Raw genomic sequence first — 57671 nt, forward strand, 5'->3', positions numbered from 1 at the left:
CAGCGCCGCTATCTCACGGCTCGACATGGTTACTACTTTTCCTGACAGCAAACTATTCGACATAATTACCCCACACGTTAAGCCGGCTGCACACCGGCGGGTTTGAAATCAATGATCCTTACTTCTGCTTTTCCGTCTTGCGTTAAGTCTCCCCATTCAACGGTCATTCTCTTCACCTGGCTGTCGTCTGCCCACACTCCGGCGTGCGTCAGGCTGTCAAACAGCGCCTTTTGGAAGTTATCCAGATCCCGGCGTGCTCGGGTCGGCGGGAACAACACAACATGCACATCGAGCTCGGCAGTTAGCGGCTGCGGCTTACGCTTCAACTGCTCATACACGGCGGCAATCGCGTTTGACCGGTAGACCCGCCCGCGGGCGCTGATCAGCATGCCTTTGCTGGTGGCGCGCCAATAACCGTTAACACTTGGCGGGAATGGCAGGATCAGTTGCATCATGAATTCTCCGCGTCTGTGTAGGTGTCACGGGTGACGGCGGCGACTGGAATACCGGCGGCTATACTCCTGTTGGCGATTTCCATGCTGATTTTTGCCAGTTTTCCTTCGGCGTTTTTAATACGGTTTCGGGTGTTCAGCTCTTCTCGTTTCAGCTTTTCAAGACCATCACGATGATCAACGACTTCCCGCCGCAGGGATTTGAGTTCCCAGTCGATCTTCTGCTCGCCTTCGGCGCGTGCATTAATCCAGTCGAATGCATCCACGACGGCACCGCAGCGCCTACATGTGAGCTGACGGAGGTGCTCATCAACTAAAACATTTACATGGCCGCAACGATAAGGCGCATGCTCTGGCTTATCCGCTTTGACGAGGTTGAGCATTTCTTTGATGTCGGCGTTTGACTCAAAGCGCTTGGTGAAAGCCAGAACGTTTTCACTGTCGTCTTTCGGTTCATCAATCACAATTCACCTCCCCTGCTTTGAGCAGGCTATTCAGCACAGCATCGGCATGATCAAGCGCACTATCGTGATCCGACGGGCAAAGTTCGCCAGTAGGTGATGCAGCCTTGAGATAGCTGCGATAGGCATCAAGCCAGATTTTCTGGAGTTCATTCATGGCTGATGTCCCGAGGTATTGGCATTACGTTTTCTTTAAGCGCCAGATTGGACACGGAAAACACAATGCTGAGGCTTTCAAGGAATTTGACGGCAGGCAAATCCAGAAGCCCTTCAACCGGAATAAAATATTTCCGGCAAAGATAACTGAGATGCTGATGACTGAAATAAACCTGAGAGTTAAGTTTGTTATAAGCACTGAGGTCTTTTGACGCGCAGGCCATGGCCACACCAAAAACATCTATAATTTGAGCTCTGCTGACGTGCCCATGCACTGTGAACATTGCATCAACAAACTGGAGTCTGATTTTTTGGTTCTTAGTCACGCTGCCACCTCCTGCAAATATTCAGCGCCAGCAGTTATCAGCGCTTCACGCGAAACAGTGGTGAACTGGCCGCGCGGTTTGATGAATGGGCGCCAGATAACGAGCATGCTGCCCTTGCTGTTGCCGTTTTTCCCTGGCTTGCCGGTACCGGCATTGATGAAGGACAGGCGCCCATCTGTGATAAAGCGGATCTCGTCGGCAGTGGACAGCGCCAGCGAGAACCAACCTGTTGAGGTATCGGCGGGCAACAGCATTACCACCGGCTGGTGCTGGGCGCGGCATTGCTCGGCGGCCTTCTCCACCCACGGGGTGATCGCGCTGTATGGCGGGTTACACCATATTGCGCCGTAACTTTCCCACTCAGCTGCCAGCGCATCATCGCCTTCAGTCAGGTACCGGGCGCAAAGCGCGTTCTGGTGGTCGGCGGCGGCGTCCAGATAAAAACCAAACTCCAGATCAAGCGCGGTGAATACTTCAACCGGCGTCTGCCAGCGGTCTTTGTGCTCGATCGGTGTAGTGCTCGCAAATTCAGATTTCATACCTGTCCCCTTCCCTGACGTACTGCCCACAAATTACGTTCAAACTCAGCATTGATTTCAGCCGGGGTTTTCACTGTTGCTGATGGAACTACCAGGCTGTACTTGCGCGGATTGTTCAACGTATGAATCAGATGCACGTTAGGACGCTTTCTCAGTGCGATGATTGCGCCGTGCACTGCTGTCTTGTGCGGCGTAACGCCTGTTCTGGCGGTGATCTGGGCTTCAATCTGTGCCGATGTACGCGGGGTGTTATCGCGTTGTAGCTCTTCGAGAACTAACTCTGGGTATGATTTCATAACCAGCCCGCCTGTTTTTTTCGTTGGTATTCGGCATACATCAGTTGCGCTGGTGTCGGGCCAGCTGGTGCTTTAGGTGCGGAAAGCATCACAACTGGTGCCGGGATCTGCTCACCTTTCGCCAAACGTTTTGCCCAGCGGACAAGTTGGCTTTGAACGGATTTGCGAACCTCACCCTCGGTGTAATTGTTCTGCAGCATAAGACGGCGAACATCGGTCACGATCCAGTACATAACGGGCGCTGACCATGGGTAATCAGCTGGTGTGGTGTAGTCGCCGCGGCGCGCGCAGTAACTGTTGAATTCTTCCATTACGTCATCGACAGCTGGCAGGCCAGCACTCTCTGCGGCGCCAGACTTGCACCAGCCAACAAACTTGCCGCAGCTCGGCCAAAAGTCCGTTTCCTGCTGGCGGGCGATGCGCATACCGGCCTTCACCTGATCCAGCGTAGTCACGCCGCTTTCTGCAAATGCCAGGATCCACTGGCGTTTCGCCGCTGCTATATCAGCCGGGGTGCTGAGCGCAGTCTGGCGGGCTGCTGGGAAAATCTGCATCAAGTTCGTGAACAACACGTCGACCAGCTTCTCGGCATCCGCATTCACGACACGCTGAGGCTTCTCATCAGGCATCAACTGCGCCAGCGCACCGGCGTCACGGTTCTGAATTGCCATCATCATTTTATTCACAGGGTGTTCTCCCATGCTTCTGCGCTGTTCCAGTGTCCGCCAGCAGAGGTGTCAGACGGGACGGTAGCGCTAAGTTTGATTGTCAGATCGTCCCACTTCTCGCGGAGTTTCGACGGGCTCAGGATGTTCTTGCACCAGAATGTGTCGCGGTTAGCCCGGCCAAACAGTTCGCAGATTTGTTTGTGGGTCCGGCCATCGGCAGTACACATCAGGCGGACTTCGTTTGCCCACAGGGTCATGTCCGGTTCTTTCGGGCGGGAAATCTCGCCGTCGCATTCAGCAGCCTGCTCGTACATGTGGGAAATTTTCTTCCAAATCCATTCGGCAGCGGTCAGGTCGTCGGCACTGCCCCACTTGCGTTTTTTGGCATTGAACACAACAGCTTCTGGGTGAACAGCTAAAAAACTCTCATCAGAGCTGTCGTCTGACTGCGTAGCAGGCTGACAAGTAGGTTTACTGATCTGTTTGTTATGATCTGTATAAAGAAAAGATTCCGTGACTTCGCGGTTTCCAATCTTCACATCTGCGGAATGAATATCGCGATTCTGCGGAATGGATTCCGTGACTTCGCGATTCCCATTCCGTGACTTCGCGGAATCAGAAAACTCAGGGAAAATACGTTTTATCAGAAGTTCTTCGCTGATACGGTAATGTTTTTGAGGTGTCCCGTTTACCTTTCGCAAAGTTGTTTCAATAACATCTGAGAGGTGCTTTTTAATCAGTTTGTCGACCAATCGGGCGGTCTGGTCTTCACTCAGCTCACCAATTTCTTCGCCCAATTCTTTATGGCTTTTGTAGAACCAGCCTTTTTCAAGCGTTGAGCACCCAGACCAAAAGACCAGCTGATTTAACACTGCAGCAAGTGCATGGCATTGCTGTTCGCCTTTGAAAAAACGTAGGTAAGGCCGCGGGATGACAACCACGTTTTTTTGACCAGATAGAGACTGGACTACATCAAAGATCCGGCTCATTCCGACACCTTCTTAAATTTTGTTCCAAAATCACGACGCGGGCAGAAGCACAGGCCAAACTGATAATCAGGGCGACGGTACAGCACTCTGTGATTTGCCTGATCAACTCCGACCACATGAACCAAACGCCCACGCTTATCCCGACAATCCATCTCAAATGGAACTATCTGTTCGTTTTCCATCGGAACCTCCGGCAATAGCTTTGCTTTCGGCGGTGGCCTGACGAGCGGCGATACCAGCAGCTGTGAAAGCGTTCCAATCGGTAGCAACCACATCATTAGTCTCAACCTTGTGGTTGATGGGCTTACCTGGCTCCCGTACTATTCGGACATACACGAACGGGCACAGTGAGACACATTGGAATTGCACTGTTGGTCGAACGCGGTTTACACTGTTCATGCGTTGATTACTCCACACTGTTTAATTGCGCACCCGACGCCCGAGGCTGCACACTTCGGGCGTCACCCTCTCCAAACAACATCTCTGTCACGACCATAATTTCCGCGACTAAACTCTGAATCCGATAACCCTTGATATACATGCGTTTGCTTTCATCGCGATCCAGCACACCATCAGCGGTAAATTCGTTGTGGGCTTGGGCAAACTGACCGAGCGCCGCAAGCAGCTCGTTAAATTTAATGAGCAGTTCTTCATTTCCCATCTCTGCAACATCCGGGAATTTCACGAAAGTTCCTCCGTTACGCCTGCACATTGTTTCGGTGATGTCTGATCGCCCAGAAATAGATTCCATATCGATAGCCATCCCTAGTGGAACCATCTGGCCGCCAACCTGACGAACTCGGTTACTGAGCGCGTTATGGGTACCGTCGTGCGCCAGCTGCTTTGCCATGGCGCCATAGCCACCTGGGAATGAGGTGACCAGTTTGTGTATTGCTGCTGTTATATCTTCTGGAGTAGGAAAGTTTTTGTTGTCCACAATGCGTTGCCTCTCTCTGTGGTTACGATTAAGCCGCAGGGGCTATAGAATTCAATTCGGGCCAAATTCCCTGCCAGTCATCAGGATGCAGAACCTTACGACTCACAACCCCGTCAGAATTTGTCTCGATCAATACTGATAAAGCGGGCCCTAATTTTTGTTTCTTGCTGATTGCCTTGCGAAGGTATTCAACGGATGTGCTGCATTTAGCAGCAAAGTCACGCTGTTCACCGATGCTCAGGGCGTTGAGATAAATTCTTAGTGTGTCCATGTTTCCTCCTGAGTTAGTACCTCAAAGTATACTTACAAGTAAACTTTAATCAATACTCACAGGTCATTTACCTACGAGTAATTTTTAGTAAGATGCAGGTATGAAAGAAGACAAAAATTCCCAGGTATTTGAGTGCCGCCGACTGAAGTTGAAGGAGTTGGTAGAGCGATTTGAAACGCAGAGAGCCTTTTCTGAGGCTACTGGTATTGATGTGACCGTAATTTCTCGGATGCTCTACCCTGAAGGTAAAGCGGGTAAGAGGAATATCGGAGAAAAGGCTGTACGACAAATAGAGGATGCATTAAAACTAAGTCGGGGCTGGATGGATGGAATTACGCAAGAAAACAACAACGTATCATTTGCAGGCTTTAATGAAACAGCGGGTTGCTATCCTGTAATAAGCTGGGTGAGTGCCGGTGCGTGGTCGGAAGCTGTTGAGCCCTATCATAGGAAAAGCATCGACCGGTGGCTCGAGACAACTGTAGATTGCTCCGAAAACTCCTTTTGGCTTGATGTCAAAGGTGACTCAATGACAGCACCGGCAGGGCTAAGCATACCTGAAGGCATGGTAATTTTAGTTGATCCGGAAGTTGAAGCGACTAATGGGAAGTTGGTTGTTGCAAAACTTGAATCGGACAATGAAGCAACATTTAAAAAATATGTTGTCGATGCGGGCAGAAAGTTTTTGAAAGCACTCAATCCTCACTGGCCAATGACTGAGATTAACGGCAATTGCAAAATCATTGGTGTTGTAGTTGATGCCAAAATTGCAAAGCTACCTTAATCTTACTATCTGATTTTATTATAAAAATAAGGCGATTAAGCTAATGAGCCTACTCTTCATTGCAGCAATTCTTGGATTAATACCTGCATTTATTGCACAAAGTAAGGGTAGATCCTTTGGTGCTTGGTGGCTCTATGGTGCCCTGCTATTTATCGTGGCGATCATTCACGTTTTGGTGATCCCTTCAGATAGCGCCACGTATATAAATTCGTCTGATAGTCGTTCTTGCCCATTTTGCGCTGAGCCAATAAGACGGCAAGCTATCAAATGCAAGCATTGCGGTAGTGAGGTTCTGTCAGCCCCTACATTGCAAGATGAGGGGGATGGTACTCAAATCTCTTGGAGAAGACTTGCAGCACTTGCTTTAGCCATCCTTATAACCGGCCTTATTATTCATGCACTTAGATTAGATTAACCACGCCTATTCAGCCCCGCCGCGTACCTTATTCCATTCCTATTCTCTTGGTATACCTCTAAATCATCTCTTTTAAATTAAATACTCCTACATCCCACATTCCATTAAATAAATAATCAATAAATTCAAATAATTAAAATTTCAATTAGTGAAATTTACTTTGGGGTATTTACTTATCATTTACTTGTAAGTATATTTTTATACGTCAGGGCAGCACAACGTTAAGAGCACTGGTTGTTGAGCGTCTCACTAACAATCAACCTTCTGAACCACAGAATCAGTGCTCTTAACGTTGTGGTGAATGCGCAGGCTGATGCGCGAAACCGAGTGCCGCCCTTTGCCAGGGTATGGAACGGTGGGGACCAAGGCGAACAACCTCCCCGGCAAATGTAGGGATCAGCTCCTACCATCGCAATAGCCCGCCGATGGCTTAAAAATCCCGGGGCGGATGTCTGGCCAAACAATGGCAGTGACTGTGGGAAGTAGACCGCTGACGCCGGGAAAGACCGGCTACGCCAACGAGAGAGTTGGTAAGTTTGCGTGATGACTTACACGTAATGACAGCTGGGAAAGACCAGCACACAACGTAGAGAGCACTGGCGACTGACGGGCCCATAACCCAATCCAATCGTTTGATGCTGCACACTCAATCAGTGCTCTCTACGTTGTGGCACTAAGCATCCTGGTGATGGTCGGGTTCCCTACCCGATTGCTGGTTCGACTCCAGCCGCCACACGCCTAATCACTCTGGAAAAGTGGTAATTGCTGTGTGTAGTTTTATTTAGGCGGTGGCATGACTCTTCAACCTACCCAAGGGGGAGCGAAGATAATGTTCTGATCATGACCACCGCCAATTTTTTCGCAGACATAGACAAGGGTTCGCTGGCCCCACCAGCACACCCAGTGCGCAACCGGTGGCCCTTTTCTATGTGTGTGAGTAATTTCCCGCGGTGTGCGCCGCGATAACGAGGGCATGAAAATGGCTGAAAGTCGTATGACCAACGTCCCGGAGTTTCTCTCCGAACTGGACGCCGGTATTTTCGAAAACAAAATCGCCGCCGCGCTGAATGCCGCAGCTCTGGGCGTTCTTAACAACGGCGGTAAAGGCAAAGTAACCATCGAGATTGATGTTTCCCGCATCAGTAATTCGATGGAAGAAAAACGCGTAATGCTGGCTCACAAACTGAAGTTCTCAGCACCAACGCCGCGCGGGAAAACGTCGGAAGAAGACACCACCGAAACCCCGATGTACGTCGGCAAAGGCGGCAAGTTGTCCATCATGCAGGAAGACCAAGGCCAACTGTTCACAATGGCGGGTGCTGCTGACGGCAAACTCCGCGACGCGCGATAACCATCGCATTAAACCTTCTGAAAAAGGAAATAGTTATGTCTCAAGTTTTAGACGCATCAGCAATCAAAGAAGTCCGCGACATGTCTTTTTCGACGCTGCTGGAAGAGCGTCTTTCCTCTGCTGATTGCCCAGCTGTAGCTCTGCCAGAGTCAGTCCGCATTCATTCTCTCGAAAGCCTGCAGGATGGCCGCTTCCGTTTCCGCGGGAAAATGGAAACCGCCAGCATTCAAGACTTCTGTCGCTACTGTAAACAGTATGCAGGTGCTGGCGTCCGCAGCTTTATCAACGCCGACAACATGGCAGCGGTGACAGTATTCAACCTCGGCACACTGGATATGCCAGGGCACGCAGATAACACCGCTGTACTGAAGCTGAAACGCACTGCCCCATTCCAAGCTTTGCTCAATATCAACGGTGCCAAAAACTCACAGAAAGATCTGGCCGAGTGGCTGGAAGACTGGTCTGAATTCCTGATTGCTTTCACCGCTGACGGCGAAGTGCTGGACATCAAGAAAGCGATCGGCGGCGTTCGTAAGATCACCATCGAAGCATCCAGCTCGGCGGATCATGAAGACAGTGATTTCGGTGCCAAACGGTCAGTAATGGAAAGCGTGGAAGCGAAAAGCAAAGAAGTCATGCCAGCGGCTTTTGAATTTAAGTGCGTGCCGTATGAAGGTCTGGATGATCGCCGCTTCCGCCTTCGTTACAGCGTCTTGACCGGCGGCAATGCTCCGGTGCTGGTTCTGCGCATTGTCCAGCTGGAAACCGAAGAAGAGCATATGGCGACCGAGTTCCGCGAACTGCTCGAAACCAACTTCACCCACGTAGAAGTTGAAACCTTCATCGGTGAATTCAAAGCCTGATAGCGCGGCCTTAAATGCCCTGACCCGCTGGGGCATTTAGTGAATCGTTATTACTGAAATTAAATTGCCATCACTGGCAAGGGATTCGATTACGCCGAAATCAGCAGAGGGGTATTTCATGAAAACTGATATCGCCTTTTTTCTGGCTCTCGGCGTGGTTATGGCAATCACTTATTTGGGAATGCAGATATGAAAGAGCGCCCTATTTTATTCAACGCTGAGATGGTTAAGGCCATTCTCAGCGGTCGCAAGACGCAGACGCGACGTGTTATTAAACTCCCGCTTATCGATAAAGACATGGGTTGTGAGCTCGCGGGAAATGAACTGGCTGGAGAAGTTGCCGCTGGTGATTATCGCAACTGCCCGCTGGGGAAGCCCGGCGATCAGCTTTGGGTACGTGAGACTTGGTCTGATGTGAATAATTCAGGTTGCCCCTCTGTCGCCTACCGGGCAGATGGTGAAGTCCGAGACCTTGGTGAAGAAGATGGCGAAGAGGCCGATCCAAACCTCGAAAAATACAGGTTTGCAACCTGGTATCCAGACCTGATTAATGGCACCGAAGGCCGCTGGCGTCCCTCCATCCACATGCCGCGCTGGGCCAGTCGTATTCAGTTGAAAATATCGAATGTCGGCATTCAGCGTCTTCAGGATATCAGCTCAGGTGATGCTGTCCGCGAGGGTATTTGTCAGCTTCCGGCTTCTGGCCGCTACTGCATCAATCCCGGTGACCAGCATTTCGGTGGTGCAAGCCACAGCGCTAAAGAAGTTTATTCCTGGTTGTGGGAATCGATTTACGGTGAGGGCAGTTGGGGGTCTAACCCGTGGGTCTGGGTGATCGAATTCGAACGTGTAGCGCCAGCAGGGGAACAGCCATGACTGACAAAACTGATATTGCAGCACTGATGCGAGATATGCGAGACCTGGCTGATCGTATTGTCGAATGCCAGGGTGAAAACACAAATGGTGAAGAAATCATTCACCTGTATGACCAATCAGATACCACGTTCAAGGCTCAAAACATTTTACTGGTTCTGAACGCATTCGAAGCAGAACGCCAACGGGCTGATAATGCTAACGACGGCTGGGGAAATGTGATTGCTGAGCGTGACGCAGCAGAGCAAAAGTCCAGAAACTATGAACAGGTCGCGCGCGGTCTGGCGGCAGAAATCGCAGCGCTTAAAGGCGAGCAGGTGCCGGTGGCAGTCGTCGAACCCAATGACAACCTTACAGTTGCTGAAATTCGAGGTGACATTCCCCGTCGCAAAGCCGTTCGTGAACTTTATGAGGGGGCGCTGGTTCTCGGTCAGGAGCTATTCGCCGCCCCGCAAAATCCGGTCGTGTTGTTAGGCAAAGGCTTTAAGCGTGACATCATTGCAGGAATGAGCGCCCCTGAAACTGAATGGTTTAGTCGCAAGGATGTCACAGCTGCAATCGAGGCCGCAGGCGGCATCGTGAAGGATGGTGAGTGATATGGCCCCGCACTGGCTTCAGCAGAGGTTCCAATACTGGAAATACTGGAGGGGTTTTGAACAGGCCTATTACAAAATTAAATTTGAGAGGAAAACATGAAAAAAACTTTGTGGGCTGAAGTTAATTTTCCACCTGACGACTACAAATTTACGGCAGAAGAACTGGAATGCATTATCGCTGGGGACATGTTTACGCAGAGGCAGGATCGCATCATGGCCAGAGAGCTGCTGGCTTTACGCCGGGCGGAAGCGCCAGCCATAACACCTGACTCAGCGCCAGGCTTCATTCTGGATTTGATGGCACAGATTAAAGCGGCCAAGTCACCGGAGGAAGTCCGCGCCATTAAAGCCAATGTCCGTTTTGCTGATCTCGATGTTGCGGTGGACACGTTCGACAAGGCAATCGAAAAACTTTCAAATCTGTAAGCCGGTGTGCAGCCGGCTATAACTAAACGTGTGGAGTAATTTATGGCGAGAACATTAACGTTAGATGAATGGGCTCTCGAAGAGTTCTCAGCGCCAGTACCAAGTCGAGCAACATTGATGAGGTATGCCAAAAACGGAATGATTTACCCTCTTCCCGTTAAGGCTGGGCGATGCTGGCGTGTGGAAGCGTCAGCGCGCTTTATTGGCATGGCCGAGAAGCCCGAGATCAGCAAGGACTTAGATCCACGTTTAATGAGGATTCTCGAAGATGGCTCGTCCACGTAAATACAATGTGAATATTCCCGGACTCTCCTGCTATACCGACGCCAGAACCAAAAAGGTTTACTGGCGTTACAAACATCCGATTACTGGCAAATTTCATGGCTTAGGCGACAACGAAAAGGAAGCTAGAGCTATAGCTATCGATGCAAATATGAAACTGAATGAGCAGAAGATGGCAAATCTTATAAGAGTCAGAAACGATATCAGCAGGGAAACTGATAAAGGTATTACGGCAAACTCTTGGGTAGATAAATATCGAAAAATGCTGAAGGAAAAGGTTAATAACGGAGAAATAAAACCCAAAACTGCTGCCGGGAAAGAACCAGCTCTAAAAGCATTTGTAGAACAGTGCGGCATCAAGCCTTTACCTGAGATTGGCGCGCGCGATATCGCCAGCATTTTAGATATATACATTGAGCAGGGCAAAGGGAGAATGGCACAAATGGTGCGCTCCGTTCTCAGCGATCTGTTCAAAGAAGCTCAGCATATGGGTGAAGTCCCTGTGGGATATAACCCGGCAATTGCTACAAGACAGCCAAGGGCAAAAGTTACCAGGCAACGGCTTTCTCTCGATGAATGGAAAGCCATATATTCGAAGGCATCAGAGCAGCCTGCTTATGTTCGGCGCGGCATGATGATTGCGATACTCACCGGGCAGCGGGTCGGAGATATTGCGGCCATGAAATTCTCAGATATTTGGGATGACAAGCTTCACGTGATCCAGCAAAAGACCGGGGCAAAGGTAGCGATCCCATTATCTATTCGCTGTGACGTTTTAGATATTTGTCTCCGGGACGTGATCGCCGAATGTCGTGATGTCGTCTTGAGTAAATGGATCCTGCATCATCACAGATCACTGAGTAACTGCGAACGCGGTGGCCAGTTGAATCAGGATACTTTATCTCGGGGTTTCGCTAAGGCTAGAGACCAGTCAGGTATTAAATTTGATGCTAATTCTCCCCCAACATTCCATGAGCAACGGTCTTTATGTGAACGCTTATATAGTGCTCAGGGGATAGATACGCAGAGTCTCTTGGGCCACAAAACCAGCCAGATGACAGAAAAATATCACGATGATCGCGGTAAGGAATGGAAGGAAGTGGCGGTTTAATTGTTATGCGGTTTTGCTGAGGAATTTTGCAGGGGTTTTGCAGGAGAGGTATTTTAATCAGAAATAACAGTATTTTACCCTCCTGCGCGGCTGTACCAGTGATAGCCGTCGAGCATCAGTTCGATGTCCGGCCCGACCGCTTCACGCACGGCGGCGCAGGCTTTGATGTCCATTTTCGGGTCCGGCGCGAACGCCACCGGTGGCATCCAGGTGTGCAGTTTTATCGCCTGATAACCGCGCGCCACCAGCTTTTCGGCAAACTGACCAAACTCGTCAGGCGTCGACAGCCCGCCCTTCAGCTCGTCGCCGCACATGGTGCTGCCGTAGGCAGGCACTTTTTCACGGAATCCCCCCAGGAGCTTATGCACTGGCATATTCAGTTTACGGCCCATTAAATCCCACAGCGCCTGCTCGACAAACGACAGCGCACGCTCGGTCAGCTGGTGCGCACTGCCGCGCTGCCAGTGAACCAGATCCTGCCAAAGACGTTCCCGGTCGAACGGATTCTGACCAATCAGTACTTTTCTAAAGAAGGCATTGACCACGTGCGGACGCACTACTTCCGGTGGCGCGAACGAATAACCGCAATCGCCTTCATCGGTGGAGATGGTCAACATCGCCATTTTTGCCAGACTTTCTTCACCCGGATGCGAATGACCCGCGCTGTCTGATACACGACGCGTCGGATAAGTAAAAACAGAAACTTCAACAGAACTTATTTTCACAGCGATACCTGCCATTACTGAGAGAGTGACTGCCCGTCAGGGCGCTCCGGGATTACGGGTTCCGTCCGCTTTGTGAGCGCACTCACACTTCGTTAAAACCGCAATCCAACATTAATAAAATAGCGTTTCATTATCGAAGTTAGCCACTTTATTTGCACATTTCCACGGCTAAAAGCCGAAAATTTCGTCGTATTTTTGGGCATCTGCACGGGGGAATGTGAGCATTTTCACGAAAGCAGGGTGAAGTGTGATCTGTACAGGAAATAGGCGGATTGATTGTGTGGAAATATTCCAGTTACGCGCTGTCAGGAGCCTGGCCTCCCCGGATTGAACTAAAAGGCAAGATAAATTAGGATCGTACTCACTATCTGACGAGCGTCGGATGCCCCTCTGGAGTGAAATATGTTGCGAGTAATTGATACGGAAACCTGTGGATTGCAGGGTGGCGTCGTTGAAGTGGCCTCGGTCGATATTGTGGATGGACAAATCGTCAACCCGATGAGCGATCTGGTACGTCCCGATCGCCCTATCAGCCATCAGGCGATGGCTATTCACAAAATCACTGAGGCGATGGTGGCCGACAAACCCTGGATTGAAGAGGTGATCCCCCGTTACCACGGCAGCCCTTATTATGTGGCCCACAACGCCAGTTTCGACCAGCGTATGCTGCCGGAAATGCCGGGTGACTGGATTTGCACCGTGAAACTGGCGCGTCGCCTGTGGCCGGGGATCAAGTACAGCAACATGGCGTTATACAAATCCCTCAAACTCAATGTAACAACCCCCGCGGAATTGCATCACCACCGCGCGCTGTTTGACTGTTACATCACCGCAGCATTACTGATCCGTATCATGGAGGAATCAGACTGGACGCCGGAAGAAATGGTCGGCATTACCGGGCGTCCTGCGCTGGTCACCACCATGATGTTTGGTAAATACCGGGGTATGAAAATTGAGGAAATCGCCCAGGATGACCCGATGTATTTACGCTGGATGCTAAATAACATCAAAGAGTTAACGCCAGATTTACGGATGACGCTTAAACATTACCTTGATGCCCGGTAGCGTTGATTCTTAATGTTCCTGACCCGACAGCTTCTGCCGGCATACGTTAAGTACCAACTGCCGCAACCAGCGGTGCGCCGGATCCACCTCAGAGCGCGGGTGCCACATCTGCGAGATTGTGATTTCGCGGGTTTTTACCGGCAGATCAAAAATCCAGAGCGTGGCCTGCGCGCCGTTACTTTCGATAACCGGCTGGCTGATGAGGAAAGAAGCCGGAACCAGCGCCACCAAATCCGACGCCTGGGCGATCGCCAGTGCGGCAGAGAAGCCGGGCACGACGGTGGAGATTTTACGTTCTAAGCCGTATTCAGCCAGCGCATCATCCACCGGCCCGCGGATACCATCGCGACGGGACACCACTACATGGCCGCACGCGGCATAGTCGGCAGCGGTAATCTCACCTTTTAGTTCGAGCGGATGGCCTTTTCTGACCACCCCGACAAAGCGGTCACGGAACAGTGTCTGAATACGGATTTCCGGCCCCATATTACTCAGCACGCCTATCTCAAGATCGACCCGTCCTTCCCGCAGATGTGAGGAGCTTTTTTCCGGTTTCGGTGCAAATCGCAGACAGACCCGCGGCGCCACCGCCGCCACTTCGGCGATAAGCGTTGCGCCAAAGGCCAGCACAAAACCGTCGTTAGAGCGCAGGATAAAGGTGCGGTCAAGCATCGGTAAATTGAGTACCGATGCCGAAGGACGCAGCAACGCGCGCGCTTCGTGCGCAGCGTTTTGCGTGCGTTCACGGATCTCTTCGGCGTAAGGCGTCAGCACCATCTGACGCCCTGCCCGCACCAGCAGCGGATCGCCGGTCGTCGTGCGCAGGCGGCTCAGTGTCCGGCTCATGGCCGAGGCGCTCAGGCCTAAACGACGGGCAGCACCCGCCACACTTCCTTCAGCAAGAAGCACGTCCAGCGCAATGAGTAAGTTCAAATCGGGTTCAGTCATACCTCATGATAACTCAGGCTGAAATTCGAGAGAAGGCGTCTGGTGCAGGTATTAAGTGCAAACGCTGCGCCTTCCGCACTATATTGCCCACCGGTATAGTGACTTCACTAAATATCAATGAGAGCGATAGCATTATGGAGTTATTTTCCGATAAACCAGGCGATGAGGGATTACCCGGCCGCGAACGCGGTTTTGCCATGGCTGCCGTAATGATCATGGCGACAATGTCAGTGTTCGATGGCTCGATGGTCAACATTGCGCTGCCGCAAATCGCACGGGCGCTGGATATATCCGCTGGCGATGCGGTCTGGGTATCGAATGGTTATCTGTTGTCCGCATCCATGACGCTGGCGATTTTCGCCGCACTGGCCAGCCACATTGGTTTCCGCCCGCTCTTTCTCTCCGGGCTGACGGTATTCACACTCGCCTCGTTGGGCTGCGCCCTGTCAACATCCCTCGATATGTTGATCGTTATGCGAGTGCTTCAGGGTATCGGCGCGGCGGCGACGCTGAGTATCGGACCGGCGATATTGCGCTCCGCTTTTCCCAATCGGCTGCTGGGCCGAATACTGGGGCTGAATGCTCTGATGATCGCCACCAGCACCGCCGTCGCGCCTGTGCTTGGCGGCACAATATTATCCGCGATGAGCTGGCAGTGGCTGTTCGCGATAAACATTCCGCTCGGCATTCTTGCCGTCATTCTCACGCTGCGGGCGGTGCCTTCAAACCCTGCCAGTACGCGTCAGCCGTTTGACAGCGCGGGCGCTGTGTTATCGGCGGTGGCACTGGGTGCGCTGATTATGGCGGCAGAATCCTTCTCACATCCCGGCGCAGGCGAACTTGTTACCGCCATGACGTATGGCCTGACAGCGATTATTGCAGGCCTGGCCTTTGTCTGGCGTCAACGTCGCGCGCCTAAACCCCTGTTGCCGCTGGGTATATTTGCCTCCACCCGGTTTACACTGGCGGCATTCACGTCGCTGGCTTCATTTGTCAGCCAGGGCATCACCTTTGTCGCACTGCCGTTCCTGTTCCAAAGTGTTTACGGTTACAGCGCGTTCGTTTCCGCATTACTTTTCACGCCGTGGCCGCTGGGGATTATTCTCGCTGCCCCGCATGCCGGACGCCTGGCTGACCGCTATCCTGCCGCCATTATTTCGACTGTGGGTCTGGCAATATTTGCAGTGGGATTACTGTTACTGGCGCAACTGCCTGCGCAGCCGCAGTTCTGGGATATCGGTCTGAGAAGTTTCGTCTGCGGCATCGGTTTTGGCTGCTTCCAGAGCCCGAATAACCGTGAAATGCTCTCCAACGCCTCGCGGGAAAACAGCGGTTACGCTTCCGGCGTATTGGCGATTATGCGCACCTTCGGGCAGTGTCTGGGCGCAGCCTGCGTCGGGGTGATCCTGACAATTTACTCCGCCAGCAGTGTGTTACAGGAAGCACAGGCGGTGAAGGTCAGCTTATGGGTAGCGGTGATCGCGACTGTTCTGGCGACGGTGATCAGCGTGAGCCGGTTGCGCAGTGATAGATTGTCCGCTGGATAAGACTTGAGCGGCTGCCGGACATCTCCGGGCCGCAGCTCACGCCACATAAAAAAAACCGGGCACTTTCGCGCCCGGCTTTGCAGTGACTTCGTGTTTTACCACTGGTATTTCACGCCCACCATTCCCTGATAGCCCTGATAGTTGTTGTCGCCCCAGGTACTGCTGACTTGTCCCCAGGTCTGCCATTTCTGGTTGATGGAGCCGGTCACCCCAGCCTTGACTTCGTAACGGTTTACCGAAGTGGCATTTTCAAAGCGGACCTGATTGAAGTCCACACTGTCTGATGCCGGTTGGCCGTTGTACCAGTTCACTTCAAGGAACGGTTGAGCACTGTTAATGACTACCGTGTTTTGACGGCTCAGGCGCACACCCATACGGGTTCTGATGCCGTCGTCGCCATTGGCGTTGATGCGGGTACCGTTTTGCTCGGTGTGCCCGTCGGTTTCGTAGTGACTGTAGATTAGCTGCGCCTGAGGCGTGACCACCCAGCGGACTTCATCGGATTGTTTCAGCGCGAAGCCGTAACCGGTTTCGAGCGAGACATCCGTCCCCTGACTGTCGTAAGACTCCTGCGGCAGGCTGTCGCCATTGACGTCATTTTTGTACCAGGCGTGCTGGATCCAGCTGTCGACATAGGTACCGGTCACGCGGTCAGGCTGCGCGTACCAGGTGCCGTAAGCCCCGATGCTGTAACCGTTCACCTGCCCGCTGGCTTCATACGTGCTGTTTTTAACGCTGGTATTGCTGCTCGAGTGGCCGTAGCCCGCCATCACACCGGCGTTAATCTGGTCACCGTTTGCACCGTCGAGCTGATACAAATCGCTGCCCAGTTGTAACAGCGTGGTATGGGTTTTCTCATTGTACAGACCGCCGTTACTTTTCTGTTTGGTGTAATCACCGCCCAGACGCACCCAGCCTTTCGCCATGTCGGTGTCCTGACTGCTGCGCGCTGCGCCGGAACGATCATAAAGTGTGTGCAGGAACATGTTTTGTGCCGCACGCTGGTTCGCCAGATAGGCGCCCGGCTCAGGACGGAAGCTGTTCGAGGACGGCGTCGGAGGCGTTGGGGGTTCTGGTGGCTGCGGTGGCGTCGGTGTATCAGTGCCAGATTGCAGATACCAGTCGCCGTTGGTGGTGCTTTTCACCAGATGATATTCATACGCCCCGGCCACCGCACGACCATTGAGGCTGAACACACCGTTCGATTGCCCGCCCACATCCACCACCTGAATCCCGGTGTTGGTCTGCGCCCCGCTGCCTCCGGCATTTTTCACCGTCACCTGCGTAGTGCCGGAAGTATCCCCCGCCACCACCAGTTTATCGGTCACCGAGTTATCGCCACCGAGCACCGTTTGCAGTGCCAGCACGCCGCCACCGATGTAATTTCCGCCGACCGCTAAGGTATTACCGACCGTGCCGCCCGCCAGTTGCAGCAAGCCGTTGTTGGTCAGATTACCACTGAGGTTGAACACGCTGGCTGCCGCCGAGCCGTAGGCCGAGAGGCTGTTAAGGGCGGCCACGGTACCGCTGTTGGTAACATTGCCGCTCACCGTCCCGTCCCCCGAAAGCGTTGCGCCCGATGCCACGCTGACTTCACCGGCACCGTCCGCGCCCAGTTTTGCCCCGGCCTGCGTGCCGTTGCCAACGATCAGCGCGCCGCTGTTAATCTCCGTCGTGCCGGAGTAAGCAGGCTGGTAAACCGTCAACGCGCCTGCGCCCGTTTTCAACAATCCGCCAGTGCCGGTGACGCTATTGGTGAGCGTCATGTCGGCGGCGTTGTCGATCTGCAATAAGCCATTATCGGTGATGCTTGCCGTGCCGAGGTTGGCATTTTCAGAGGCGATCAGCTTGGCGTCATTGCCAATGGTGAAGTTACCGCTGAAGGTGCTGTTATCCGCCGCTAGGCTGATGACTTCAGTGCTGTCGAGCTGCACAGAGCCCGCACCGAGCAGCGCATTGTTAAACGCGCCGCTGGCGGTCTGGCCGTTAAAGGTATCGAAAGTCAGCAGGTCATCCGCCGCGTCCATGGTGATGCTGCCGGTACCCAGACCCTGCACATTGTTGAGACGGACTTGCGAGCCGCCGGTAATAAGCGTTGAGGCTGACAGATTCGGGTTAGCGCCATCGATATTGAGCACGCTCGGGTCAACAATCAGCTGACCGCTGCCGGTCAGGCGACCGGTTATAGTGCCGCCGTTGGTGTCGCCCGCCGCACGCTGGCTGTCAGTGATGGTCAGCGTACCGCCGTTAAGATCCACCACGGTGTCCGCCATGCTGTTGAGTGCGCCGATACTCTGCGTTTTACCGTTCAGATCCACCTGACTGGTGCCGAGCAGATCCAATGACGACGTATTGCCCAGCGTGTGATCAAAGCCCAGACGCAACGTGCCGTTGGTGACCGTCGTCCGGCCAGTGTAATCATTACGCGGGTTGTTGAGGGTGGCCGTTGTCGCCACATCCACATTCAGTCCACCGGCACCGGTGATCAGCGCGTGCATTTCGTTACCCCCCAGCGGTGCGCTGGAGTTCTGCACCAGAGAAACCTGCTGGCCTGCCAGCAAATCGAGTTTCACCAGGCCAGAGTAAAGGAACAGGCCAGTCTGCCCTTGCAGATTGCTGCCTGTCAGGCCGTAGTTATATGTCCCGAGTCCCACCACATTGCCAAACTGCGTCACATCGGCGGTGGTCGGGGCCAGCACATTACCTGAGGCATCGGTCAGCGTCAGATTGGCAGAAGAACCGGTATTGCCCTGCGAGAGGATCAGCGGATCTCCGATAATGTCATCCTGCTGTAATAAAGGTTCACCAACGGTGTTCGCCGGATCCGGCAGGGTTTCCAGCCCGCCGACCCGCACTTCTCCGCCGTTCAGCGCCAGCTGATTGGTGGTAATCAGCGTGTTAGTCAGCACATCAAACGTCGTACTGCCGCCGTTCAGCGCCAGATTACCGATGGCTTGCGTTCCCGCACCCACCACGATATTGGCTGACTGATTTTGCAGCGTAGCACTGGTCAATGCCTGCGTATCCGTACCGGACAGGACAAACGCACCCTGACCAAGATTCACCTGCCCGGCAAAGGCATTGCCGCTGCCCGCGCTTAAGGAGAAGCGATCCGCCGCCGTCGCCATCGCGACATTCATCGCACCTTGCCCGGTCAGCGCATTGTCAAAGGCGAAATCGCCGCTGGCCGGTGTCACGTTGAGCGTACCGTTAAGCAGCACGCTGCCCGCGCCAAGATTTTGCGCGGCCGCAACGCTGGAAGAGCTGCCGGAGGCCAGATCCCACACGCCTGTAAATCCGCTGTTATCCCCGCTGAGGATCAGATCGGTGGCTGAAATCCGGTTGGTGCCGCTGCCGGTGATGGTGCTGCTCAGCTCGCTACCGGCTCCGCTTACGCTCATTAATCCGCTGTTATCGACCGCATTACTGAAATTACCCCCGCTGACATTGACTGCCAGCGTGCCCGGCGCGGCGATGGTTGCCGTGCCCGTACCTGCACCCTGTGCGTTAGTTAGTGTCAGCGTACCTGCGCTAACCGTCGTGCCGCCGGTGTAGGTGTTGTTGCTGCCAATAGACACGTTGCCGCTGCCCGCTTTTTCAAGCGTACCGCTGCCGCTGACTACGTTGGTGAATGTCCAGTCGGTGGCACTGTCGAGTACCAGCGCGCCGTCGTTGCTGACAGCGGCCGTACCCAGGTTTTGCGCCTTGCCTGCCGTCAGGCTGCTCGTGTTATCGACCGTAAAGCTGCCGCCAAAACCACTGTTATCGCCGGAAAGCGTCACCGCCGAGGCTCCCTGTAACCCGACCACGCCAGTTCCGCTCAGGGCGTTCGCCAGCGTGCCGGTTGCGGCGTCAAGCTGAACACCGGTGGTTGCGCCGCTGAGGCTGAGGCTGCCGGTACCAAGAGCCGCCACGTCACTGAGCCGTGCCTGCGCGGTATTATTGAGGACAACTGCGGCGCTCAGGCCGCTGTTCGCGCCGTTGACGGTCAGGGTACCGTCGCTCACCGTCAGATTCCCTGCGCCGGTCAGCGTACCCTCACTCTGGCCGCCCAGACTCAGCGTCAGGTTGCCGCCATTGACGTTGAGCGTGGACCCGCTTGCGCCGCTCAGCGTGCCGACAGTCTGCGTTTTACCGTTGAGATCAAAGCCGGTGGTATCCTGCAATGCCAGCTCAGACGTCGCGCCGAGGGCATTATCACTGCCCGCCACCAGCGTTCCGCCACTGACCGTGGTGGTGCCGGTATAACTGTTGGTGGCGTTGCTTAGGGTCAGCGTCTGACCGGCAGAGGCGCTGCCGTTGACGTCAAGATTACCGCTGCCGGTCAGTTGTGCATTAAGCACCGCGCCGTTGGATACCGAGTTGCTGTCCGTTGCCAGATGCAGCGTCTGACCGCTCAGCAGATCCAGCCCTTTCAGGCCGTACCCGACATACAACCCGTCGTTACCGCTGCCGGTGGAGAGCATGAAATCATAGCTGCCGTTCGCCACCATGGTCGTGCCTTCGGTGATCGCCAGCGTCTGCGGATTACTGATCGCCTGACCGCTGCTGTCGACAAGCCCCAGGGAAGAGGCGTCGCCGGTCACTGAACCACTGGCAGCGACCAGCTGAGATTGGATCTCACCGTCGTCCTGGGCCAGCAAGTTCAGCCCCGGCGCAGGCGCCGGGTTAGGCACACCGCTGGTTACCGGAATGTCTACCTGCACGGTGCCGCTGTGAATCGTCAGGTCAGTCACGTTGACGATCCCTACTGGCGATTGCGGTGGAGTTTGCCCGCTCCACGCCATGGTGCCGCCGTTCAGGGTTAAATTGCCGATGTTTTGATCTGCCGCTGCAACGGTAGTCGTGTTGCCGGTATCAAGTTGCAGCGTTGCGTTAGTCAGCGCCGAGGTGTTATCACCGTCAAGCGTAAACTGGCCCTGACCTAAAGCGACCGTGCCGGTGAAGGCGTTGCCGGTCGCAGAAGAAAACGCGAAGGTGTCGGTGGCCGCCGTCAGAGTAGCCTGTAAGGTCCCGTCCCCCGTGAGTACATTGGTGAAGCTATAGCTGCCAGCCGTCGGCGCATCAATGTGCAAAGAACCCGGTGCGGCGATAGCCACGGCCCCGCTGCCCAGCGATCCCCCCCCGGTCACTCGCAGTGCGCCGTAAACATTGGTGCTGCCGGTGTAGGTATTTGCGCCGGTTAACGTCGCGGTTCCCGCACCGAGTGCATCGACCTTTCCGGTGCCACTGATAATGCCATCAACGGTGAAATCATTAGTGCGGGTGAAGGCCAGTGTCCCGTTGTTGATAACATCACCTACTATGCTGCCCGTCGTGGTGTTTCGACCCAAAGACAGGGTCGCACCATTGCTAATCGTCGTCCCCCCGCTGTAAGTATTCTCTGCGGTAAGATCGATAATCCCCTTGGTCGTCAATTGGCCGGTCCCGTCGATCAACCCGCTGATGTTGATTCCCGACGTACCGATAATGGTTCCGCCGCCACTGCCCAGCGTGATGCTATTAGTTAATTCGCCCGCCTTACTGATATCAAACGTGGCATTATTATTGATAGCCACGTTACTGGTTGTTGAACCTAGCGAATTGTCAGATGTAATTGTCAATTTCCCGGCATTAATTTGCGTGCCTCCGGTGTAGGTGCTGTCACCTGTGAGCGTCAGCGTTCCTGTTCCCTCTTTCACAAGGCCACCAGTACCACTGATGACCGCGCCCAGCCCGAGGTTATCTTCCATATCCATCGTTAGGGTGGCGGTTCCCAGCGCAATATTCCCTCCGCCGACGATATTGTGTACTTGCTGATCGAAGTTGTTCAGATCAAACGTGGCGCCTACCCCGACAAGCAGGGATGAACTGTCAGCAAAGGCATTCTCAACACCTGTTTTTAACGTCCCCGCCAGCAGGTGTGTAGTACCGGTGTAAGTGTTAGCCGCTGACAGCGTCAATGTTCCCTGACCGAGCTTGTCAAGTGACTGTCCGTCCCAGGCGCTGCCATTCGCCGCCTGATCGGCTAAAACCACGTCGACGTCAAAGGCATCGCTGGCATTGGTCAGGGTGAATTTTCCCGATGAAAGCGGGGCTGCGGCATTCCACGCAAGCGCGCTGCCGATGCTGTAATCCAGACCGTCGGCGGATTTTTTCGCATCATTCACAATGTAATCCGCGTCACCCGCACCTACGCCAGTCACTGCACTGAAATCGCCGGTAATGCCACCGGTGGTGTGAATGACCACCGTCCGCGCCCCCTCCAGATCGCTGGCTTTCGCTACCGGACCGCTGCTATACCCGGAAATATTCAGTACAGAGTCGGTGGTGTTGAGGGTGGCATCGGCGGCGGTGAGCAGTGGTGCGGTGCCGCCCAACGTCACATCCAGCGTACCGTCGATAAGCGCACTGCCGCTGGCGGTCATCTGCGAATTCGCATCCAGCCTGAGGATCGCGCCGCTGTCGATACTCAGACTCGTCGCGTTAAACATGCCGTTTTGGGTCAGATGCAACGTTCCCGCGTTGACGTCAGTTGCACCGACCGAGTTGCCGGTCGCAGAAAGCGTCAGTGTTCCGGTGCCGGTTTTGGTCAGACCGCCGGTGCCGGTGACCGTCCCGTCAAACGCCGTGTCACTGTTGTTTTGCGTCGTCAGCGTCCCCGTGCCGAGCGCAATGATCCCGGCACCGCTCAAATCCTGCACCAGTTGATTGAAATTGTTCAGCACCAGCGTCGCGCCGCTGGCAACGGTGACACTGTCACTGGTGGCAATGGCGTTTTCAATGCCGGTGGTCAGCGTCCCCGCCTGAATGCTGGTCGCGCCAGTGTAGCTATTGGCGGCAGACAGGGTGAGGTTGCCTGCGCCGAGTTTAGTTAACGACGTACCGTCCCAGCCGGTGCTGCTGGCTGCCTGGTCCGCCAGTGAGACATCTACGTCAAACGCGTCAGAGGCGCTGGTCAGAGTGAAATTACCGTTGGAAAGCGTCGTTCCTGCGTTCCACGTCAGTTCACTGCCCACGCTGTAGCTGTTGCCGTCGGTGGATTTACGCGCATCGTTGATAATGTAATCGACATCGCTTGGCGTAATGCCGGTCACCGAACTGAAATCTCCGGTGATGCCGCCGGTGGTATCAATGATTACCGTACGTGCGCCGCTGAGATCGCTGGCTTTGCTGGCCGTGCCCGGCGTAAAGCCGGCGACATTGAGCACCGAACTGTCACCCAGCGTGGCATCAGAGGCCGTCAGCATCGGGCCGGTGCCGCCAAGGGTGACGTCCAGCGTGCCGTTCACGGTGGCGTTTCCAGTAGTGACGACCTGCGACGCGCTGTCGAGTTGCGCCGTGGCACCGGCATCAACCAGCAAGCTGGCGGCGTTGAAGGTGCCGGTTTGAGTGAGATGTAAAATACCGGCAGCGACCTCTGCCGCACCTACACTGTTACCGGTGCTGCTCAGCGTCAGCGTACCGGCGCCGGTTTTGGTGAGTCCGCCAGTGCCGCTGATCGCGCCGTCGAATGCTGTGTCGTTGTTGTTCTGCACGGTCAGATTGCCGGTGCCGAGCGTGACAGCGCCCGCGCCGGTGAGATCCTGTGCAGTCTGGTTAAAATTGTTGAGCGCAAGCGTGCTGCCGGTAGCCACATTCACCGAACTGCTGGTGGCAAACGCATTCTCGATGCCCGCAGTCAGCGTGCCCGCTTCAATATCAGTGGTGCCTGTGTAGGTATTGGCCTGCGACAGCGTCAGGTTTCCCGCGCCCAGTTTGGTCAGGGATTTACCGTCCCAGGTTGAGCCGTTGGCAGTTTCATCGCTCAGCGCCACATCGACGTTAAACGCGTCTCCCGCTGCGGTCAGGGTGAAATTCCCCGTCGCCTGCGAGGTGCCGGACGTCCAGGCCAGTTCGCTGCCCAGACTGTAGTTTTTGCCATCGGCAGAGAGTTTAGCGTCGTTAAAGTAATAATCTACGCCGCTGCCGGTTACGCCGGTTACCGTGCCAAAATCGCCAGTGATCCCGTTCGTGGTTTGCAGTACCACCGTGCGCGCACCATTCAGATCACTGGCTTTGGTCGCCGCCACCGGGCTAAAGCCGCTGACTTCCAGCGCAGAACCTGAACCGAGCGTAGCGCTATAGGCGGTGATTTTTGGCGTCGTGCCGCCAAGCGCGACATTCAGCGTGCCCTCAATATCCGCCGCGCCCACAGAAGTGATTTGCGCACTCTGGTCGAGTTGCGCCGTTGCGCCGGTATTCACCGTCAGACTGGTGGTGGCGTACGCGCCGTTTTGAGCCAGGTGCAGATTACCCGCCTCCACTGTCGTTGCGCCGACCGAATTGGCGTTGCCGGAAAGCGTCAGTGCGCTGGCACCGGTTTTAATCAGATCACCGGTGCCGCTAATTTTGCCGCTGAACGCAGTATCCGTATTGTTTAGCGAGGTCAGACTGCCGGTTCCCAGGGTGATGGTTCCCGTCCCGTTGAGATTCTGCAATGTCTGATCGAAATTCTTAAAACCAAGAATGGTGGAGCTATCCATTGTTACCGAGGAACTGGCAGCAATAGCATCAGCAACGCCGAGATTGATTGTGCCGTTGACGATTGTGGTCGGGCCGGTATAGGTATTCATACCATTGAGCGCCAAAGTGCCGGTGCTGCTTTTCGACAGACTCCCCAGTCCACCAATCACGCCATTCATCGTCCCCGCACCAATCTGTAAGCTCGTGTCCGCATCGGTGATATTCACAACACTGTTGTCGACAGTGATTATCGCGGTGGCGGCGTGCGCATTATTACCGTTAAAGTTCAACGTTTGTGCGCCTGTCAGCGTCCAGGAAGCCTGTCCCAACAGGGTATTGACGTCTACGGTGTAGGCATCACCGTTCAGGCTTATCGTACCCGTGTAATTATTCGCCGCACCGTTAAACGAGAGGCCAAGTGAATCTGGCGTGCCCTCAGACATATTTACGCTGAACGTGCCCGAACCGGTGAGATTACCGTTCATTGCCAAGGTGTGAGCGCCGGTGTCCGCAACGTAGTTCAGCGAACTGGTGTTGATGGCGTCGACGTCGCCATTAAAAATGATGTTCGCAGCGGCTGATTGCTCGAAATCCAGCGTCGAATCTGAAAGGGAAATTGGCGCAGTCAGATTATCGAAGTTGTACGTCACAGCACCGTTGAGGGGTGTGGCCTGCGTACCGTTCATGCGCAGGGTTGAAGCCTCGAGCGTGAGTGCGCTCGCGGAGAAATTGTAATCAGTGAAAGTCGAGGCGTCACCCAGTTGCAGGACAGCGCCATTGGTCACACTTATCGGGCCAGTGCCAAGATGACCTGTGTTCCGCCACTCCAGGTGCCACTCCCCGCCAGATTGGTCTGACCCTCTCCTGCCTGTATCACCACACCGGTGCCGCTGATATTGTCATTGAACCCTACATCATCGCTGCGATTAAAGGTCAGAGTGCCGTTGTTGATGACGTCGTCAGTCAGAGAGCCCTCGGTGCCCCCGTCGCCAATCGACAACGACGATCCGGTATCCAGTGTAGTGCCGCCCGAACCGGTATTGGTTACTTCACCGGTGACAACGACATTCCCGCTCAGTACATGAATCGCACCAGCGACCGTCAGCGGCCCGGTGATGTCCCATTCTTTATCGTTAGCATCAACATTGAGTAAGTTAATTCCGCCGTCAGTCACGCTGTTATTAAAAACGGCACTCGCTGCCGTTCCGTCTAATAAATTTAAGATGTTATTGGTTTGCCCGCTCTCGAGCGTAATCCCGCCGGTGATAAGAGAGCTGGTGTGAAAATTAAGGGTATTATTGTCGCCAAAAAGTGAGATGGCCGTTCCTGAAGTCCCGGCACCAGACGTTATTGTCCCGGCATTATTGATTGTTGCCCCACCCGCAGAGGTGGCGCTCCCCAAAATAACGGTATTCGTGGCGGAAAGAGTCCCAGTTTCATTATTCGTCAGGGTCAGACCGCTGCCAAAATTGTTCAAGGCATAGGATGATGCGCCACCATTGCTGTCAATCAGGCCATTATTAATAATGGTGAAATCTGTGCCGTTGTTGAAACTGATGCCGTTACCGCCCTGAATAGTGCCACTGTTGGTGATGGTGTTGGCGCTACTGCCGGTATCAAAATTAAACCCTGAACCGGTAGTTCCTCCCGTAACACTCACCCCACTTTCCAGGGTGAAGGTGCTGCCCGTCACCGTAGCATCGGCGCTGACAGCGTCGGTCGGCGAGGTGATATTACTGGTAATATCAAAGTCGGTGCCGAGCGCGCTGATCACATTACAGGTCGCTCCGCCGCCAGCACACCCTGCATCCGCCGAGGGCAAATCTACGGCATAGACATTTTGCATCCCGAAGGCAGAGGAAAATAAGATGATCTTCATGGCGATATACAATTTGTTTAAGGAATAATCTTTAAGCTCACGTTTTTTCTTATTTGATAGAACGTCATTTTGTGTCCTTAGCATAATTTTCTCGCCCTGTATAAGTTCAGTTATTTTCCATGAGATATGATTTTATTCACGCAATGAAATATATCCCCACACCCTGGCAAGCCAGGTGCAGAATTCATCGGCAACAACGCAGATACCGGAAAGCCATGCAGAAATGTCACGAGGATTAATGAATACCTAAGAACTTTCTTAAGTAATTTGCCTTAAGAGTTATAGCTAATGTGTGAAAGATTGCCAGTCAAAAATACGCATACCGTTCAATTGGCGGAAATAAATTAATATAAAAATAATATAATGAGGAACGAAATGATTTTTATATTAATATTATTAATGTCATTTTTATAAAATACTTATATAAATCTGACACAAAACTGCGTTTACCCGGAGATTTTCCAGTCAGGACGGGGTTGTGCAAAAAATCATCAACACAAATGGCGGCCAGTGAAATGTTAAGCGCGATAAATCATTCAGCTTAGAAGGGATTAAGAGCACTGAACCTCAAAGTTCAGAATCTCTCTCTTGTAATAGATACGTATAAAAAAAGGCCGCTTTCGCGGCCTCAGATTGCAGAGCATATGTCAAAACGTGTGACGGTGAGTTATTTAGCGTCAGCGTCTGGCAGTGCGTAAGCGATGATGTAATCGCCCAGTTTGGTGCCGAACGAACCGTGACCACCGGCTGCGATAACAACGTACTGCTTGCCATTCACAGAGTAAGTCATTGGGGTTGCCTGGCCGCCCGCTGGCAGTCTTGCTTCCCAAAGTTTGTCACCGTTGCTCATGTTGAACGCGCGCAGGTAGTTATCTGCGGTTGCTGCGATGAAGAACACGTTACCGGCAGTGGAAATCGGTGCACCAAGCATTGGCATACCCATTTTGAACGGTAACGGAAGCGGTGAGCTGTCGCGCACGGTGCCGATACGTTTTTTCCACACAATGTCGTTAGTTTTCAGATCAACGCCGGAGATGTAACCCCATGAAGGCTGTTTACATGGGAAGCCCAGCGGAGACAGGAACGGATTCAGCGTCACGGCAAATGGCACGCCGTACTGATGCTGGATACCTGACTCAGAACCGGAACCGCCTTTATCGTTAGCGTCTGGCTCGATTGGGTTACCCGGCCCACGCGGGATCAATTTAGACACGAACGGCAGTGCGATCGGGTTAGCGATAGCTACCTGACGATCGGTATCCACGGAGATACCGCCCCACTCGAACATCCCGAGGTTACCTGGGAAGACCAGAGTGCCCTGCTCGGATGGCGGTGTGAAGGTGCCTTCATAACGCAGTTTGTGGAAGATCACACGACACATCAGCTGGTCGTAAATCGTGGCGCCCCACATGTCTTTGCCCGTCAGTTTGGCTTCCGGACGGAACGTCAGTTTTGAGAATGGCTGAGTTGGAGAAACATGGTCGCCCTTCGCCGCGCCTTGTGGCACAGGCTTCTCTGGCGCATCAACGATAAGCTTACCGTCACGGCGGTCCAGCACGAAGATGTTACCGGTTTTGGTCGGTACATAAATCGCAGGAACTTTGTTGCCGGATTTATCAGTGATATCCGCAAGCGTTGGCTGCGCCGGAACGTCCATATCCCACAGATCGTGATGGACGGTCTGGTAGAACCAGGCCAGTTTACCGGTGGAGGCATTCAGCGCCAGCAGGCCACTCGCAAAACGTTCCATTTCTGGAGTACGGTTGCCGCCCCAGATGTCCGGTGTCGCGACGCCGATTGGCAGATATACCAGATCCAGTTTGTCATCATAAGCCGCAGGCGCCCATGAGTTCGGGGAGTTTGGTGTGAAGTGCTCACCGTCTGCTGGCAGTTTGTTTGGCTCAGCCGCACCCGGATCGAAGGCCCACAGCAGCTTACCGCTCTCAACGTCGAAGCCACGGATAACACCGGAAGGCTCGCGGGTAGAGAAGTTATCGGTGACCGCACCGGCCACAATGATCACAGATTTGGTGATGATTGGCGGTGAAGTCGGTTCGTAGTGGCCCGGCACTGCATTAGGCATATTGCTTTGCAGGTTCAGTTCACCGTTGTTACCAAATGCCGGGCAACGTGCGCCGGTTTCAGCGTCCAGCGCAAACAGACGGCCATCGTTGACCGGCAGAATGATGCGGCGTGCGCACACAGCAGGTGCTGCGCCGTTCGCTGCATTGCCTTCTGTGGCAGGCGTGGTCTCATGATAAGACACACCACGACAAGTTACGTGCTGGAAGGTCGGGTTCGGCTTGAGCTGCGGATCGAATTTCCACTTCTCTTTACCGGTCGCGGCATCCAGAGCAAACAGCTTCTGGTGCGGCGTACACAGGTACAGCATGTCGCCGATTTTAATTGGCGTCACTTCGTCAGTGATTTCACCCGGATCGTTGGCTGTTTTCAGGTCGCCGGTACGGAAAGTCCATGCCACGTCGAGCTTACTGACGTTTTGATCGTTGATCTGGCTCAGCGGCGAGTAACGGGTACCGCCCTGAGTACGGCCATAGGCAGGCCAGTCACCGTCAGGAATGCCGGAATCAGATTTCGCCGGCGCAGAGTCATCGGCTTTAATCGTGCCGTTGATCACCTGCGGATCGTTGAAGATGGAGTAACCAAGTACCGCCACGGTGAAGACCAGTGACAGCGCCAGTGCACCGCGTGCGAAGGCGTTTTTGGCCAGCATCTGGTTGTAAACAACCGGCAATAAAATCCACAGCCCCAGGAAGAAGGTGACGTCTAAACGCGGCGTCAGTGCCCAGAAGTCTGTGCCCACTTCCCAGACGGCCCACACCGTGGTGCCGAACAGGAAGATTGCATAAAGCAGTAATGCAGAAGAGCGACGGCGGAACAGCAGCCACGCAGTAACCAGCGATATCACACCGGCAATTATGTAATAAAGAGAACCACCTAATTTTGCCAGCCAGATACCGCCGACAAGAAGATAAATCCCGCTTAACGCGGCGAACAAAGCGGTAATTATTACGACGATGCGTGATAACGAGGCTTTCGTTTCCATAGTTGATGACCTTACTGATTTTATAATCGTCGATTTAGGATGAGCTAAATCTTCAAGAACATCCGGTCTTCACCGGGTGTCATTCCGTGCGTACGCTGCCGGGCTTTGATAATTGCAGGCCGTTGGCAGCGTCGCGTGGTGCTTTACTTTTACTGACTGAAAATCCTTTACTTCACGAATACGAACTTACTGGAAGCTGTAAGACAGCGTCGCGCCGCCACCGTAGTTTCTGCCCGGCGCTGGTTCGAAGTAACGTCCGTTCCCTTCGTTAACGATGACCGATCCGACATAATTTCTGTCAAACAGGTTGTCGACGCGGGTGAACAGGTCGAGTGTCACTTTGTCCCAGTTGAAGCGATAACCCGCGTTCACGCTTGCCACGGTATACGCGGGAGCCTGTTCGCTGTTTTCGTCATTCACTTCAATATCGCTCATGTAACGGACATCCGCCCCGGCGTGCCAGCCATCAACCGGTGCCCACTCTAATGAAGCGTAGCCCATGTTACGGGCGATACCCGGAAGGCGATTGCCTGCAGGCGTACAGTCGCCGGATCCACAGGTCTCATTGCGGAAGGTCGCATCGAGCAGGGTCCAGGCCATTTTCACACGCCAGTTCTCTTCAATCTGTTGATCTAATGACAGTTCCAGCCCGCGACGACGGGTTTTTCCGGCGTTGGTATAACTCGAGCGTCCACCGACGCTTTGCGCGACGATCAGCTCATCGTCGGTATCGGTCTGGAAGACGGCGGCGGTCACCAGCCCATTGCCGACGCGCCATTTGCTGCCAAGCTCGACGGTGTTGCTGGTTGATGGTTGGAGGCCAAGGTTCAGGCCAGAGTTGCCATCGGTGCGGTAAGAAAGTTCGTTGATTGTCGGCGTTTCAAAACCTTTACCGGCAGAGATATAAGTGTTCAGCGCCGGTGTCACCGCGTAGTTCAAAGACGCCATCGGCAGCAGCTTGTGATAACGGCGCGAACCGCTGTCATCCGGGTTATTACCGGTGATGTAGTAATCCGTGGAATCGAAGTTAACCGTGCTGTAGCGCGCGCCGACGTCCAGCGTCCAGCGAGGCGTCAGATTCCACGTGGTTTGCAGATACGGGTCGAGGTTCCACATCACGTTCTTTTCGTTACGGCGCTCGTTGCCCTTCACGCCCAAATCACCCTGGTCGTTGAAGTTCTCGTAACCGAAACGGCGCTCGGTCATGGTTTCATAATCCACGCCGCCGGTGACCGAGAACGGCACGGAGCCGATCTGGTCATCATGTTTCCAGCGGGTATCGACACCGGAGTATTTACGTTCAAGCACGATCACGCCGCCCGCGTTAAGAGGATTTTTCTGCGCCGTGGCCGGAATGGTCTGGTATTGCGTGGTGTGACGTTCGCCGTGATAAGTCATCAGGCTGAATTCGTCATTTTCGGTCATCTGACGCTGGTAGCGCAGACCGACTTGTGTCTGATCGAGGCTCTTACGGGCGTTGTACTGATCGGCGCGCGTCGCCTGTTTCGGATTATCGTGCCATTCGGATTCTGTCAGGCCGCCCGGATCGTTAGCATCAACGGAGACGCTGTTGAACATCAGCGTCAGGGTACTGGCGTCATCAATACGTACGCCCAGTTTGCCGTTACCGAGGTTTTTCTGCGTACCGCTGTGATCGCGGTAACCGTCGGTGGTGAAGCGCGAACCGGAGATCAGGTAATTCACATCGCCCGAGTGGGTACCGTCACCGGTTGCACCACTGGCTTTAACGCTGTTACGAAAGGATCCGTAGCTGCCGAAATAGGTGCCCGCTTCAAGGGTAGCTGGCTGCGTGCCGGTTTGGGTATCAACGTTAACTACGCCGCCGGAGGCGTTACCGTATAGTGCCGAGAACGGCCCGCGCAGAACTTCAACGCGCTCAACCGAGTTCAGATCGATATTCGACGTCTGCCCCTGCCCGTCCGGCATAGTGGCCGGAATACCATCAACATAAATTCGCACGCCGCGCACGCCGTACATCGAACGGCTGCCGAAGCCACGAACGGAAAGTTGTAAATCCTGCGCATAGTTCTGACGGTTCTGCACCTGTAAGCCAGGCACGCTGCCGAGGCTTTCGGATAGATTGACCTGCGCTTTACTGTTACGGAAATCCTCACCGTCGATAACGCTTACCGCCGCCGGGGTGTCCAGCTCGGACAGGCCGGTTGCACCCTGTTTTTTGATGATCATCAGTGAGGACGAGTCTGAAGTGTCGTCGGTGTCGCTTTTCGGCGTATCGGTGGCTGACAGTGCGTAACTGACTGAAACAGGGCTACAAAATGACAAAAAGGTGATGATAAAAGCAGAGGTTTTGGCGTTCACTTTAGGCGTTCTTTCTTGTTAGCTAAAAGTGGGAGCTTAAGGGTCGTGCTAAAATACGACACACATCTCACTTTTAGACTTTAGGAGTAGACAAAAAACCATCAATCTGATGGTGAATCAGGAAGGTGCTAACTATAGTTATTTTCTTCCTGTTAGTACATACGTAACTTTACGAATGTAATTTTTTAACAAAATTCCGCACGCATGGTGCATTGAAAACCTGACAGACGATCAGCCTGTAACAGACATCACTAAGACGCTGCCGGGAACCCGTGTGGAAGCCAATGTGCTGGCCGGACCCCTCAACGTTACCGTGCCCGCTGATTATTTGCTGCCGAAAGGCGAAACGTTGCCGCAGGAATGGGATCATGGGATCCCGATGGTTTTCACTAACATCAATGCCAGTGGTTATCAGACCAAACGCCAGAACGGGCGTGACAGTGAAAACCAGTACGTAAATCTGACTAACGGCGTAAATCTGGGTGCATGGCGACTGCGCAACCAAAGCTACTATCAGAAAACCGCAAACTCTTCGGATTTTACTTCCGATAAAACCTGGATCAGCCGCGACATTCAGAGCCTGCTATCACGATTCAGTGCAGGGGAAACGGAAACCACAGGGCTGGTCATCGACAGTTTTCGCTTTGTCGGCGCCAAACTGGAATCGGTCTCCGCAATGCAATCTTCCCGGGAGAATGGTTTTGGGCCGCAAATTCAGGGCACCGCATTAAGCAATGCCACCGTTCAGGTGAGTCAGAACAACCGCATGATTTACCAGACCTTCGTGCCACCGGGAGATTTTGTTCTTCGCGATGTCAACGTGTCCAATGCCGGAGAGCTGGAAGTCAGTGTGACGGAAGAAGATGGCACCGTGCGTACTTTCACCGTTCCGGTCTCCACATCGGCCACGTTGCTGCGCCCCGGAAATATGAAATACAGCCTGAGCATCGGGCAGCATGATAATGATACGGATACCTGGTCAGACGGCAGTTCCCGCGACGTGACTCATCGTGATACGCGAAAACGTTTCGTGCAGGGTGAACTGATATATGGCGCGAGTAACACCGCGACTGTACTGGGCGGTGCTTTGCTGAGTGAAGACTATCAACACGCCGCGCTTGGCATGGGCCTTAACTTAGGGAATCTGGGATCGCTGACGACGCTGGTTTGCGGCGCAAAATCTGTGCTCGCCGATGGCAGCGACAAGCAAGGCTATTTTACGCAGCTGAGTTATCAGAAGTACCTGTTGCCGACTCAGACTCAACTGAGCCTGACGCGGGCAAACTACACCACTGATTTTTACAGCTTCGACGACATCAACAAGTATTCCACGACATCTAAAAAGAATTCGGTAAAAAGCACTACCTCTCTTTCCGCCACGCAAAATCTGGCTGACTGGGGTACGTTGCGGCTTAGCGCTTATGACAAGAAATATTACAATAAGCAGAGCAACTGGTTGAGTTACTCAGCAAGCTGGAACACACAAGTCCTGGGTTCCTCACTGACGCTCAGTGTGAACCGCAGTGAGAACCGCTATACGCAAGTGACAGAAAATATTATGGGCGCCACGGTCAGTATTCCGTTCAGCATTTTCTCGAAAAATGCTCCTTCAGCAAGGCTTTACAACAGTTACACGCAGTCCAGCCGTGGCAATAATTCGCTGACCAGTCGTGTGACAGGTTCTGCCAAAGACCTTCCGCTGGATTACAACGTTTCTCAGAGCGTTGACCGCACCACCAGCGGGCGTCACACCCAGAGTCAGGCCATCAGCGCGACCTATTCCTCACCGGTCGGGCAAGGCATGTTGGGTTACAGCAACATGAATAATGAAAGTCAGAGTTATCAATGGCGCTGGAAAAGTGCCGTAGTGGCACATCCTTATGGCATCACCCTCGCGCCAAACACACTTTCTGAAACCACCTCCGCCGTGTTGGTTAAAACCGAGGGCAGTTCCGGGATTAAAATCAAAAACCGGCGGGACGTGGTGACCGATCGAAGTGGTCACGCTATCGTTCCCACCGCGCAGGCATATCGCCAAAGCAACGTGCATCTGGACGCCGGTTCTTTTGGTGATCACACCGAAATACTGGATACGCAAAAAACGGTGATCCCAACCCACGGTGCGCTGGCTTTAGCCGAGTTCCAAACCCGCGTGGGTTATCGGGTGCTTTTCGAACTCACGCGGCACGGGAAACCTTTACCCTTTGGCTCAACGCTGACCACCGACGCCAACAGCATCGCTAACAGTGACGGCGAAATTTATGTCAGCGGCGTCAAAGACGGGCAAATACTTACGGTCAGAATTAGCGATACAAATCAATGCAGGGTGAAATTCAACAAAAAAGACGCCACCGTCCATAGCGGGTTGTATGTGCAAAAGACTGAATGCCGGTAATGGTAATTCACCCGCGCGTGGCGCATTGATACCGAGCTTCAACATGAGAAGTACCGAAACAACAGGCAATCAATGTCGGTTATGTCATCAGTACGTCACGCTGCTGTCAGAGCCCGGCGCGCATCGTGGCTGTACACCCTGATGTTATTTCCGACTCCACGAGGTATTTGCCATGCATTATCGTTTCGCTTCTCAGGCTGCGAGCAAACGTATTCTGGCGATGCAAAATGGTCTGACGATTCTGGTCGGCCACAGTTATGGCGGCGCAATTATCAGCCATTAACATATTTATGCGGTGAAAATCCGCTGTGAAGCCATTAACTTTGCGCCACAGGCGGTTTCCATCCCTTCAACAGCGACAGCTACACCACTGAATGAAATCTGCGGCGTTCCCTCCATGATGGGAAATATTCCTTTGCACATCGGGCAGGCAACCTTATGCCCGATGCCTGCCACGGGAATCTCCAAACATGTTACCTGCTCAAATCCTTCTAAAACGGTACCACCATGGGTGGTTTTGTCACCTTTAAGGATTACGGGTAAATATGGCATGGTTTAACTCCTGATTATATTTAAATATTTCGAGGTATCTGTTCGAATTTTGGCAGATTTTTCTACTCGCCACTCCTTCTTCTTATAAATTACTTTGAAACTTTCGCCTAATTTCTTCTTTTATGTATGGCTCGTATTTTGAAATATCATACTTTTCACCCGTCATGATAATCGCACAATAGTTGTGAGCATAGAGCATGTAACTGTATTCTTTACTCAAGTCGGTTCGTCCTTCCCTTTCTAACCTTACAAACTTATCGTGCACATCCGCCATTAGATTCTTGTGGCTGCTGGCATTATTCTCTTTTTTTATCACAGAATACATTAATAAATTGTTTCTAAGGAATTTTACTGGGTAGCTCGAGTATACATTTTCATAGCATTTACTATAATTTTCACATTCCCTACCTGTTGTTGCTTTACAATACATTTCTGCATCATCACTAAAATGTTCAATTGACCTTTTATTCATATCACCGTACATACAACCAGATAATGCCATAGAGCAAACTAAGATATGAATTTTCTTACATAACATTGACGTCACCAATCACTTCACTAAACATTACATCTGCATCTGCATGTCCGTAATCGTTCATCTTTGAAATTATTTTTCTTCCACTCTCATTTTGAATCTCTCCAACATTAATTGCTTTGTTCATATCAGCACATGAACATTCTTCCCAGGCCCCACCAGCTCGTGCAATATCATTCGGGCTACTGTAATCAGCAAATTTATAATCTACATATATATTCATCCAGCGTTTAACATTTACGGGTTTTGTTTGTTTACCGCTCTTACCTCTTGAAACAGGGTCAAGTGTTACCAGCAATTCAATGGGGATACTTGTATTGTCTTCTGCCAAACAGATTACCCGGTCACCTCCCCAGCTGTGGCCGACCAATACAATTTTCTGATTTGCATCGTGCCACTTTTGCATTACAGGCGGGACGTTCCCTCCACCATGCTCGGAATAGCAAACATCTTGTTTACGTTCTTTACCTTGACCATAATCCTGAGCATACCTTGAGAACACACCTTTTAACATGGGCTGATAGTCATCATCTGCAGCACCACCGATGAATACAACCAATGTCCTTAGACACTCTGTAGTTATATGACCCATCTGCTCCTCAATATCAGGTAAAATAATAGAGTTATCATCTTTATTTTTGTAAGGAAAGCCAGGGTAAATAATTCCATCTGTAGCGCACATTATTTCTTCTCCAATGATTTATTGACCATTACAATCTCCTTGTTTATTCTCTTTTTTGCATAAGATAAAAGTTCACGTAACCGGTTATTTTCTGCCACCCTTTCTTTTCCCGTAACTAAATTCGTTACCCACGGATATAACGGATCGCTAAACACCTGATAGCCTAAGAACAACTGCAATGAGAGTAATATACTATGGCTTGTAAGGTTGAAGAATCCAAATTGGTAATACAGTGGGAGTGAGTTATGATATAAGCGCTGGAGTGTACCTTCGGCTAATTGATCATGACGTTCTGGATAGTAACCCCTGACGACATCTGGAATATCTGCCTCGTGAGTAATTACCGTAAGATTATCGACGTCACGACCGGCAAGATCGTTTAAACGCATCAAATAAACTGACAGGTCATTTCCCATACTCTTTTGCAAAGCTGGTGCTAAATCGTCTCTCAGTAAATTAAGGCTGGTGACATCCTCCGCAGCATTCTTTAGTCGTACATTTGCCCAAGGCGCCAGCATCGGATCGCTATCAAAATAGCTACCCAGCATGAGTGCCAGGTCGAGATATTGTCTGGTTTGATCGTTGCGGGTTATTCCGTATTTACCGCTGTTATCCAGCATGAGCGTGATAAATAACTGAGTCTGTTGCTCTCCCAAACTTCGGCTACGTTTAGGATAACGTTGTACAAAATAGTCCTTTAACATTTGCCAGCGCTGGGATTGTTTTTGTTGATATAGCGAATTCAGTTGTGTCAGCGTCAGTGTGACAGGGGAAGTCACTGGGTGAATTTCAGTACAGGATGGTAAATCAATTGCGGTTTTGCAGGTCCATATTGAGGCAAAACCTTGCATCAGATCTCTTTGTTGCTCCGCCGTTGAGGACATCAGAACGGAAGAAAGATAACCACCATTCCAAAACCTGAAAAAAACGTCTTTATCCCCGTGCAGATTCACTTTAGTCATGCTTTTAAGTTGTCCGGCCAACTGTTGCTGAGGATATGAAGACAATGCCAGCCATCCCCAGTGAGTAACTGACGTTTCGGCGACCCAGTTGAGAAACAGGCTGTCAGCACGCAATGGCACCAGATACGGCATTACGCTGTGCCACTCCTGCCACGGCGTGTTGAGCCAAAGCCCTTCAGGCGTTGAACGGCCATCTCGTTTAACGTCATACACCGTGTGCTGGTGTAACGTCTTTGAGGCTTTTTCCTGGTACTGCGTCTGGTGTTTTCCGGTGTCCCCCTGCTCATAAAAAGTGACAATGCCGCGCACCCGTCGTTTTATCTCATCGCCCTGCCAGATGGTGAGCGTCGCCATTTCGTCCAGGATTTTATCGACGCCGACGGCCGGGTCGCTGCTCACCAGCACCACGTTCAGGGTAAAAAGTTCGGAATAACATTGGGAAAGATGAAAGCTGACGACGGCGAAGGTGTCGCGCGTCGCGGTGCCTGCGGTGAAGGTAAAGCGGGTTCCGTTGAGTGGCATGATGTTAATCCTTTAACGATGAGTGAATTCATTCATCAAAATGTGAATTATTTAGTAATCCATTAACCAGGCCAATAATAATTATTATATAAATCATTGTGATAAATAAAAATTTGCGAGGGGGAAATTAATCTTAACAGGGCAGGATATCAGTGATGAACATCACGGTTTTTAAATGGAAATAGAAGAGAAATTTAAGAATGATGCCCCTGTTTTGAATGTTCTGACGCGTATTAATCCGCTTTCTTGCTCAAGAGGATGGGCGTTTTCGTACTCCCCGCCCCCGTAAACACCCCACTCCTTTCGCCACTGACATCAGCGCATTCTCGCTGTCAGCACGCGGACAAAGGCGTCTACTGGATTGTTGAGTGCGTCGTCCTGCGGGAAAAGTCATAGCGGGCTGTATGTGCAAAAGACTGAATGCCGGTAATGGTAATTCACCCGCGCGTGCCGCATTGATACCGAGCTTCAACATGAGGAGTACCGAAACAACAGGCAATCAATGTCGTTTATGTCATCAGTACGTCACGCTGCTGTCAGATCCCGGCGCGCATCGTGGCTGTACACCCTGATGTTATTTCCGACTCCACGAGGTATTTGCCATGCATTATCGTTTCGCTTCGACATTAATAGTCGCCGCTGCGGCGGCTTTCGCTTCTCAGGCTGCGACCGCCGCGCCAGTGAAAAATATTGTGCTGGTTCACGGCGCGTTTGTAGGCGGCTCGGGCTGGCGTCCGGTTTACGAAATCCTGACCCACGATGGATATAATGTGACGCTGGTTCAGGAACCGCTGACCTCCTTCCCGGAAGATGTGGCAGCGACCAAACGTATTCTGGCGATGCAAAATGGTCCGACGATTCTGGTCGGCCACAGTTATGGCGGCGCAATTATCACCGAAGCGGGTAACGATCCGCACGTTGCCGGTCTGGTTTACATCGCCGCACATGCGCTGGATAAAGGCGAAACAGAAGCGATCAACGGCAAGAAATTCCCTAACGCGGCGCATCCGTTTGAAAAAACAACGAACGGTTTCCTCTATATCAACCCGGTCAACTTCCCTTCTGACTTCGCCGCAGATTTACCTTTGAAGCAGGCAGAGTTCGAAGCAAAAGCACAGATGCTCACCTCCGCCAGCGTCTTCACCGCCAACATTCCCGACCCTGCATGGAAAGTGAAACCCAGCTGGTACATGGTTGCCAAGGCCGACAAAATCATTAATCCAGATTTAGAGCGTATGTATGCCAAACGTGCACACAGCCACACCGTTGAAATCGCCGGTGCCAGTCATTCAGTGTATGAATCGCATCCCAAGGAGGTCGCAGCGCTGATTGAACAGGCGGCGGCAGGTGCAGCAACGTGATTTAAACGGCGAGATAAAGAATGCAGGGAAGCATATGCTCAGAGTTCACACGTTTGCATACTGGAATATTGAAAAGATTGATACGATAATTTAACACTGGCAATAAATATGTTGTAGACGGAGATTAGTTCAGGCATTCGAATTGGGAATTCCAGAGAGGAATATCTCTTAATGCTGGAGTTCTGGAAATTCTGATTGCCGTTAACTGAAGGTAATATTAATTGTCAGTTGCTTTATTAATACTTCATTTAATTAAGCTATAGGGGTAACCCGACCCCTATGACTTATATCACATTATCGTGGAGAACATCTCAAACTGGTATTTTAATACTTCCACTCTGGGTAAATATCATGAAATTCACACCGCATGATGATATCGACTGCTGCTAAAATCTAATCTTTTAGCTGCTTTCAATCTAACGATCCTTCTTCCCCTAAGGCGGTCGTTTTTCTGATAAAGACGATCTAATGCTTTGTCAACTGCACATGTTATGTTTTTTATATCACTACACTGTGTCCAGGAAAAAATTCCGCCACCGGCATTAGGGTCAAAAACAAAGAATCTGTTTGAGTCACCGGTCACAAGAAAACCTGCATGGTCGGAGCTTCCCCAAAAATCATAGAATTTCGAAAACTGGCTACCAACTTGTTGGTGAGAGTCTGAACTCTTCAGGTTTAATAAAAAAACTCCATTTTTATCAAATTGATACTCCCACTTCCCTGGCGCTGCAAAATTGTACATATAAGCAGACTGAAATTTTTCCATATTTCCTCTAAAATCCTCAGTCCCTAAAGTCGTTTTTCCCTCAAAAGAATTGAAGCTCATCCTCAGCATATCTGCATATTCTTTTGTTCTTTGAAAAACACCGTCTAAAGGATAATTATCCGTCAATTGAGGAAAGCATTCTTTTAAATAAAGCATCATTGAAACACTAATACCGGCACACCAACCATCAGATTTATTTAAATCAAGCACATAAAACTGCGAAAAATTAAATGTATTATTTTCTAGTAATGGCATTCTTTCCTCTATTACTGTTATTTTAAGATATAACTAATTAGTTTGTTTTAGTTAACAAATACAGAACAGCTCGTTTTTCCTCCTCGCAAAGACTTAGAGTCCCTCCAGATATCATTTGCGCAATAAACCTTAAAGCCATAAAACATACAAATAATCAATGTTCCATGAACTATTTGCATGAAGTAAAGTATGCCTTACATAAGATAATTTAATTGATAGAAGTCATATAAACAGAACATTTTAATTAAAAATGGCGAGATTTAATTTTATATTAACACTCGGCTGTACATATTTTGTTCTTTTTTTGTAACCGGAGTAATTCACTTACTCCGGTTTCTGAAATAATGAATCTTAGTGGAATTGCAAATAAGCCACATGCGTTTGCAGATATTCCTGCAAACCGTGCTTACCGTCCGCGCCGCCCACGCCGGATTTACGCCAGCCGGCGTGGAAACCCTGCATCGCTTCGAAGTTTTCGCGGTTGATGTACGTTTCACCGAACTTCAGTTGTTTCAGCGCTTTCATCGCGGTGTTGATGTTGCTGGTATAGATAGAGGACGTCAGACCGTATTCACTGTCGTTGGCCATCGCGATGGCTTCTTCCAGCGTTTTGAATGTCGCAACAGGAAGCACCGGGCCAAACACTTCTTCATGCATAATCGGCATGTCCTGTTTGATATCCACCAGCAACGTCGGCGGATAGAAGAAGCCGGTGCCGCTTTCGCGCTTACCGCCCAGCAGTACTTTCGCGCCCTGAGAAACTGCTTTCGCCACTTTATCTTCCACACGCTGTAACGCGGCCGCACTGATCAGCGGGCCCATATCCAGCTCTTTTTTCTCCGCCGTATTGCCGAAGGTTACTGCCTTCATCGCCAGGCTGATGCGTGAGATGAACTCGTCGTACACACCTTCCTGCACGTAAACACGTTCCGCGCAATTACACACCTGCCCGGTATTAATGACACGAGAACTCACAATAGCTTTTACCGCCAAATCTAAATCTGCATCGTCCATGACGATAGCCGGAGCTTTACCGCCGAGCTCCAGCGAGACTTTGGTGACGTTCTGCGCCGCGGCGGTCATGGTGGCGATACCGGCGGCGACGCTGCCGGTCAGGCTGACCATTCCGACTTTCGGGTTGGCTGCCAGTTCCTGGCCAACGGTCGGGCCGTAGCCGGTGACGATGTTGAGCACGCCTTTTGGCAAACCGATTTTATGGATGATTTCGGCAAAGATAACCGCATTGTTAGGCGTGATTTCACTTGGTTTAATCACGATGGTGTTACCGGTGATGAGCGCCGGAGCAGCTTTGCGGGCGATCAGGAAGAACGGGAAGTTCCATGGCAGAATGCCGGTGGTCACGCCAATGGCTTTGCGGAAGACAAAAATGTTCTCGTTCGGCCGGTCGCTTTGAATGATCTCACCTTCGTAACGGCGCGCCCATTCGGCCATGTAATCCAGATAATCGGCGGTGAACAACACTTCGGTTTGCGCCAGACCGTAGGTTTTTCCGCCTTCGGCAATAATCGTCCCGGTCAGTTCGGGTTCGCGCTCACGGATCCCGGCGGCGATTTTATGTAGCCACACACCGCGTTCTACCGCAGGTAATGCTTCCCAGCCCGGCTGCGCCGCTTCGGCAGCGTCGATGGCGCGTCGGGCATCTTCCGCAGAGCCTTCCGGGATCTGGGAAATGATCTGTTCCGTCGCCGGATTCACAACGTCAATCCACTTTCCGCCGGTGTTTTCAACGAATTCGCCGTTGATGTACATACGTTTCTGAACTGTGCCCATATAAGGTGTCTCCAAAGTACGGATAGTGGTGATGAACGAATTGTTAAAAATAAGTTCTTTTTTGTGAATTTTTAACAGCCTGTTCCATCCGCCGAAGCTTTACCTTTCCGTGGCTGCCAGTCAGGTGCGGGAAATGGCAAAAATGTCATGGTCGGAATGCCCGACGTAACATTTTTGCAAATTATGAGAAAGGAATGGGGAGCGTTACTGACGAACCTGACGCGGCGCGTAGCCGAATTCACGTTTAAACAGGGTTGAAAAGTAGTTGCTGTCGCAGAAGCCGCACTGATGGGCGATATCGGTGATCGAGCTGTCGCTGAACCTCAGCAGGTTGCGGGCGTTGATCAGCCGCAGGCGATTAAGGTAGTTCAGCGGTGTGCAGCCGGTCTGTTGTTTCATCTGTCGGTGCAGCGTGCGCAAAGACATCGAGAACCGTTCGGCAAGTACCGGCCAGTCGATTTCTTCGTCGTAATGTTCGTTCATCCAGTCGAGCAAATTATTGAGATCGCCGCCCTGCCCGCCATAACCGACATCACGGCTGCCTTTACGCAGCAGCAATAACAGCTGCATAAAGTAAAGTTCCTGCTGCGCCTGCGACTCCGGCGACTGGCTGACGGGCTTTTGCGCCAGCAGGTCGATCAGTGTTTTGGCCTGCGCGACCTGTCCGGGATTGATACGCCAGTGAGCCGGATATATTCCGTCAACTTCCTGCGGCAACAGATCGCCGACGCCGTTCAGAAAGCGAAACGCATCCGGGCTGCGATACAGCACGTTGGTCAGGTGCAGATTGTCGGTATCTTCATACAAATGATGGTCGCGGTGACGGACAAAACAGACGCTGCCCGCACTGAGGATCATCGGCTGATCGTTAAAGACGTGGGTGCCGGTGCCCTGTTCGACCAGCACAATTTCGTTAAAATCCTGATGATGATGTTCAGGAAAGGTCTCCTGAGGATAACGGGGTTCAATGGCAACCGGGAAATCTCCTGAGGGGAAATACTCACTACTGCGTAACACCGTCATTTCCGACTCCTTATTAACATTATCGTAATATCTTAGTCGGCGATGACGTATGCATCGGGCCGAAACTGTGACCGGACAGTCGCTTTTGAACAAAACCCGTATTTCTCTGCTAAGTCTGGTGAAATGCGCTGTGTGACGGAGATTTACGCCTCATTTTAGTGCGCCTTTTTAACGGTAAATCACTGTGTTTTTTTGACCGTTTTGGCAGCGCACCACAAGATTGTTATCAATTTGTGAGGTTGTTCTACCAAACCTTTGCACCTTTGCCATAGTTGGCTAACAACTGGCACTCGCGGAAAGGTCAGTTTGTCAGCAACCTCCTAGAGTCGTGATCATGCGCCTGGCGCGTCGGCAACTTTTCGTCGTTACCCTTTTTGCAGATTTTGCGAATTAGCATGCGGAGTACAAAAATGAAATTAAAACACGTACTGAGCCTTACCCTGATCGCGAGCAGCATCCTGATGGCCGGTGCGGCATCGGCTGAAGTTAAAATTGCGCTGGTGGCGAAATCACTGGGCAACGGATTTTTTGAAGCAGCCAACGTGGGCGCACAGCAGGCTGCGAAAGAGCTGGGCGATGTAAAAGTGATATACACCGGCCCGACGACTACCACCGCCGAAGCGCAGATCGAAGTACTGAACGGCCTGATTGCTCAGGGCGTGGACGCGATTGCCGTCTCTGCCAATGACCCGGACGCACTGGTGCCAGTGCTGAAAAAAGCCATGCAGCGCGGCATCAAAGTGGTGTCATGGGATTCCGGTGTAGCGAAAGAGGGGCGTCAGATCCATCTCAATCCGTCTAACAATGCACTGATTGGCGAAACGAACGTTAAACTGGCCGCTGATGCGCTGAAAGCGCTTAACGTGGAGAAGGGTGATGTTGCCATTCTCAGCGCCACACCGACCTCGACCAACCAAAATTTATGGATCGCCGAGATGAAAAAGGTGCTGCCGAAGTATCCTTCGGTGAACCTGGTGACCACAGCCTATGGTGATGATCTGTCGGATAAAAGCTATCGTGAAACCATTGGGCTGCTGAAGTCGTATCCCGACCTGAAAGTCATTATCTCGCCATCCTCTGTCGGTATCGTGGCGGCGGCGCAGGCGGTGAAAGATCAGGGCAAAATTGGCAAAGTGTACGTCACGGGTCTTGGGTTGCCTTCTGAAATGGCCGGGGCGATAAAATCCGGCGCGACCAAAAGTTTCGCCATCTGGAATCCGATTGATCTGGGTTACGCCGCCACCTATCTGGCCGACGATCTGGTTAAAGGCACGGCTACGAAAACCGAAGCCAGCATGGGACGTTTAGGTAAAGTGAAACTGGACGCCGACGGCAGCGGGGCAATGGCTGAACCCTTTATTTACGACGCCAGCAACATCGACAAATTCTCCAAAATATTCTGATCCTGAATGCGGCTGACCGGTCTCCGGTTGGCCGTTTCGTTGTGCTTCGTCAGGGGAAATCTATGACCGATATCACACCGTTGCTGTCCTTAAAGGGGATCAGCAAAGTCTTTCCGGGCGTCAGGGCACTGAATAATGTGCATGTGGATTTGTATCCGGGAAAAGTCACCGCCCTGATTGGCGAAAACGGCGCAGGAAAATCGACGCTGGTCAAAGTCATGACCGGCATTTATCAGCCGGAAGAAGGCGAACTGCGCTATAAAGCCATTCCCATTAAATTGCCCAACCCCGAATCTGCGCACAAAGTCGGGATCACCGCGATTCATCAGGAAACCGTGCTGTTTGACGAGCTTTCTGTCACCGAAAATATCTTCGTCGGCCACTATATTTATTCCGGGATATTCAAACGCCTGAACTGGCCGGCGATGCATCAGCAGGCGCGCGACATCCTGACGCGGCTGGAAGTGAATATCGATCCACACGCCACCCTGAAAGACCTGAGCATTGCACAGCGTCACATGGTGGCGATTGCCCGAGCGCTGTCATTCGACGCGCAGGTAGTCATTCTTGACGAACCTACCGCCGCGCTGTCGCAGCATGAAATCACCGAATTTTATCAGATAGTCGAGCGCCTGAAACACGAGGGAAAAGCCATCCTGTTTATTTCGCATAAGTTCGACGAAATCTTCGCAATTTCCGATTACTACACCGTGCTGCGTGACGGCAGCTACGTCGGTTCAGGCAAAATCAGCGACATCACCGAGCAAACCATGGTGACGATGATGGTCGGGCGCGAAGTGAGTCAGGCGTATCCGAAAGTGAACTGCGAACCAGGCGAAACGGTGCTGGAAGTGCAGAACCTCAGCCATCCGACCGAATTCGCCGGGATCAATTTCTCACTGCGCAAAGGTGAAATTCTTGGCTTCTACGGGCTGGTCGGCGCTGGCCGGACCGAACTGATGCAGGCGTTGTTTGGCGTCACGCAGCCGGGCGGTGGCAAAATTCTTATCCATGGCAAAGAACACCATTTCACGCGCCCTTCGCAGGCGATCCGCGCGGGCATTGTCTATGTTCCGGAAGAGCGGCAAAAACAGGGCGCGATCATTGATTTGCCGATCAGCCAGAACATCAGCCTGCCGCAGCTCAGCCAGCTGAATCCGCGCGGTGTGCTCAACGATAAAAAAGAGTGGGCACTGGCCGATGACTACGCCAAACGTTTGCAGGTAAAGGCATCGAGCTGGAAACAAGCGGTTGGCACGCTTTCAGGCGGTAACCAGCAAAAGGTAGTGATCGCCAAATGGCTGGCGACCAGGCCGGACATCATCATTCTGGATGAACCGACCAAAGGCATTGATATCGGCTCGAAAGCTGCGGTGCATCAGTTTATGTCCGAGCTGGTCGGACGCGGGCTGGCTGTGATTATGGTGTCTTCCGAACTGCCTGAAGTCATGGGCATGGCGGACAGGATCATTGTGATGCACGAAGGGCTGATGGTGGCAGAATTCAAGGCCGGCGAAGCCAGCGCCGAAATGATTGTCAGTGCCGCCAGCGGTGCGGGCGAGGAGGCAGCATGATCAAAAATCTGCTCAAGTACCGTGAGCTGTTGCTGGCGGTGGTGATTGTGCTGATGGTATTTGGCGTCGGCGCACGTTCACCGGAGTTTATCGGCGTCGGCAATTTGCTGGAAATGTTCAATGACACCTCGATTCTGATCATTCTGGCGCTCGGCCAGATGATGGTGCTGCTGACCAAAGGTATCGATCTTTCGATGGCAGCGAATCTGGCGCTGACCGGCATGATCGTTGCACTGATCAATTTCCATCATCCTGATGTGCCGGTTTGGGCGCTGGTGGTACTGGCGACGGTGCTCGGGCTGGTAATGGGGGCGATCAACGGGCTGCTGGTGTGGAAAATCGGCATCCCGCCGATTGTGGTCACGCTCGGCACCATGAGTATTTATCGCGGCATCATTTTCCTGCTCTCTAACGGCGGCTGGATCAACGCCCATCAGATGAGTCCTGACTTTCTCAGTTTGCCGCGTGCGACCTTTATCGGCCTGCCACTGCTAGGCTGGTGCGGGATTGCCGCGCTGATACTGGTGGCGTATTTCCTGCGTTACAGCCGCACCGGACGGGCGCTGTACACTGCGGGCGGCAACGCGACGGCGGCGTATTACACCGGCATCAACGCCGGAAAAATGCAGTTTGTCAGCTTCTGCCTCTCCGGCGCGCTGGCCGGTTTCTGCGGTTATCTGTGGATTTCGCGCTTTGCGGTCGCCTACGTGGACGTCGCCAACGGCTTTGAATTACAGATTGTCGCCGCGTGCGTTATCGGCGGGATCAGTACCATGGGCGGCATCGGTTCGGTGGTGGGCTGCCTGCTCGGCGCGCTGTTCCTCGGCGTCATCAACAATGCATTACCGGTGATCGAAGTCTCGCCTTTCTGGCAGATGGCAATTTCCGGCGGCGTGATTGTCATTGCGGTGATCCTCAACGAACGCGCTAACAAACGTAAGGGACGGCTGATTTTACGCCATTCTGCACCCGTCCATTCTGCGCAACCTGAAAGCGGAGCAAGATCATGAGTAAAACCTTAACGTCTCGCCACGCTTCGCGGGAAAGCGGGACGATGGCGGTGACGCCGTTCTTCCGCCGCTTTTTGTGCTGGGAAGGATTTTTGCTGGTCGTGACGCTGCTGGTGTTCGTGGTGAACGCGCTCGCCTCACCGTATTTCCTCAATATATGGAATCTGTCGGACGCAACGTTCAACTTCACCGAAAAAGCCATTATCGTGCTGCCGATGGCGATGCTGATTATCGCCCGTGAAATCGACTTGTCGGTCGCGTCTACCATGGCGCTGAGCTCAACTGTCATGGGCTTTTGCGCACAGGCCGGTTTACCGACGCCTGCGTTAGTGGGCGTCGGGCTGAGCGTCGGTTTACTTTGCGGGCTGGTGAACGGGCTGCTGGTGACACGTCTGAATCTGTCGTCCATCGTCATCACTATCGGTACTATGAGCCTGTTTCGCGGGCTGACATATGTACTGCTCGGCGATCAGTCGCTGAACCATTATCCGGCCAGTTTCGCCTGGTTCGGTCAGGGTTACGTCTGGGGCCCGCTGTCGTTTGAATTCGCGCTGTTTCTGGTGCTGGGCGCAGTATTTTACTTCCTGCTGCACAAAACTAATTTCGGCCGCCGGACCTACGCCATCGGTAATAATCCGGTCGCGGCGTGGTATTCGGGGATTAACGTCAAACGCCACAACCTGACGCTGTTCGTGCTGGTCGGCCTGATGTCCGGGCTGGCGGCAGTGCTGCTAACCTCACGTCTTGGCAGCACACGTCCAACGCTGGCGCTCGGCTGGGAGCTGAGCGTGATCACCATGGCCGTGCTCGGGGGTGTCAGCGTACTCGGCGGCTCCGGTAGCATGACCGGGGTGATTATCGCCGCGTTCCTGATGGGGCTGCTGACCTTCGGCCTCAGCCTGCTCAACGTGCCGGGTATTGTGATGTCGGTGATTGTCGGTGCGATGCTGATCGTGGTGATTTCATTGCCGGTGCTGTACCGCCGGGTGCTGGCGCGGGGGAAATAAGCGGATCAGGGGAACCCGGCCTTTGGGCGGGTTTCCCCTACAAGACAGCCATTTTTGAATTTTTACATTCAGTACGAAGATTGGGTTTCGATACCTTCACGCAACGCCTCAGCCAATTTATCAAGCATAAAACTGATAAACGCCGTGCAGTCACTGGCGCGATCGCATTCTCCAAGCACACGGTAGTAATCCTGCTGCTGATTGTGGATCAGCGTTTCCACCGGAAGCCAGGCGAGCTCTGAACGCCACTGGCTGAGGATCAGGGTCTGCCACAAACGTCCCATCCTGCCGTTGCCGTCAGCAAACGGATGAATAAATTCAAACTCATAATGGAAAATCGAACTGGCGATAAGCGGGTGAATATCCGTTTCTTTGAGCCAGTGCAGCAAATCAGACATCAGGCGGGGAAGTTGTCCGGCGGGTGGCGCCATATGAATGAGCTGGTTATCGCGATATACGCCCACGTTGCCGCTGCGCAAATGGCCTGGCGCATCCACCAGCCCGGTCATCAGTATTTGGTGAGCTTTCAGAACATCTTCAAGACGATGGCTTTTCCAGGCAGGTAACTGTTCATAGGTCAGGATGGCGTTACGCACTTCCTGAATATCCTTTTGCGGCGCGAGCACGCGCTTGCCTTCCATAATGGCCGTCACCTGCTGCGTTGACAGGCTGTTGTGTTCGATGGCCAGTGAAGCCTGAATCGTGCGGATGCGGTTTTCCTTTCGCAGCAATACAGATGACTGTTCCGCATGTGCAGCCCAACGCCCCAGTAATTCGCCGACGTCCACCACCCGGTTGAGAATGTGCGGCGTGATGCTGTACGGTGGCTGATAACCTGCCATTCAGTGCTCCTTGATGAAATCATGATGGGGCATAGTATCACGCGTCAAAATCATCAAAAATCCTTCTTTCATCACAGTCACTTGATCCCTGCCGCCCTCCTCCCGTAGTTTAATCAGACACGGGGTTTCTGAAAGTTTTGATACAAAAGGATAACGCATGCGGATATTAGTGGTGGGCGCCGGGGCAACTGGCGGGTATTTTGGTGCGCGACTGGCGCAAGCAGGCCAGGACGTGACGTTTTTGCTGCGTGAAAAGCGCGCACTGGCGGTGCGGGAAAACGGGCTGACGGTGCACAGTCCGCACGGGGATTTCCATTTTCAGCCGACGGTATTACAGGCTTCACAACTTACCGGCTCTTATGACCTTATCCTGCTGACGGTGAAAAGCTTCGGGCTGGAAACGGCGATGAAAGACATTGCATCGGTGGTCGGTGAACAAACGATGATCCTGCCCGTTCTTAATGGCATGAAACATATGGAGACGTTGAGCCTGCGTTTCGGCGAACATGCGCTGATCGGTGGCTTATGTAAGATTAACGCTACGCTTGATGCAAACGGCCATATTCATCAGATGACTCCCATGCACCAGATTTTTTACGGTGAACTCAACGGCGACAAGAGCGAGCGTATTCAGCGTGTCGATCAGGTGTTTCAAAATGCCGGCTTCGAGGCATTCCTTTCCGAAACGATCATCAGCGATCTGTGGGAGAAGTGGCTGCTGCTTTCAAGCGTCGGCGCAATTACCTGCACCCTGCGCGGCAATATCGGTCAGGTGGCCTCTGCGCCAGGCGGCAAAGAGTTTGCTCTGGGCATTGTGAATGAGGCGCTCACCACCATGAAAGCCTTTGGCTACGCGGAACGCGCGGCTGCTGTGGCAAAAACCAGGGAAGCGGTGACCGACAAGTCCTCGACGCAGACATCCTCAATGTATCGCGATATGACGCAGGGCAATGCGGTGGAAGCCGATCAGATCATCGGCGATTTGGTTGAGCGTGCAATTCGTGTGGGAATAAATGTCCCGCTGTTACAGGCCGCCTATACACATCTTTGCGTTTATCAACTGACACGGAAATCCGATTAATTCTTTTCTAACGCCCGTTATCGATACGGGCTATTTCCCCGGATGAAATTGTAAATTACTTAATAACGTAAATGAATTTAGGGTGAATAAACAATGTCAGGTCGGGTATGCAAAAGATCAGCCAATTCAGCATAATTTGCTTATAAGCATATCCATCAGGGCTGAGAGCAGATAAAAACAGAAGTGATTTTACTTACGAAAAGGGGACAGATGGCACAAAGGGATCTTTCAGGATCGCAGAACGTATGGGGAAGTTATTGTTGGGTCACTAAACAGGCGAAAAAAAACGTTCACTGCGACGATATTATTGTCTCCAGCGATTCCCTGTTTTGTGTTAACAAAACAGGAAATCTCAGGAACATCAGTAATACGGTCGTATTATTAACGTGCGATCAGGAAACTTTCCAGAGTTGCACCCGCATCCATCGCTGCTTTGATGGCTGATGGGGTACGGCCCTGACCTGTCCAGGTTTTGTGCTCGCCGTTAGTGTCTTTGTATTCATAGATAGCAGGACGTGGCTGGCGTTTAGACTTGGTTTTGGTGGTTTCTTTCGCGCCCTGATGGGTCACCAGATCGTCGATATCAATGCCATCTTCTTCCAGCATTTTGCGATATTTGGAGAGTTTCTCGTTACGTTCTTGCTGTTGTGCGCTGACTGCTTTCACATTTTCGCGAGATTCTTCAACAATCGCCGTTAACTTCTCGAGGATTTCTTCAAGAGTTTCCAGTGGCATTTCACGAGCCTGCGCGCGAAGTGTACGGATATTATTCAAAACGTTTAATGCGTTGTCCATGATGTTCCTGCCAGTATGAGAGATTAATTTTTTTGAAAGTGCATCTGATTCTACACAAAGAAATAACTATATCAATTGCAGCAGCGTAATATTACAGCTTGTTACGCAATTATTTTTCCGTTTCTTTCTTGGTATTAACCGGTAATACTTTTTCCCGTAGCAATTTCTTATCGATGATTAAGCCAGAAGGATAACAGTCAGGCTATCGGTACTCTCATTTGTAACGATAAGTGAAATTTTTACTCATACTTTTAATAGTATCGCTGCGTGAAGGATTAACACGATACTACGATATTATGTTGCTTATATACTCCGCGTTTTTGTAAAGAAAGGGTCGCAATACCTTTTCTTTATTCAAAAGGCGCAGGAATCCGAAAAATCTGCTGGAAGATTTAACATCCCCCACCGTAGAATGTGACAATCATCACAAAAGAGTCATTATTACCCCATGTACAAAACCATTTTTTTCGTCTTTACCGCCTGCCTTGCTTTTAAGCTGGCGCTTGACTGGCAAATCATTTTGCAGGTGGCGGAGAGCTGATTTTCGCTTCCGACGCCATCGCGACAAACTCAGACAGATTTCGCGTTAATGTTCCCCGCCGCCATATCAGCCAGGTCATCAGATACCGATAATGATCCGCCAGCGGCCAGATGCTGACCGTACTGCTGCCCGGCATACTTTCCAGCATACTGCGCGGCATCAGCGCCAGCCCGCCACCGGCAATCACGCAAGCCAGCATTCCGTGATAGGACTCCATTTCATAGATTTTTCCAGGTGCCGCGTCATCCTCCCTGAACCAGCTTTCGAAATGTCGGCGATAGGAGCAGTTGGAACGAAACGCGTAGACAATTTCCCCGTTCACTTCCTGTCCCCGCGTGACCGGCGCATGATGTTGCGGCGCGACAATCACCATTTCCTCCTGATATACCGGCACACCGTCAAGCACCGGATGCACTACCGGGCCATCGACGAAGGTCGCTTCCAGCTCGCCCTCCAGGACTTTCTCCAGCAATTCACCGGAAGGGCCGGTGCTTAGCGCCAGCTCCACTTTGCTGAACTTTTGATGATATCGCGTCAGCAGCGGCGGAATACGTACCGCAGCCGTGCTTTCCAGCGCGCCCAGCGTGAAAACGCCTTGCGGCTCATCGCCGGAAACCGATGCCCGCGCTTCTTCCACCAGATCGAGAATGCGGTTGTTGTAACTGAGGAAGTTGCGCCCGGCCGGTGACAAACGCAGGCGCTGATTCTCGCGGATGAACAATTCGACGCCCAGTTCGGCCTCCAGCTGTTTGATGCGCGTTGTGAGATTCGACGGCACGCGATGAACGAGCTGCGCAGCGGCGCTTATACTGCCTGTCTGCGCGACGGCACGGAACATCTCCAGTTGTGACAAATTCATGGCCATTCTCAAAATGTGAAAGGAAAGCTTATTTTTATTCATTTTTATTGAGTCATGCAAGTCGCTATCCTGTTTCCAACGTTCTCAAAGAGGAAAACAAAATGACTCAAGCCATTTCACTGAACCCGTTTAGCGGCGAACGCATCGCCGTATACCCTTACGATTCCGCACTGGCGCTCGAAGCCACCGTGGCTCAGGGCAGCACCGCATTTAAACACTGGCGCAAGGTGGATATTAACCAACGTGCAAACCGCCTGATTCAGCTGGCTGCCGAACTGCGTGATGCCAGTGAGGAAATTGCCCGTACGATTGCTCTCGAAATGGGTAAACCGGTCAGGCAGGCACGGGCCGAAGTCGAGAAATCCGCAGGTCTTTGCGAGTGGTACGCCAAAAATGGCCCGGCAATGCTGGCACCGGAACCCACACAGGTCGATAACGGTGAAGCACATATTCACTATCGCCCATCCGGGATGATTCTGGCTGTCATGCCGTGGAATTTTCCGGTCTGGCAGATCCTGCGTGGCGCGGTTCCTGCCATGCTGGCGGGGAATACTTTCCTGCTCAAACCTGCACCCAACGTGATGGGCACCACGTATCTGGTCAAACGGGCTGCGCTGAGAGCCGGATTCCCGGCGGGTGTATTTGGCGTGATTAATGTCGATACGCCCGCAGTGGCAGAACTGATCGCCGACAGCCGCGTCACCGCAGTGACCGTGACCGGCAGCGTGCGGGCAGGTGCCGCAATCGCCGAACTGGCAGGAAAATCGGTGAAAAAATGCGTACTGGAACTGGGCGGTTCAGATCCGTTCATCGTGCTCAATGACGCTAATCTGGATGACGCGGTGACCGCCGCCGTTGCAGGCCGTTATCAGAATACCGGGCAGGTGTGCGCCGCCGCCAAACGCATGATCGTTGAAGAAGGCGTGCTGGAAGACTTCACGGCGAGATTTGTTGCCGCCACCCAGGAATTGGTGATGGGCAATCCGCTGAATGACACCACCTACATTGGCCCGATGGCGCGTTTCGATTTGCGTGATGAGCTTGATCAACAGGTTCAGGACAGTCTGGCGCAGGGTGCCACGCTGCTGCTCGGCGGTGAGAAAATCGCAGGTAAAGGCAATTTCTACACGCCGACCGTGTTGGGTAACGTGACACCAGAAATGACCGCATTCCGTCAGGAATTGTTTGGCCCGGTTGCTGCGATTACCGTGGCGCGTGATGCGTCACATGCGGTTGAGCTGGCAAATGACAGCGATTTCGGGCTGAGCGCGACAATTTACACGGCCGATATGGAACTGGCGAAAGAGATGACGGGCGAACTGGACACCGGCGGCGTCTTTATCAACGGTTACAGTGCATCAGATCCGCGTGTCGCGTTTGGTGGCGTGAAGAAAAGTGGCTATGGCCGTGAGCTGTCACACTTCGGACTGCGCGAATTCTGTAACGTGCAAACGGTGTGGACTGGTCGCAAGTAGACGCCAACTACTTAATCTAGAATGCAAATCACAGGATTATTACATCCTGTGATTTTGTAATCCCAGCACTAATTACCCTGCGCCGTGGCGGCGTAAAGAGTTGTCACGACCTGCTGATTAGCGTTCAGCGTTTCATCAATGGTTTTTTTGCCTTCCAGCAAATCCGAGATGTTTTTCCCCACCGCGTCCCCCATCTGATCAAAGCCCGGAATACTCACGTACTGCACGCCCTGATAGGGCACCGGGTAGAGTGTCGGCGTCTCCGGCGTCGCGGTTTCAACCGCCTGTTTCACACCCTCAGCGTAAGGCGCCAGTTTCTGGTATTTCACCTGCGCATAAGAAGAATAGCGGCTGCCCGGCGGGATTGCGCCCCAGCCAACCGTTTTCGCCACGTCCTGAATATACGCCTGCGACGTCGCCCAGGTGATAAATTGCTGCGCCTGATCTTTATGGCTGGCGTGCTGCGGAACTGCCAGCGCCCATGCCCACAGCCAGTGCGATCCGTTGGTGGAAATCGCAGTCGGGGCAGGTGCGAACCCGACTTTATCGGCCACGCGGGAAATCTGCGGATTGATGACCATACCGGCGGCGACGGTGCTGTCGATCCACATCGCGCATTTGCCCTGCGAGAACAGCTTGAGATTTTGTCCGAAGCTGTTTGATTTGGCATCCGGCGGGCCGTAATCATGCATCATCTGCACGTAATCGGTCAGCACCGCTCGCCACTCGTCGCTGTCCAGACGCGGATGCCAGTCCTGATCGAACCATTCCGCGCCGTAGGCGTTCGCCATCGTGGTGATAAAGGCAACGTTATCCCCCCAGCCGGCCAGCCCGCGCAGGCATAAACCGTAAACACCCTGCGATTTGTCCGTAAGCGCCGCAGCGTAAGATTTGACATCATCCCACGTCGGATTGGCGGGCATCGCCAGATGTTTGGCGGCAAACAGATCTTTGCGGTAATAGGTCATGCTGCTTTCACCGTAAAACGGCAAAGCGTACAGCGTGCCGTTCCACGACAGCGCACTGCGGATCGGCCTGAGTAAGTCATCAACGTGGTAATCGGCAGGCAAATTGTTCAGCGGTTGCAGCCAGCCTTTTTTGCCCCACAGCGGCGCTTCATAAGTGCCGACGGTGATCACATCAAAGTTCGCCTGCCCGCTGTTCATGTCGCTCAGCACCTGCCTGCGCAGTTCGCCGTCATCCATGACATGCCATTCGAGTTTGATGTCCGGGTGCGTTTTTTCGAACTCGCCGGACATCTGCTGCATGATCGTCATATCACCGTTGGCGATGGTGGCGATTTTAACCACGGTTTGCGCCTGCGCACTGGCGCAAAACGCCAGCGGCAGCAGCACACTGAGGATCCGTCTGTGAAAAAGACCTGACATGGTGGTGCTCCTTCTCAGATCAGGCATTCGCCAGACGCGGTTGACGTGCAGGGGCGTTCAGCGCGGTCAGCGGTTCAAGAACGCCCTGCCCGCGATTAACTTCGGCAGGAGAACCCGGCTGAGACGGTGGATTGGGCCGCAAATGGAAGAACGACATTTTCTCAACCAGTCGTGCTGCGTGTTCATTTACCGTCTGGCTGGCAGCGCTGGCTTCTTCAACCAGCGCTGCATTTTGCTGGGTCGCACTGTCCATCTGAACAATGGCGACGTTGACCTGATCGATCCCGCTCGATTGCTGACGGCTGGCGACGGCGATTTCCGCGACGTATTCGACCATCTTCGTCATGCCGCCGTTGATTTCCTGCAAGGTTTCGCCGGACCGCAGCACCAGTTTACTGCCGGCATCCACTTTGCTGACGCTGGTCTGGATCAGGGATTTGATTTCCTGCGCCGCTCTGGCAGAACGCTGCGCCAGCTGACGTACTTCTGACGCCACAACCGCAAAGCCACGCCCCTGTTCACCTGCGCGGGCGGCTTCTACTGCGGCGTTAAGCGCCAGTAAGTTGGTCTGGAAGGCGATTTCGTCAATGACACGGTTGATGTCAGCAATTTTCTTGCTGGATTCTTCGATATCGCGCATTGCGGTGACGGCGTCGGTCAGAATGTTGCTGCTCTGCTGCGCCTGTTCACGCACGGTTTGCGCAAGCTGGCTGGCCTGCGCAGCGTTATCGGCGTTGAATTTCACCGTCGCGGTCATCTGCTCCATGCTCGCGGCAGTCTGTTCCAGCGAGCTGGCCTGCGCATGGGTGCGGGAAGATAAATCGTTATTGCCGTCGGCCATCTGCCCGGCTGCGCTGCTCAGCGCCAGCGCACTTTCTCCGACTTCACGGACAATGCCGCTCAGCCGTGCATCCATATTTGCCAGCGCCTGCATCAGTTCGCCCATTTCATCTTGCGGGATCGCCCCCAGCCGGTGATTCAACCCACCCGCTGAAATCGACTCCGCCAGACGCCGTACACGACGCACCGCGCCGGTGATCGAACGCACCAGCAGCCAGCCCGCAATACCGGCGACCAGCAAACCGACCGCCAGGATCGCGGCCATGCTGTTACGCATAGTGACGTAAGCCTGCGAGCTTTCTGCATAGTTGCGTTCAGCGTGCTGGCGCATCAGGTTGTCCAGCCCGTCGATATCCTGCTGCAACGCCTTACTGCCATTTTTCAGCCGGGTTTCGATCATCACAAGCGCCCCGGACGGGTTACCACTCGCCACCAGTCTGCCTGCATCGACTATCGCGGCCTGATAATCATTGAGATCGTTAAGGAATGTCGCACGCAGCGTTTCGCTGCCCGGAACGGCAAATGTCGCCTGATAGGCTTTACGTTCGGCAATAATCTGCTGGCCGTAAGCATTGATTTGCGCCACACGTTGATCGACTTCAGCCGGATCGGTCCAATAGCGCAGCGATTCAAACAGTGTCGCCGACTGCATTTGCGCCAGACGGTATAATTTCGCGGAATGCTGTAAAGGCAATAATTCGGTGCGATAGGTCGATATCGCGCGCTGATCGGCAGCGCGAAGCCCTAAAATCGCCCACAGCGCGGCGACGGTCAGCAAAATGCACAACAACCCAACGATGCCAATCAACCGGCTTTTGATGGTAAATCCCATATCGATTCCTCATACAACAGCAATGATCTCACAGGAAGGCGTCAGCGTCGGATGGCAAAGTGGTGATCGCCCTTTGAACGGTTTATCGGCAAGGGCTGGAGAAAGTTTAGACGTCATTTCAATCATATAGGACGCGCGCGTTATCGCGGCGTTGGCGGCGCCAGGCGTTGATTATTTGGCTTATTGCGGGATGTTGTCCTGACGTTTTCAGGTAAAGGTCATCGCCCAGGTAATCACTCCGGCGACCACTGTGGTAAAGGTGAGCGCGACGAGAAACAGAATATCGATAACTTTTTCCAGCAGCAGATTGCGGCGCTGATTGCGGGTTCTCAATGCCCAGTAGGATAAAATCGTGGTAGCCAGATACAAAATGGCGTTGATGGCGAGCAGATCATCGCCCAGTGTGCCTTCGCGCCTGAGGGTAGTGATCACCTGAAAAATACCGATTACCGTGATGCACACGCCCACCATTCCCGCCGACGCAGTGAAGATATGCACGCAGATGTCTTCGTCGAGTCTGGCATTGCTTTTCTTTCTGAGCATTTTTGATCTCCGTTTAAGCGTGAGCGGCTAACCCTCTAACACATTGACTTTATGCCCAATACTACGAGAATGGCTCTTTTCGAGCGACACACTTACAGAATCGGAGTCTACCATCGTCTGCTCTCTCAAATTTCCTCATCTAAGAATCGTCAAGACCGGTGCCGCACTGATGGCTGCCGCGATGATGCTGGCCAGTTGTTCGTCCAAACCGCCGAAATCGCTGGTGACCCCACGACCTCCAGTCAGTATAGAACCCCCGCCGGGAAAATCTGCGCTCGGCAAGGAACCGGTGCGCGGCGTCTGGCTGACTACCGTGTCGCGCCTCGACTGGCCGCCGGTCTCGTCGGTGAATGTCAGCAGCCCTGCCCTGCGCATCAGCCTGCAAAAGAAAGCACTGACCGACAAGCTGGACAAGCTAAAGACACTCGGCATCAACACCGTGTTCTTTCAGGTGAAGCCTGACGGCACTGCGCTCTGGGCATCAAAAATCTTGCCGTGGTCCGATATGATGACCGGCAAAATCGGTGAGGATCCGGGCTACGATCCGTTGCAATTTATGCTCGATGAAGCGCATAAGCGCGGTATGAAAGTCCACGCGTGGTTTAACCCGTATCGCGTCTCCGTCAATACCAAACCTTCTACCGTTGCCGAGCTAAACAACACGCTGACACTGAATCCGGCCAGCGTATTTGTGCTGCATCGTGACTGGATCCGCACCGCCAGCGATCGCTTTGTGCTCGACCCCGGAATTCCCGAAGCACGGGACTGGATCACCAGTATCGTCGC

Annotated in this window: 49 protein-coding genes and 2 pseudogenes (2 of these 51 running past the window's edge); 20 read left to right on the forward strand and 31 right to left on the reverse strand. The window is 52.7% G+C overall.

Annotation, left to right across the window (positions count from 1 at the left end):
• The 12 genes from AC0Z7K_RS07315 to AC0Z7K_RS07370 form a co-directional block, all read right to left on the reverse strand.
• Positions 1-63, reverse strand: partial view of a phage antirepressor KilAC domain-containing protein gene (locus AC0Z7K_RS07315; protein WP_485613633.1) — the beginning only. Its footprint begins 633 nt before the window's first position; the window shows 63 of its 696 coding nt (coding positions 1-63); its start codon is at positions 61-63; the stop codon falls past the left edge of the window.
• 14 nt (positions 64-77) lie between these two features.
• A complete protein-coding gene (locus tag AC0Z7K_RS07320; RefSeq protein WP_485613917.1) occupies positions 78-452 on the reverse strand; it encodes a RusA family crossover junction endodeoxyribonuclease in 375 nt (124 codons plus the stop codon).
• Positions 452-916: a hypothetical protein gene (locus AC0Z7K_RS07325; RefSeq protein ID WP_414059164.1), complete on the reverse strand. Its 465-nt coding sequence runs from the start codon at positions 914-916 to the stop codon at positions 452-454. Before AC0Z7K_RS07325 ends, AC0Z7K_RS07320 begins: the two co-directional genes overlap by 1 nt.
• Entirely contained in the window at positions 909-1070 is a 162-nt protein-coding gene (locus tag AC0Z7K_RS07330; RefSeq protein ID WP_198670041.1) for a hypothetical protein, read from the reverse strand. The genes AC0Z7K_RS07325 and AC0Z7K_RS07330 overlap by 8 nt, the downstream gene beginning before the upstream one ends.
• Positions 1063-1395 carry a BrxR family helix-turn-helix transcriptional regulator gene (locus AC0Z7K_RS07335; RefSeq protein ID WP_485613635.1) on the reverse strand — a complete coding sequence of 111 codons (333 nt, stop codon included), beginning with the start codon at positions 1393-1395 and terminating at the stop codon, positions 1063-1065. Before AC0Z7K_RS07335 ends, AC0Z7K_RS07330 begins: the two co-directional genes overlap by 8 nt.
• Entirely contained in the window at positions 1392-1934 is a 543-nt protein-coding gene (locus tag AC0Z7K_RS07340) for a phage N-6-adenine-methyltransferase (RefSeq protein WP_485613637.1), read from the reverse strand. Before AC0Z7K_RS07340 ends, AC0Z7K_RS07335 begins: the two co-directional genes overlap by 4 nt.
• Complete coding sequence (locus tag AC0Z7K_RS07345) at positions 1931-2230, reverse strand: hypothetical protein (RefSeq protein WP_485613639.1); 300 nt, start codon at positions 2228-2230, stop codon at positions 1931-1933. Before AC0Z7K_RS07345 ends, AC0Z7K_RS07340 begins: the two co-directional genes overlap by 4 nt.
• Positions 2227-2907 (reverse strand): replication protein P, encoded by a 681-nt coding sequence (locus tag AC0Z7K_RS07350; protein WP_485613919.1) that lies wholly within the window; start codon positions 2905-2907, stop codon positions 2227-2229. The genes AC0Z7K_RS07345 and AC0Z7K_RS07350 overlap by 4 nt, the downstream gene beginning before the upstream one ends.
• Positions 2908-2912: 5 nt before the next feature.
• Positions 2913-3887 (reverse strand): replication protein 15, encoded by a 975-nt coding sequence (locus AC0Z7K_RS07355; protein ID WP_485613640.1) that lies wholly within the window; start codon positions 3885-3887, stop codon positions 2913-2915.
• Positions 3884-4069, reverse strand: coding sequence for a DUF4222 domain-containing protein (locus tag AC0Z7K_RS07360; RefSeq protein ID WP_485613642.1), 186 nt, complete (start codon positions 4067-4069; stop codon positions 3884-3886). The genes AC0Z7K_RS07355 and AC0Z7K_RS07360 overlap by 4 nt, the downstream gene beginning before the upstream one ends.
• Before the next feature lie 224 nt (positions 4070-4293).
• Complete coding sequence (locus tag AC0Z7K_RS07365) at positions 4294-4824, reverse strand: YmfL family putative regulatory protein (protein WP_485613644.1); 531 nt, start codon at positions 4822-4824, stop codon at positions 4294-4296.
• Positions 4825-4852: 28 nt separating this feature from the next.
• Positions 4853-5095 carry a Cro/Cl family transcriptional regulator gene (locus AC0Z7K_RS07370; RefSeq protein ID WP_414059158.1) on the reverse strand — a complete coding sequence of 81 codons (243 nt, stop codon included), beginning with the start codon at positions 5093-5095 and terminating at the stop codon, positions 4853-4855.
• 100 nt (positions 5096-5195) lie between these two features.
• Here AC0Z7K_RS07370 and AC0Z7K_RS07375 point away from each other — a divergent pair, with 100 nt between their 5' ends.
• The 9 genes from AC0Z7K_RS07375 (at position 5196) to AC0Z7K_RS07415 (ending at position 11796) form a co-directional block, all read left to right on the forward strand.
• On the forward strand, positions 5196-5879 hold the full coding sequence (locus AC0Z7K_RS07375) for a LexA family protein (RefSeq protein ID WP_485613646.1): 684 nt from the start codon (positions 5196-5198) through the stop codon (positions 5877-5879).
• Between the two features lie 43 nt (positions 5880-5922).
• The gene (locus tag AC0Z7K_RS07380; protein WP_485613648.1) at positions 5923-6294 is read left to right on the forward strand and encodes a zinc ribbon domain-containing protein; all 372 of its coding nucleotides are present in this window, start codon (positions 5923-5925) and stop codon (positions 6292-6294) included.
• 979 nt (positions 6295-7273) lie between these two features.
• Positions 7274-7645 carry a hypothetical protein gene (locus AC0Z7K_RS07385; protein ID WP_390976248.1) on the forward strand — a complete coding sequence of 124 codons (372 nt, stop codon included), beginning with the start codon at positions 7274-7276 and terminating at the stop codon, positions 7643-7645.
• A gap of 35 nt (positions 7646-7680) precedes the next feature.
• Positions 7681-8508 carry a YfdQ family protein gene (locus tag AC0Z7K_RS07390; protein ID WP_414059812.1) on the forward strand — a complete coding sequence of 276 codons (828 nt, stop codon included), beginning with the start codon at positions 7681-7683 and terminating at the stop codon, positions 8506-8508.
• A gap of 189 nt (positions 8509-8697) precedes the next feature.
• Positions 8698-9384 (forward strand): morphogenetic protein, encoded by a 687-nt coding sequence (locus AC0Z7K_RS07395; RefSeq protein WP_485613649.1) that lies wholly within the window; start codon positions 8698-8700, stop codon positions 9382-9384.
• Positions 9381-9977, forward strand: coding sequence for a hypothetical protein (locus AC0Z7K_RS07400; protein WP_485613650.1), 597 nt, complete (start codon positions 9381-9383; stop codon positions 9975-9977). The genes AC0Z7K_RS07395 and AC0Z7K_RS07400 overlap by 4 nt, the downstream gene beginning before the upstream one ends.
• 96 nt (positions 9978-10073) lie before the next feature.
• Positions 10074-10403 carry a hypothetical protein gene (locus tag AC0Z7K_RS07405; protein WP_485613651.1) on the forward strand — a complete coding sequence of 110 codons (330 nt, stop codon included), beginning with the start codon at positions 10074-10076 and terminating at the stop codon, positions 10401-10403.
• A gap of 42 nt (positions 10404-10445) precedes the next feature.
• On the forward strand, positions 10446-10688 hold the full coding sequence (locus tag AC0Z7K_RS07410; RefSeq protein ID WP_414062242.1) for an excisionase: 243 nt from the start codon (positions 10446-10448) through the stop codon (positions 10686-10688).
• Positions 10672-11796: a phage integrase Arm DNA-binding domain-containing protein gene (locus AC0Z7K_RS07415; RefSeq protein ID WP_485613653.1), complete on the forward strand. Its 1125-nt coding sequence runs from the start codon at positions 10672-10674 to the stop codon at positions 11794-11796. Before AC0Z7K_RS07410 ends, AC0Z7K_RS07415 begins: the two co-directional genes overlap by 17 nt.
• 83 nt (positions 11797-11879) lie before the next feature.
• Here AC0Z7K_RS07415 and AC0Z7K_RS07420 read toward each other — a convergent pair.
• Positions 11880-12521, reverse strand: a pseudogene (locus AC0Z7K_RS07420) (enolase C-terminal domain-like protein); the annotation flags it as partial.
• 402 nt (positions 12522-12923) lie between these two features.
• Between AC0Z7K_RS07420 and exoX the strand changes: the two are divergent.
• A complete protein-coding gene (gene exoX, locus AC0Z7K_RS07425; RefSeq protein ID WP_413531302.1) occupies positions 12924-13586 on the forward strand; it encodes an exodeoxyribonuclease X in 663 nt (220 codons plus the stop codon).
• A gap of 9 nt (positions 13587-13595) precedes the next feature.
• Here the strand turns inward: exoX and AC0Z7K_RS07430 are convergent, their stop codons facing one another.
• Positions 13596-14534, reverse strand: coding sequence for a LysR family transcriptional regulator (locus AC0Z7K_RS07430; protein ID WP_485613655.1), 939 nt, complete (start codon positions 14532-14534; stop codon positions 13596-13598).
• 134 nt (positions 14535-14668) lie between these two features.
• Here AC0Z7K_RS07430 and AC0Z7K_RS07435 point away from each other — a divergent pair, with 134 nt between their 5' ends.
• Positions 14669-16081: an MFS transporter gene (locus tag AC0Z7K_RS07435; RefSeq protein ID WP_485613656.1), complete on the forward strand. Its 1413-nt coding sequence runs from the start codon at positions 14669-14671 to the stop codon at positions 16079-16081.
• A 95-nt stretch (positions 16082-16176) separates the two neighbouring features.
• Here the strand turns inward: AC0Z7K_RS07435 and AC0Z7K_RS07440 are convergent, their stop codons facing one another.
• From AC0Z7K_RS07440 to pqqU, 4 genes are all read right to left on the reverse strand, one after another.
• The gene (locus AC0Z7K_RS07440; protein WP_485613657.1) at positions 16177-25350 is read right to left on the reverse strand and encodes an autotransporter outer membrane beta-barrel domain-containing protein; all 9174 of its coding nucleotides are present in this window, start codon (positions 25348-25350) and stop codon (positions 16177-16179) included.
• A 2-nt stretch (positions 25351-25352) separates the two neighbouring features.
• Entirely contained in the window at positions 25353-26444 is a 1092-nt protein-coding gene (locus AC0Z7K_RS07445; protein ID WP_485613659.1) for a beta strand repeat-containing protein, read from the reverse strand.
• A 667-nt stretch (positions 26445-27111) separates the two neighbouring features.
• Positions 27112-29511 (reverse strand): glucose/quinate/shikimate family membrane-bound PQQ-dependent dehydrogenase, encoded by a 2400-nt coding sequence (locus tag AC0Z7K_RS07450; protein WP_485613660.1) that lies wholly within the window; start codon positions 29509-29511, stop codon positions 27112-27114.
• A 186-nt stretch (positions 29512-29697) separates the two neighbouring features.
• Positions 29698-31851: a TonB-dependent receptor PqqU gene (pqqU, locus tag AC0Z7K_RS07455; RefSeq protein ID WP_485613662.1), complete on the reverse strand. Its 2154-nt coding sequence runs from the start codon at positions 31849-31851 to the stop codon at positions 29698-29700.
• Between the two features lie 220 nt (positions 31852-32071).
• On the opposite strand from pqqU, the gene AC0Z7K_RS07460 reads away from it, so the two are divergent.
• Entirely contained in the window at positions 32072-34246 is a 2175-nt protein-coding gene (locus AC0Z7K_RS07460; protein WP_485613921.1) for a fimbria/pilus outer membrane usher protein, read from the forward strand.
• 288 nt (positions 34247-34534) lie between these two features.
• Here the strand turns inward: AC0Z7K_RS07460 and AC0Z7K_RS07465 are convergent, their stop codons facing one another.
• From AC0Z7K_RS07465 to AC0Z7K_RS07480, 4 genes are all read right to left on the reverse strand, one after another.
• Entirely contained in the window at positions 34535-34798 is a 264-nt protein-coding gene (locus AC0Z7K_RS07465) for a PAAR domain-containing protein (RefSeq protein WP_485613663.1), read from the reverse strand.
• A gap of 82 nt (positions 34799-34880) precedes the next feature.
• Positions 34881-35345 carry a hypothetical protein gene (locus AC0Z7K_RS07470; RefSeq protein ID WP_413531312.1) on the reverse strand — a complete coding sequence of 155 codons (465 nt, stop codon included), beginning with the start codon at positions 35343-35345 and terminating at the stop codon, positions 34881-34883.
• Positions 35326-36015: a hypothetical protein gene (locus AC0Z7K_RS07475; protein ID WP_485613664.1), complete on the reverse strand. Its 690-nt coding sequence runs from the start codon at positions 36013-36015 to the stop codon at positions 35326-35328. The genes AC0Z7K_RS07470 and AC0Z7K_RS07475 overlap by 20 nt, the downstream gene beginning before the upstream one ends.
• Positions 36015-37499: a DUF4123 domain-containing protein gene (locus AC0Z7K_RS07480; RefSeq protein WP_485613666.1), complete on the reverse strand. Its 1485-nt coding sequence runs from the start codon at positions 37497-37499 to the stop codon at positions 36015-36017. Before AC0Z7K_RS07480 ends, AC0Z7K_RS07475 begins: the two co-directional genes overlap by 1 nt.
• A gap of 602 nt (positions 37500-38101) precedes the next feature.
• Here AC0Z7K_RS07480 and AC0Z7K_RS07485 point away from each other — a divergent pair.
• Positions 38102-38860, forward strand: a complete 759-nt coding sequence (locus AC0Z7K_RS07485; RefSeq protein WP_485613668.1) for an alpha/beta hydrolase — start codon at positions 38102-38104, stop codon at positions 38858-38860.
• Positions 38861-39218: 358 nt separating this feature from the next.
• Here AC0Z7K_RS07485 and AC0Z7K_RS07490 read toward each other — a convergent pair whose 3' ends face one another.
• The 3 genes from AC0Z7K_RS07490 to rhaS (AC0Z7K_RS07500) all read right to left on the reverse strand — a co-directional run bounded on the left by AC0Z7K_RS07490 (position 39219) and on the right by rhaS (AC0Z7K_RS07500) (position 42695).
• Positions 39219-39881: a hypothetical protein gene (locus AC0Z7K_RS07490; RefSeq protein WP_485613670.1), complete on the reverse strand. Its 663-nt coding sequence runs from the start codon at positions 39879-39881 to the stop codon at positions 39219-39221.
• A gap of 351 nt (positions 39882-40232) precedes the next feature.
• On the reverse strand, positions 40233-41672 hold the full coding sequence (gene aldA / locus AC0Z7K_RS07495; RefSeq protein ID WP_485613672.1) for an aldehyde dehydrogenase: 1440 nt from the start codon (positions 41670-41672) through the stop codon (positions 40233-40235).
• 204 nt (positions 41673-41876) lie between these two features.
• On the reverse strand, positions 41877-42695 hold the full coding sequence (gene rhaS / locus AC0Z7K_RS07500) for an HTH-type transcriptional activator RhaS (protein ID WP_485613673.1): 819 nt from the start codon (positions 42693-42695) through the stop codon (positions 41877-41879).
• A gap of 410 nt (positions 42696-43105) precedes the next feature.
• Between rhaS (AC0Z7K_RS07500) and rhaS (AC0Z7K_RS07505) the strand changes: the two genes are divergently transcribed.
• The 4 genes from rhaS (AC0Z7K_RS07505) to AC0Z7K_RS07520 all read left to right on the forward strand — a co-directional run bounded on the left by rhaS (AC0Z7K_RS07505) (position 43106) and on the right by AC0Z7K_RS07520 (position 47689).
• Positions 43106-44098: a rhamnose ABC transporter substrate-binding protein gene (gene rhaS, locus AC0Z7K_RS07505; protein ID WP_413530815.1), complete on the forward strand. Its 993-nt coding sequence runs from the start codon at positions 43106-43108 to the stop codon at positions 44096-44098.
• 62 nt (positions 44099-44160) lie between these two features.
• Positions 44161-45672: a sugar ABC transporter ATP-binding protein gene (locus AC0Z7K_RS07510; RefSeq protein WP_413530814.1), complete on the forward strand. Its 1512-nt coding sequence runs from the start codon at positions 44161-44163 to the stop codon at positions 45670-45672.
• Positions 45669-46682: an ABC transporter permease gene (locus AC0Z7K_RS07515; protein WP_485613674.1), complete on the forward strand. Its 1014-nt coding sequence runs from the start codon at positions 45669-45671 to the stop codon at positions 46680-46682. Before AC0Z7K_RS07510 ends, AC0Z7K_RS07515 begins: the two co-directional genes overlap by 4 nt.
• Before the next feature lie 44 nt (positions 46683-46726).
• A complete protein-coding gene (locus tag AC0Z7K_RS07520; RefSeq protein ID WP_485613922.1) occupies positions 46727-47689 on the forward strand; it encodes an ABC transporter permease in 963 nt (320 codons plus the stop codon).
• A gap of 71 nt (positions 47690-47760) precedes the next feature.
• On the opposite strand, the pseudogene AC0Z7K_RS07525 reads toward AC0Z7K_RS07520, so the two are convergent.
• A pseudogene (locus tag AC0Z7K_RS07525) lies at positions 47761-48531 on the reverse strand (Fic family protein); the annotation flags it as partial.
• A gap of 157 nt (positions 48532-48688) precedes the next feature.
• On the opposite strand from AC0Z7K_RS07525, the gene panE reads away from it, so the two are divergent.
• Positions 48689-49612 carry a 2-dehydropantoate 2-reductase gene (gene panE / locus AC0Z7K_RS07530; protein WP_485613675.1) on the forward strand — a complete coding sequence of 308 codons (924 nt, stop codon included), beginning with the start codon at positions 48689-48691 and terminating at the stop codon, positions 49610-49612.
• Positions 49613-49993: 381 nt separating this feature from the next.
• On the opposite strand, the gene AC0Z7K_RS07535 is transcribed toward panE, so the two are convergent.
• Both AC0Z7K_RS07535 and ptrR read right to left on the reverse strand, forming a co-directional pair.
• Complete coding sequence (locus AC0Z7K_RS07535) at positions 49994-50407, reverse strand: H-NS family histone-like protein (RefSeq protein WP_112163934.1); 414 nt, start codon at positions 50405-50407, stop codon at positions 49994-49996.
• Between the two features lie 515 nt (positions 50408-50922).
• A complete protein-coding gene (gene ptrR, locus AC0Z7K_RS07540) occupies positions 50923-51807 on the reverse strand; it encodes a putrescine utilization regulator PtrR (RefSeq protein ID WP_485613676.1) in 885 nt (294 codons plus the stop codon).
• A 101-nt stretch (positions 51808-51908) separates the two neighbouring features.
• Here ptrR and AC0Z7K_RS07545 point away from each other — a divergent pair, with 101 nt between their 5' ends.
• Positions 51909-53282, forward strand: coding sequence for an aldehyde dehydrogenase family protein (locus tag AC0Z7K_RS07545; protein ID WP_485613677.1), 1374 nt, complete (start codon positions 51909-51911; stop codon positions 53280-53282).
• Positions 53283-53350: 68 nt separating this feature from the next.
• Here the strand turns inward: AC0Z7K_RS07545 and AC0Z7K_RS07550 are convergent, their stop codons facing one another.
• From AC0Z7K_RS07550 to AC0Z7K_RS07560, 3 genes are all read right to left on the reverse strand, one after another.
• Positions 53351-54670 carry an ABC transporter substrate-binding protein gene (locus AC0Z7K_RS07550; RefSeq protein WP_485613678.1) on the reverse strand — a complete coding sequence of 440 codons (1320 nt, stop codon included), beginning with the start codon at positions 54668-54670 and terminating at the stop codon, positions 53351-53353.
• A gap of 19 nt (positions 54671-54689) precedes the next feature.
• Entirely contained in the window at positions 54690-56342 is a 1653-nt protein-coding gene (locus AC0Z7K_RS07555; RefSeq protein ID WP_485613679.1) for a methyl-accepting chemotaxis protein, read from the reverse strand.
• Positions 56343-56549: 207 nt separating this feature from the next.
• A complete protein-coding gene (locus tag AC0Z7K_RS07560) occupies positions 56550-56885 on the reverse strand; it encodes a hypothetical protein (protein ID WP_413530807.1) in 336 nt (111 codons plus the stop codon).
• Between the two features lie 169 nt (positions 56886-57054).
• On the opposite strand from AC0Z7K_RS07560, the gene AC0Z7K_RS07565 reads away from it, so the two are divergent.
• Positions 57055-57671, forward strand: the beginning of a protein-coding gene (locus AC0Z7K_RS07565) for a glycoside hydrolase family 10-like protein (protein ID WP_485613680.1). Its footprint extends 658 nt past the window's final position; only the first 617 of its 1275 coding nucleotides appear in the window; it begins with the start codon at positions 57055-57057; its stop codon lies off the right edge, out of view.

Source organism: Rahnella sp. 1L-D-7-B-C2, assembly GCF_057290995.1.

Bases quoted from the DNA above. Each gene is read 5' to 3' on its own strand.
- AC0Z7K_RS07320 (WP_485613917.1), bottom strand. From the start codon at position 452: ATGCAACTGATCCTGCCATTCCCGCCAAGTGTTAACGGTTATTGGCGC.
- AC0Z7K_RS07330 (WP_198670041.1), bottom strand. From the start codon at position 1,070: ATGAATGAACTCCAGAAAATCTGGCTTGATGCCTATCGCAGCTATCTC.
- AC0Z7K_RS07340 (WP_485613637.1), bottom strand. From the start codon at position 1,934: ATGAAATCTGAATTTGCGAGCACTACACCGATCGAGCACAAAGACCGC.
- AC0Z7K_RS07345 (WP_485613639.1), bottom strand. From the start codon at position 2,230: ATGAAATCATACCCAGAGTTAGTTCTCGAAGAGCTACAACGCGATAAC.
- AC0Z7K_RS07350 (WP_485613919.1), bottom strand. From the start codon at position 2,907: ATGATGATGGCAATTCAGAACCGTGACGCCGGTGCGCTGGCGCAGTTG.
- AC0Z7K_RS07355 (WP_485613640.1), bottom strand. From the start codon at position 3,887: ATGAGCCGGATCTTTGATGTAGTCCAGTCTCTATCTGGTCAAAAAAAC.
- AC0Z7K_RS07360 (WP_485613642.1), bottom strand. From the start codon at position 4,069: ATGGAAAACGAACAGATAGTTCCATTTGAGATGGATTGTCGGGATAAG.
- AC0Z7K_RS07370 (WP_414059158.1), bottom strand. From the start codon at position 5,095: ATGGACACACTAAGAATTTATCTCAACGCCCTGAGCATCGGTGAACAG.
- AC0Z7K_RS07375 (WP_485613646.1), top strand. From the start codon at position 5,196: ATGAAAGAAGACAAAAATTCCCAGGTATTTGAGTGCCGCCGACTGAAG.
- AC0Z7K_RS07380 (WP_485613648.1), top strand. From the start codon at position 5,923: ATGAGCCTACTCTTCATTGCAGCAATTCTTGGATTAATACCTGCATTT.
- AC0Z7K_RS07385 (WP_390976248.1), top strand. From the start codon at position 7,274: ATGGCTGAAAGTCGTATGACCAACGTCCCGGAGTTTCTCTCCGAACTG.
- AC0Z7K_RS07390 (WP_414059812.1), top strand. From the start codon at position 7,681: ATGTCTCAAGTTTTAGACGCATCAGCAATCAAAGAAGTCCGCGACATG.
- AC0Z7K_RS07395 (WP_485613649.1), top strand. From the start codon at position 8,698: ATGAAAGAGCGCCCTATTTTATTCAACGCTGAGATGGTTAAGGCCATT.
- AC0Z7K_RS07400 (WP_485613650.1), top strand. From the start codon at position 9,381: ATGACTGACAAAACTGATATTGCAGCACTGATGCGAGATATGCGAGAC.
- AC0Z7K_RS07405 (WP_485613651.1), top strand. From the start codon at position 10,074: ATGAAAAAAACTTTGTGGGCTGAAGTTAATTTTCCACCTGACGACTAC.
- AC0Z7K_RS07410 (WP_414062242.1), top strand. From the start codon at position 10,446: ATGGCGAGAACATTAACGTTAGATGAATGGGCTCTCGAAGAGTTCTCA.
- AC0Z7K_RS07415 (WP_485613653.1), top strand. From the start codon at position 10,672: ATGGCTCGTCCACGTAAATACAATGTGAATATTCCCGGACTCTCCTGC.
- exoX (WP_413531302.1), top strand. From the start codon at position 12,924: ATGTTGCGAGTAATTGATACGGAAACCTGTGGATTGCAGGGTGGCGTC.
- AC0Z7K_RS07430 (WP_485613655.1), bottom strand. From the start codon at position 14,534: ATGACTGAACCCGATTTGAACTTACTCATTGCGCTGGACGTGCTTCTT.
- AC0Z7K_RS07435 (WP_485613656.1), top strand. From the start codon at position 14,669: ATGGAGTTATTTTCCGATAAACCAGGCGATGAGGGATTACCCGGCCGC.
- AC0Z7K_RS07445 (WP_485613659.1), bottom strand. From the start codon at position 26,444: ATGAAGATCATCTTATTTTCCTCTGCCTTCGGGATGCAAAATGTCTAT.
- AC0Z7K_RS07450 (WP_485613660.1), bottom strand. From the start codon at position 29,511: ATGGAAACGAAAGCCTCGTTATCACGCATCGTCGTAATAATTACCGCT.
- AC0Z7K_RS07465 (WP_485613663.1), bottom strand. From the start codon at position 34,798: ATGCCATATTTACCCGTAATCCTTAAAGGTGACAAAACCACCCATGGT.
- AC0Z7K_RS07475 (WP_485613664.1), bottom strand. From the start codon at position 36,015: ATGTGCGCTACAGATGGAATTATTTACCCTGGCTTTCCTTACAAAAAT.
- AC0Z7K_RS07480 (WP_485613666.1), bottom strand. From the start codon at position 37,499: ATGCCACTCAACGGAACCCGCTTTACCTTCACCGCAGGCACCGCGACG.
- AC0Z7K_RS07485 (WP_485613668.1), top strand. From the start codon at position 38,102: ATGCATTATCGTTTCGCTTCGACATTAATAGTCGCCGCTGCGGCGGCT.
- AC0Z7K_RS07490 (WP_485613670.1), bottom strand. From the start codon at position 39,881: ATGCCATTACTAGAAAATAATACATTTAATTTTTCGCAGTTTTATGTG.
- aldA (WP_485613672.1), bottom strand. From the start codon at position 41,672: ATGGGCACAGTTCAGAAACGTATGTACATCAACGGCGAATTCGTTGAA.
- rhaS (WP_485613673.1), bottom strand. From the start codon at position 42,695: ATGACGGTGTTACGCAGTAGTGAGTATTTCCCCTCAGGAGATTTCCCG.
- rhaS (WP_413530815.1), top strand. From the start codon at position 43,106: ATGAAATTAAAACACGTACTGAGCCTTACCCTGATCGCGAGCAGCATC.
- AC0Z7K_RS07510 (WP_413530814.1), top strand. From the start codon at position 44,161: ATGACCGATATCACACCGTTGCTGTCCTTAAAGGGGATCAGCAAAGTC.
- AC0Z7K_RS07515 (WP_485613674.1), top strand. From the start codon at position 45,669: ATGATCAAAAATCTGCTCAAGTACCGTGAGCTGTTGCTGGCGGTGGTG.
- AC0Z7K_RS07520 (WP_485613922.1), top strand. From the start codon at position 46,727: ATGGCGGTGACGCCGTTCTTCCGCCGCTTTTTGTGCTGGGAAGGATTT.
- panE (WP_485613675.1), top strand. From the start codon at position 48,689: ATGCGGATATTAGTGGTGGGCGCCGGGGCAACTGGCGGGTATTTTGGT.
- AC0Z7K_RS07535 (WP_112163934.1), bottom strand. From the start codon at position 50,407: ATGGACAACGCATTAAACGTTTTGAATAATATCCGTACACTTCGCGCG.
- ptrR (WP_485613676.1), bottom strand. From the start codon at position 51,807: ATGAATTTGTCACAACTGGAGATGTTCCGTGCCGTCGCGCAGACAGGC.
- AC0Z7K_RS07545 (WP_485613677.1), top strand. From the start codon at position 51,909: ATGACTCAAGCCATTTCACTGAACCCGTTTAGCGGCGAACGCATCGCC.
- AC0Z7K_RS07550 (WP_485613678.1), bottom strand. From the start codon at position 54,670: ATGTCAGGTCTTTTTCACAGACGGATCCTCAGTGTGCTGCTGCCGCTG.
- AC0Z7K_RS07555 (WP_485613679.1), bottom strand. From the start codon at position 56,342: ATGGGATTTACCATCAAAAGCCGGTTGATTGGCATCGTTGGGTTGTTG.
- AC0Z7K_RS07560 (WP_413530807.1), bottom strand. From the start codon at position 56,885: ATGCTCAGAAAGAAAAGCAATGCCAGACTCGACGAAGACATCTGCGTG.